The organism is Cryobacterium sp. M25 (assembly GCF_002929635.1).
Classification (GTDB): Bacteria; Actinomycetota; Actinomycetes; order Actinomycetales; family Microbacteriaceae; genus Cryobacterium; species Cryobacterium sandaracinum.
Genome location: NZ_PJJU01000039.1, coordinates 1 through 55096 on the forward strand (window position 1 = coordinate 1; position 55096 = coordinate 55096).

General features: G+C 66.8%; 60 protein-coding genes, 1 tRNA gene and 1 pseudogene (1 of these 62 cut by a window edge). 38 read left to right on the forward strand and 24 right to left on the reverse strand.

Annotation, left to right across the window (positions count from 1 at the left end; translation table 11 throughout):
• Nucleotides 1–100 precede the first annotated feature (100 nt).
• The 3 genes from CXY81_RS03815 to CXY81_RS03825 all read left to right on the forward strand — a co-directional run bounded on the left by CXY81_RS03815 (nt 101) and on the right by CXY81_RS03825 (nt 1602).
• On the forward strand, nt 101–427 hold the full coding sequence (locus CXY81_RS03815) for a non-heme iron oxygenase ferredoxin subunit (protein ID WP_104194032.1): 327 nt from the start codon (nt 101–103) through the stop codon (nt 425–427).
• A gap of 76 nt (nt 428–503) precedes the next feature.
• On the forward strand, nt 504–1268 hold the full coding sequence (sufC, locus tag CXY81_RS03820) for a Fe-S cluster assembly ATPase SufC (RefSeq protein ID WP_104194033.1): 765 nt from the start codon (nt 504–506) through the stop codon (nt 1266–1268).
• Between the two features lie 4 nt (nt 1269–1272).
• On the forward strand, nt 1273–1602 hold the full coding sequence (locus CXY81_RS03825) for a metal-sulfur cluster assembly factor (protein ID WP_104102197.1): 330 nt from the start codon (nt 1273–1275) through the stop codon (nt 1600–1602).
• Nucleotides 1603–1658: 56 nt separating this feature from the next.
• Here the strand turns inward: CXY81_RS03825 and CXY81_RS03830 are convergent, their stop codons facing one another.
• Together CXY81_RS03830 and CXY81_RS03835 are read right to left on the reverse strand one after the other, a co-directional pair.
• The gene (locus CXY81_RS03830) at nt 1659–3338 is read right to left on the reverse strand and encodes a molybdopterin-dependent oxidoreductase (RefSeq protein ID WP_233193970.1); all 1680 of its coding nucleotides are present in this window, start codon (nt 3336–3338) and stop codon (nt 1659–1661) included.
• A gap of 517 nt (nt 3339–3855) precedes the next feature.
• Nucleotides 3856–4722, reverse strand: a complete 867-nt coding sequence (locus CXY81_RS03835; protein WP_104194035.1) for an OsmC family protein — start codon at nt 4720–4722, stop codon at nt 3856–3858.
• A gap of 156 nt (nt 4723–4878) precedes the next feature.
• Between CXY81_RS03835 and CXY81_RS03840 the strand changes: the two genes are divergently transcribed.
• Entirely contained in the window at nt 4879–5529 is a 651-nt protein-coding gene (locus CXY81_RS03840) for a TetR/AcrR family transcriptional regulator (protein WP_104194036.1), read from the forward strand.
• 59 nt (nt 5530–5588) lie between these two features.
• Entirely contained in the window at nt 5589–7187 is a 1599-nt protein-coding gene (locus tag CXY81_RS03845; protein WP_104102190.1) for an ABC-F family ATP-binding cassette domain-containing protein, read from the forward strand.
• 79 nt (nt 7188–7266) lie between these two features.
• Here CXY81_RS03845 and CXY81_RS03850 read toward each other — a convergent pair whose 3' ends face one another.
• From CXY81_RS03850 to CXY81_RS03860, 3 genes are read right to left on the reverse strand one after another with little or no spacing between them, the layout of a single operon-like run.
• Nucleotides 7267–8106, reverse strand: coding sequence for an SURF1 family protein (locus tag CXY81_RS03850; protein WP_104169938.1), 840 nt, complete (start codon nt 8104–8106; stop codon nt 7267–7269).
• Complete coding sequence (locus tag CXY81_RS03855) at nt 8103–8351, reverse strand: hypothetical protein (protein ID WP_104194037.1); 249 nt, start codon at nt 8349–8351, stop codon at nt 8103–8105. Before CXY81_RS03855 ends, CXY81_RS03850 begins: the two co-directional genes overlap by 4 nt.
• Complete coding sequence (locus CXY81_RS03860) at nt 8348–8653, reverse strand: DUF3099 domain-containing protein (protein ID WP_233193971.1); 306 nt, start codon at nt 8651–8653, stop codon at nt 8348–8350. The genes CXY81_RS03855 and CXY81_RS03860 overlap by 4 nt, the downstream gene beginning before the upstream one ends.
• 129 nt (nt 8654–8782) lie before the next feature.
• Between CXY81_RS03860 and fabG the strand changes: the two genes are divergently transcribed.
• A complete protein-coding gene (gene fabG / locus CXY81_RS03865; RefSeq protein WP_104169936.1) occupies nt 8783–9493 on the forward strand; it encodes a 3-oxoacyl-ACP reductase FabG in 711 nt (236 codons plus the stop codon).
• On the opposite strand, the gene serB is transcribed toward fabG, so the two are convergent.
• Both serB and glgC read right to left on the reverse strand, forming a co-directional pair.
• Nucleotides 9490–10137 carry a phosphoserine phosphatase SerB gene (gene serB, locus CXY81_RS03870; RefSeq protein ID WP_104194038.1) on the reverse strand — a complete coding sequence of 216 codons (648 nt, stop codon included), beginning with the start codon at nt 10135–10137 and terminating at the stop codon, nt 9490–9492. The genes fabG and serB overlap by 4 nt on opposite strands.
• Entirely contained in the window at nt 10134–11378 is a 1245-nt protein-coding gene (gene glgC / locus CXY81_RS03875; protein WP_104102176.1) for a glucose-1-phosphate adenylyltransferase, read from the reverse strand. The genes serB and glgC overlap by 4 nt, the downstream gene beginning before the upstream one ends.
• Before the next feature lie 80 nt (nt 11379–11458).
• On the opposite strand from glgC, the gene glgA reads away from it, so the two are divergent.
• The 3 genes from glgA to CXY81_RS03890 all read left to right on the forward strand — a co-directional run bounded on the left by glgA (nt 11459) and on the right by CXY81_RS03890 (nt 13920).
• Nucleotides 11459–12640 (forward strand): glycogen synthase, encoded by a 1182-nt coding sequence (gene glgA / locus CXY81_RS03880; protein ID WP_104194039.1) that lies wholly within the window; start codon nt 11459–11461, stop codon nt 12638–12640.
• Between the two features lie 96 nt (nt 12641–12736).
• Nucleotides 12737–13519, forward strand: a complete 783-nt coding sequence (locus tag CXY81_RS03885) for an ABC transporter ATP-binding protein (protein WP_104102172.1) — start codon at nt 12737–12739, stop codon at nt 13517–13519.
• A 149-nt stretch (nt 13520–13668) separates the two neighbouring features.
• Entirely contained in the window at nt 13669–13920 is a 252-nt protein-coding gene (locus CXY81_RS03890; protein ID WP_104102169.1) for a type B 50S ribosomal protein L31, read from the forward strand.
• A gap of 114 nt (nt 13921–14034) precedes the next feature.
• Here CXY81_RS03890 and CXY81_RS03895 read toward each other — a convergent pair whose 3' ends face one another.
• Nucleotides 14035–14721: a 3'-5' exonuclease gene (locus CXY81_RS03895; protein ID WP_104169932.1), complete on the reverse strand. Its 687-nt coding sequence runs from the start codon at nt 14719–14721 to the stop codon at nt 14035–14037.
• A 405-nt stretch (nt 14722–15126) separates the two neighbouring features.
• Here CXY81_RS03895 and CXY81_RS03900 point away from each other — a divergent pair, with 405 nt between their 5' ends.
• Together CXY81_RS03900 and CXY81_RS03905 are read left to right on the forward strand one after the other, a co-directional pair.
• The gene (locus CXY81_RS03900) at nt 15127–16026 is read left to right on the forward strand and encodes an alpha/beta fold hydrolase (protein ID WP_104194040.1); all 900 of its coding nucleotides are present in this window, start codon (nt 15127–15129) and stop codon (nt 16024–16026) included.
• Nucleotides 16023–17159, forward strand: coding sequence for a glycosyltransferase family 1 protein (locus CXY81_RS03905; RefSeq protein ID WP_104194041.1), 1137 nt, complete (start codon nt 16023–16025; stop codon nt 17157–17159). Before CXY81_RS03900 ends, CXY81_RS03905 begins: the two co-directional genes overlap by 4 nt.
• Here CXY81_RS03905 and CXY81_RS03910 read toward each other — a convergent pair.
• A complete protein-coding gene (locus tag CXY81_RS03910; RefSeq protein ID WP_104169929.1) occupies nt 17147–17746 on the reverse strand; it encodes a histidine phosphatase family protein in 600 nt (199 codons plus the stop codon). The genes CXY81_RS03905 and CXY81_RS03910 overlap by 13 nt on opposite strands.
• 52 nt (nt 17747–17798) lie before the next feature.
• On the reverse strand, nt 17799–18659 hold the full coding sequence (locus CXY81_RS03915) for a Sir2 family NAD-dependent protein deacetylase (protein ID WP_104194042.1): 861 nt from the start codon (nt 18657–18659) through the stop codon (nt 17799–17801).
• A 101-nt stretch (nt 18660–18760) separates the two neighbouring features.
• On the opposite strand from CXY81_RS03915, the gene CXY81_RS03920 reads away from it, so the two are divergent.
• Together CXY81_RS03920 and CXY81_RS03925 are read left to right on the forward strand one after the other, a co-directional pair.
• Nucleotides 18761–19564 carry an RNA methyltransferase gene (locus CXY81_RS03920; RefSeq protein WP_104102152.1) on the forward strand — a complete coding sequence of 268 codons (804 nt, stop codon included), beginning with the start codon at nt 18761–18763 and terminating at the stop codon, nt 19562–19564.
• A gap of 26 nt (nt 19565–19590) precedes the next feature.
• On the forward strand, nt 19591–20823 hold the full coding sequence (locus CXY81_RS03925) for a D-alanyl-D-alanine carboxypeptidase family protein (RefSeq protein ID WP_104194044.1): 1233 nt from the start codon (nt 19591–19593) through the stop codon (nt 20821–20823).
• A gap of 394 nt (nt 20824–21217) precedes the next feature.
• On the opposite strand, the gene CXY81_RS03930 is transcribed toward CXY81_RS03925, so the two are convergent.
• Nucleotides 21218–22006 carry an SGNH/GDSL hydrolase family protein gene (locus CXY81_RS03930; RefSeq protein ID WP_104194045.1) on the reverse strand — a complete coding sequence of 263 codons (789 nt, stop codon included), beginning with the start codon at nt 22004–22006 and terminating at the stop codon, nt 21218–21220.
• Between the two features lie 56 nt (nt 22007–22062).
• Here CXY81_RS03930 and CXY81_RS03935 point away from each other — a divergent pair, with 56 nt between their 5' ends.
• A complete protein-coding gene (locus CXY81_RS03935) occupies nt 22063–23877 on the forward strand; it encodes a DEAD/DEAH box helicase (RefSeq protein ID WP_104194046.1) in 1815 nt (604 codons plus the stop codon).
• 89 nt (nt 23878–23966) lie between these two features.
• Here the strand turns inward: CXY81_RS03935 and CXY81_RS03940 are convergent, their stop codons facing one another.
• Nucleotides 23967–25265 carry a PLP-dependent aspartate aminotransferase family protein gene (locus CXY81_RS03940; protein ID WP_104194047.1) on the reverse strand — a complete coding sequence of 433 codons (1299 nt, stop codon included), beginning with the start codon at nt 25263–25265 and terminating at the stop codon, nt 23967–23969.
• A gap of 106 nt (nt 25266–25371) precedes the next feature.
• On the opposite strand from CXY81_RS03940, the gene CXY81_RS03945 reads away from it, so the two are divergent.
• The gene (locus CXY81_RS03945; protein ID WP_104102139.1) at nt 25372–25851 is read left to right on the forward strand and encodes an Lrp/AsnC family transcriptional regulator; all 480 of its coding nucleotides are present in this window, start codon (nt 25372–25374) and stop codon (nt 25849–25851) included.
• Between the two features lie 103 nt (nt 25852–25954).
• Here CXY81_RS03945 and CXY81_RS03950 read toward each other — a convergent pair whose 3' ends face one another.
• On the reverse strand, nt 25955–26158 hold the full coding sequence (locus tag CXY81_RS03950) for a cold-shock protein (RefSeq protein ID WP_035840308.1): 204 nt from the start codon (nt 26156–26158) through the stop codon (nt 25955–25957).
• 246 nt (nt 26159–26404) lie between these two features.
• Nucleotides 26405–27241, reverse strand: coding sequence for a DUF3097 domain-containing protein (locus CXY81_RS03955; protein ID WP_104102232.1), 837 nt, complete (start codon nt 27239–27241; stop codon nt 26405–26407).
• A gap of 129 nt (nt 27242–27370) precedes the next feature.
• On the opposite strand from CXY81_RS03955, the gene CXY81_RS03960 reads away from it, so the two are divergent.
• From CXY81_RS03960 to CXY81_RS16005, 3 genes are all read left to right on the forward strand, one after another.
• Nucleotides 27371–28084, forward strand: a complete 714-nt coding sequence (locus tag CXY81_RS03960; RefSeq protein ID WP_104194048.1) for an SOS response-associated peptidase — start codon at nt 27371–27373, stop codon at nt 28082–28084.
• A 69-nt stretch (nt 28085–28153) separates the two neighbouring features.
• Complete coding sequence (locus tag CXY81_RS16310) at nt 28154–28318, forward strand: hypothetical protein (RefSeq protein ID WP_158250294.1); 165 nt, start codon at nt 28154–28156, stop codon at nt 28316–28318.
• Between the two features lie 113 nt (nt 28319–28431).
• Nucleotides 28432–28632 carry an SMP-30/gluconolactonase/LRE family protein gene (locus tag CXY81_RS16005; RefSeq protein ID WP_199182949.1) on the forward strand — a complete coding sequence of 67 codons (201 nt, stop codon included), beginning with the start codon at nt 28432–28434 and terminating at the stop codon, nt 28630–28632.
• 9 nt (nt 28633–28641) lie between these two features.
• Here CXY81_RS16005 and CXY81_RS03965 read toward each other — a convergent pair whose 3' ends face one another.
• Entirely contained in the window at nt 28642–29289 is a 648-nt protein-coding gene (locus tag CXY81_RS03965) for a DUF1345 domain-containing protein (protein WP_233193972.1), read from the reverse strand.
• Between the two features lie 145 nt (nt 29290–29434).
• Between CXY81_RS03965 and CXY81_RS03970 the strand changes: the two genes are divergently transcribed.
• Nucleotides 29435–30370, forward strand: coding sequence for a DnaJ domain-containing protein (locus CXY81_RS03970; protein ID WP_104194049.1), 936 nt, complete (start codon nt 29435–29437; stop codon nt 30368–30370).
• Here the strand turns inward: CXY81_RS03970 and CXY81_RS03975 are convergent.
• On the reverse strand, nt 30357–31265 hold the full coding sequence (locus CXY81_RS03975) for a hypothetical protein (protein WP_199182951.1): 909 nt from the start codon (nt 31263–31265) through the stop codon (nt 30357–30359). The two genes, CXY81_RS03970 and CXY81_RS03975, sit on opposite strands and share 14 nt — an antisense overlap.
• A gap of 296 nt (nt 31266–31561) precedes the next feature.
• Between CXY81_RS03975 and CXY81_RS03980 the strand changes: the two genes are divergently transcribed.
• Together CXY81_RS03980 and CXY81_RS03985 are read left to right on the forward strand one after the other, a co-directional pair.
• Complete coding sequence (locus CXY81_RS03980) at nt 31562–31924, forward strand: hypothetical protein (protein WP_104194064.1); 363 nt, start codon at nt 31562–31564, stop codon at nt 31922–31924.
• A gap of 348 nt (nt 31925–32272) precedes the next feature.
• Nucleotides 32273–34501 (forward strand): MMPL family transporter, encoded by a 2229-nt coding sequence (locus CXY81_RS03985; protein WP_104194051.1) that lies wholly within the window; start codon nt 32273–32275, stop codon nt 34499–34501.
• An 8-nt stretch (nt 34502–34509) separates the two neighbouring features.
• On the opposite strand, the gene CXY81_RS03990 is transcribed toward CXY81_RS03985, so the two are convergent.
• The 5 genes and pseudogenes from CXY81_RS03990 to CXY81_RS04010 form a co-directional block, all read right to left on the reverse strand.
• Nucleotides 34510–35652 carry an XdhC family protein gene (locus tag CXY81_RS03990; RefSeq protein WP_104194052.1) on the reverse strand — a complete coding sequence of 381 codons (1143 nt, stop codon included), beginning with the start codon at nt 35650–35652 and terminating at the stop codon, nt 34510–34512.
• Nucleotides 35653–35686: 34 nt separating this feature from the next.
• Nucleotides 35687–36424: an SRPBCC family protein gene (locus CXY81_RS03995; RefSeq protein ID WP_104194065.1), complete on the reverse strand. Its 738-nt coding sequence runs from the start codon at nt 36422–36424 to the stop codon at nt 35687–35689.
• Nucleotides 36424–37341 (reverse strand): VWA domain-containing protein, encoded by a 918-nt coding sequence (locus tag CXY81_RS04000; protein ID WP_104194053.1) that lies wholly within the window; start codon nt 37339–37341, stop codon nt 36424–36426. The genes CXY81_RS03995 and CXY81_RS04000 overlap by 1 nt, the downstream gene beginning before the upstream one ends.
• A gap of 52 nt (nt 37342–37393) precedes the next feature.
• Nucleotides 37394–37573, reverse strand: a pseudogene (locus CXY81_RS17390) (FAD binding domain-containing protein); the annotation flags it as partial.
• 225 nt (nt 37574–37798) lie between these two features.
• The gene (locus tag CXY81_RS04010) at nt 37799–38485 is read right to left on the reverse strand and encodes a TetR/AcrR family transcriptional regulator (protein ID WP_104169916.1); all 687 of its coding nucleotides are present in this window, start codon (nt 38483–38485) and stop codon (nt 37799–37801) included.
• 74 nt (nt 38486–38559) lie between these two features.
• Here CXY81_RS04010 and CXY81_RS04015 point away from each other — a divergent pair, with 74 nt between their 5' ends.
• The 5 genes from CXY81_RS04015 (at nt 38560) to CXY81_RS04035 (ending at nt 41916) form a co-directional block, all read left to right on the forward strand.
• The gene (locus CXY81_RS04015) at nt 38560–39552 is read left to right on the forward strand and encodes a nitrilase-related carbon-nitrogen hydrolase (protein WP_104194054.1); all 993 of its coding nucleotides are present in this window, start codon (nt 38560–38562) and stop codon (nt 39550–39552) included.
• Nucleotides 39549–40574 (forward strand): agmatine/peptidylarginine deiminase, encoded by a 1026-nt coding sequence (locus CXY81_RS04020; protein ID WP_104194055.1) that lies wholly within the window; start codon nt 39549–39551, stop codon nt 40572–40574. The genes CXY81_RS04015 and CXY81_RS04020 overlap by 4 nt, the downstream gene beginning before the upstream one ends.
• A 133-nt stretch (nt 40575–40707) precedes the next feature.
• Nucleotides 40708–41208 (forward strand): CarD family transcriptional regulator, encoded by a 501-nt coding sequence (locus CXY81_RS04025; RefSeq protein WP_104102105.1) that lies wholly within the window; start codon nt 40708–40710, stop codon nt 41206–41208.
• Nucleotides 41209–41236: 28 nt separating this feature from the next.
• The gene (locus tag CXY81_RS16860) at nt 41237–41437 is read left to right on the forward strand and encodes a class I SAM-dependent methyltransferase (protein ID WP_255408678.1); all 201 of its coding nucleotides are present in this window, start codon (nt 41237–41239) and stop codon (nt 41435–41437) included.
• A 170-nt stretch (nt 41438–41607) separates the two neighbouring features.
• Nucleotides 41608–41916 (forward strand): hypothetical protein, encoded by a 309-nt coding sequence (locus CXY81_RS04035; protein WP_104102102.1) that lies wholly within the window; start codon nt 41608–41610, stop codon nt 41914–41916.
• A gap of 87 nt (nt 41917–42003) precedes the next feature.
• Here the strand turns inward: CXY81_RS04035 and CXY81_RS16595 are convergent, their stop codons facing one another.
• Both CXY81_RS16595 and CXY81_RS04045 read right to left on the reverse strand, forming a co-directional pair.
• On the reverse strand, nt 42004–42159 hold the full coding sequence (locus tag CXY81_RS16595; RefSeq protein ID WP_199180883.1) for a hypothetical protein: 156 nt from the start codon (nt 42157–42159) through the stop codon (nt 42004–42006).
• A gap of 261 nt (nt 42160–42420) precedes the next feature.
• Nucleotides 42421–42503 (reverse strand) — tRNA-Leu (locus CXY81_RS04045).
• Nucleotides 42504–42619: 116 nt separating this feature from the next.
• On the opposite strand from CXY81_RS04045, the gene CXY81_RS04050 reads away from it, so the two are divergent.
• Genes CXY81_RS04050 through mshC form a run of 3 tightly spaced genes read left to right on the forward strand, consistent with a single transcriptional unit; the run spans nt 42620 to nt 46112 of the window.
• The gene (locus CXY81_RS04050) at nt 42620–43945 is read left to right on the forward strand and encodes a M20/M25/M40 family metallo-hydrolase (RefSeq protein WP_104169913.1); all 1326 of its coding nucleotides are present in this window, start codon (nt 42620–42622) and stop codon (nt 43943–43945) included.
• An 18-nt stretch (nt 43946–43963) separates the two neighbouring features.
• On the forward strand, nt 43964–44818 hold the full coding sequence (locus CXY81_RS04055; RefSeq protein ID WP_104194056.1) for an undecaprenyl-diphosphate phosphatase: 855 nt from the start codon (nt 43964–43966) through the stop codon (nt 44816–44818).
• Between the two features lie 13 nt (nt 44819–44831).
• Nucleotides 44832–46112, forward strand: a complete 1281-nt coding sequence (gene mshC, locus CXY81_RS04060) for a cysteine--1-D-myo-inosityl 2-amino-2-deoxy-alpha-D-glucopyranoside ligase (protein ID WP_104194057.1) — start codon at nt 44832–44834, stop codon at nt 46110–46112.
• Here mshC and CXY81_RS04065 read toward each other — a convergent pair.
• Nucleotides 46109–47053: a proteasome assembly chaperone family protein gene (locus tag CXY81_RS04065; protein ID WP_233193973.1), complete on the reverse strand. Its 945-nt coding sequence runs from the start codon at nt 47051–47053 to the stop codon at nt 46109–46111. The genes mshC and CXY81_RS04065 overlap by 4 nt on opposite strands.
• 97 nt (nt 47054–47150) lie before the next feature.
• On the opposite strand from CXY81_RS04065, the gene CXY81_RS04070 reads away from it, so the two are divergent.
• The 9 genes from CXY81_RS04070 to CXY81_RS04110 form a co-directional block, all read left to right on the forward strand.
• A complete protein-coding gene (locus CXY81_RS04070) occupies nt 47151–47855 on the forward strand; it encodes an HAD family phosphatase (protein ID WP_255408679.1) in 705 nt (234 codons plus the stop codon).
• Between the two features lie 26 nt (nt 47856–47881).
• Entirely contained in the window at nt 47882–48913 is a 1032-nt protein-coding gene (locus CXY81_RS04075; RefSeq protein ID WP_104169909.1) for a tRNA (adenine-N1)-methyltransferase, read from the forward strand.
• 79 nt (nt 48914–48992) lie between these two features.
• The gene (locus CXY81_RS04080; protein WP_104169908.1) at nt 48993–49961 is read left to right on the forward strand and encodes an FKBP-type peptidyl-prolyl cis-trans isomerase; all 969 of its coding nucleotides are present in this window, start codon (nt 48993–48995) and stop codon (nt 49959–49961) included.
• 34 nt (nt 49962–49995) lie between these two features.
• Nucleotides 49996–51057, forward strand: a complete 1062-nt coding sequence (locus CXY81_RS04085; protein ID WP_233193974.1) for a YafY family protein — start codon at nt 49996–49998, stop codon at nt 51055–51057.
• Nucleotides 51054–52049, forward strand: coding sequence for a YafY family protein (locus tag CXY81_RS04090; RefSeq protein ID WP_104194059.1), 996 nt, complete (start codon nt 51054–51056; stop codon nt 52047–52049). The genes CXY81_RS04085 and CXY81_RS04090 overlap by 4 nt, the downstream gene beginning before the upstream one ends.
• Before the next feature lie 3 nt (nt 52050–52052).
• Entirely contained in the window at nt 52053–52397 is a 345-nt protein-coding gene (locus CXY81_RS04095) for a hypothetical protein (protein ID WP_104169906.1), read from the forward strand.
• The gene (tatA, locus tag CXY81_RS04100; RefSeq protein ID WP_104102079.1) at nt 52390–52611 is read left to right on the forward strand and encodes a twin-arginine translocase TatA/TatE family subunit; all 222 of its coding nucleotides are present in this window, start codon (nt 52390–52392) and stop codon (nt 52609–52611) included. Before CXY81_RS04095 ends, tatA begins: the two co-directional genes overlap by 8 nt.
• A 47-nt stretch (nt 52612–52658) precedes the next feature.
• Entirely contained in the window at nt 52659–53411 is a 753-nt protein-coding gene (gene tatC, locus CXY81_RS04105; RefSeq protein WP_104194060.1) for a twin-arginine translocase subunit TatC, read from the forward strand.
• A 9-nt stretch (nt 53412–53420) separates the two neighbouring features.
• Nucleotides 53421–55096 carry the 5' portion of an RNA helicase gene (locus CXY81_RS04110; protein ID WP_104194061.1) on the forward strand. 778 nt of this gene lie beyond the right edge of the window, so the window shows 1676 of its 2454 coding nt (coding positions 1–1676); the start codon lies at nt 53421–53423; its stop codon lies beyond the right edge, outside the window.

The following is a 55096-nucleotide window of genomic DNA, read 5'->3' on the forward strand; positions in this document are numbered from 1 at the left end:
TTCCTCAGCGAGATCGTGCAACAAATCGGCTCCCCCCTGCTCGAAGAACGCCTCCAGGCGGCCATCGAAGCAGAACTCACCGCAACAAAGGACAACTGACATGGCATCCACCAAGATTTGTCGCTTCGACGAACTCGGCGTCAACGAGGCAGTCAAAGTCGAAATCGATGGCGTCCCCATCGTTGTCGTCCGCGACGCCGCCGGAGACGTCTTCGCCATCGGCGACACCTGTACCCACGGGGACATCTCCCTGTCCGAAGGTTTCGTCGAGGGCGACACCGTCGAATGCTGGGCCCACGGCTCCAAGTTCTCCCTGAAGACCGGCAAGCCGCTCAACCTCCCGGCCTATGAGCCGGTCCCGGTCTACCAGGTCGACCTGGTCGACGGCGTTGTCTACATCGACCCAGCCGTCACCGTAGCCGTCTGACGCGGGCCCAGTCCCGCACCGGCCGATCGGCCACCCAACTTGTCGGCGTACGCGCCGGAGAACGAAAGAGAATTCCATGTCAGTTCTACAGATCATCGACCTGCACGTCAGCGTCTGGACCGACCAGGGCACCAAGCAGATCCTGCACGGGGTGAACCTGACCATCAACGAGGGCGAGATCCACGCCATCATGGGCCCGAACGGCTCCGGCAAGTCCACCCTCGCCTATACGATCGCCGGTCACCCGAAATACACTGTCGACAGTGGCTCGATCCTGCTCGACGGCGAAGAGGTCACCACGATGACCGTGGACCAGCGCGCCCGCGCGGGCCTGTTCCTGGCCATGCAGTACCCGGTGGAGATTCCCGGCGTCACCGTGACGAACTTCCTCCGCACCGCGAAGACCGCGATCGACGGCAGCGCGCCGCCCATCCGCAGCTGGATCAAGAATATGCGCGAGTCGATGAAGCAGCTCCGCATGGACAAGTCCTTCGCCGAACGCAACGTGAACGAGGGCTTCTCCGGCGGTGAGAAGAAGCGCAACGAGATCCTGCAGCTCGAACTGCTGAAGCCCCGCTTCGCGGTGCTCGACGAGACCGACTCCGGCCTCGACGTCGACGCGCTCAAGATCGTGTCGGAGGGTGTGAACCGGGCCAAGGAGCACACCGGCCTGGGTCTGCTGCTGATCACGCACTACACCCGCATCCTGCGCTACATCAAGCCGGACTTCGTGCACGTCTTCGTCGACGGCCGGATCGCCGAGCAGGGTGGCCCCGAGCTCGCCGACCGCCTCGAAGACGAGGGCTACGATCGCTTTCTCACCGAATCGAACGTGGGTTAGGCACATGGTTTCAACGCTGCCCCCGGCGCGCTTCGATGAAATCGAAGAGGCGCTCAAAGACGTCATGGACCCGGAACTCGGTATCAACGTGGTCGACCTCGGGCTCATCTACGATCTGGGCTGGGACGATGAGAACGATGCCCTGATCATCCACATGACCCTGACCTCGGCCGGCTGCCCGCTGACCGATGTCCTCGAGGAGCAGACCGCCGAGGCGTTGGACGGCGTCGTCGACCAGTTCCGCATCAATTGGGTCTGGATGCCGCCGTGGGGTCCCGAGAAGATTACGGACGACGGCCGCGACATGATGCGGGCCCTCGGCTTTTCTATCTGATCTTCCCCGAACGCACGCGAAAACCCCGATTTCCGGAGAGAATCGGGGTTTTCGGGTTAGATGGACTGCCGATAGCCGAAGAACTCATGGTCGTTGTGGTAACCACCAAACCCCGCACCGATCTCAGAGAAGTCCTCAACGAACTCGATTCCCTTGATCCACTTCACCATCTTGAAACCCAGCTGCGTTTCGTTGCGCAACCGAAGCGGTGCTCCGTGCCCGAAAGATATGGTCTGCCCGTTGAGGTCATAGGCGAGCATGGTCAGTTTGTAGCTCATCTGCTCGATGGGTTGGGCGTCGTAGTACGTGCCACCATCCGGACCCGCCGCGAAGGAATAGAAAATGACCCACTTCGCCTCGGGTTTCGGCTGCACCAGATCCAGGATCGTCTGCATTGAGATTCCGCCCCACTTCGCCACCCCTGACCACCCCTGAATACAGAAGTGCTGGGTGATCTGATCGTGATAGGGGAGACCCTGCAACTGTGCAAGGTTCAAATCAACGGGGTTCTCGACGAGCCCGTTGATCCTCAGTGTGTAGTCCGCGAAGTTGCCCGCTCGAAGCGCCTGGTATTCCTCGGAGTCCGGGTATTTGCCGTTGTACCAGAAGTACGGCGAAATGTCCTTCTCCGTGTACTGGCCGGGGTTCGCGTCGATGTGTTCAAATAGGCGCTGCGCGCGGCCGATCAGCGCGAAACCGACCTTCTGCACCACACGAGGATGCCGATAGGTGAAAGGCGTGGCTGCGAGCCATCCTCCAATGACGACGACCATCGAAGCCGCGAAGATCCCGATGCCGACCCACGATTCACTGTCCTGAGACGCATACATGTGGTTGAGGTTGCGCAGGGCGCCTGTGGTCATCACCAGGGTGACGTGCACAACGATGAACATGACGAACCAGCAGAGCACGAAGAAGTGCAGCGAACGGGCCACCTGGATGCTGAACACCGAGCTGATTTTACGGAAGCGGGTCGACAGCGCGGGGGACATGCCGAGGCCGGTGACCAGGGCGAGAGGCGCGGCAATGAAAACGGTGATGAAGTAGGCGATCAGCTGCAGACTGTTGTAGTTGGTCCACCCGCTCTCGGCCGGCCAGTCCAAGGACAGGTACTGAAGGGCGGCCGACGCGGCGTTGGGGACGACGTCCCAGCTCAGCGGGACCACGCGCATCCACTGCCCCGTCGCAAAGATGAGTACACAGAATATGATTCCGTTGAGCAACCAGACCGTATCGACGCCGAGGTGCCACCACCGTGCGAGACCGATGGAGTGACGGCGCCCCGGCAGGCCGACACCATCGGGCAAGGTGATTGAGTCCTCCTTCGCCGTGTAGAGCGGATTGCTCGGCACCGGCTTCTGCATGCGAAACCAGTCCTTACCCGGTGTCGAGTGCCGGGTCCAGTACAGCCGCGGATGGTCCGCCATGATGCTGACACCGGACCGGATGATGAAGATCATCATGAAGAGGTTCAGGAAGTGTTGCCAACCGACCCACGCTGGGAACCCGACCGGGGCGTTGTCGGGCAATGCAGTCGCTCCCGGATACTGGCTCATGAAGTCCTGCACCGCGGGCATCTCCCGCAGCCCCTTGGCAATGGCGATCCCCACGATCAGCAGGACCAGTCCAATGGGAATCAACCACAGCAGATTGAACCACTTGTCCGTGCCGATCCGCACCCGCGGGGCAACGCCGTACTGGGCAGGGACCCGGCCGGCCCAGTGGTCATCCACCACGTGGTACCGCTTCGTGTCCAGTTCCTCCCGAAAACTTCTCCGCGTCCCCCCTGCTCCAATGTCTGTTGCAGGAATATTTCGATCAATCGAGTTTGTATCCATACCGTCCCCATTTGAGAAGCAGGACGCCTCCCCAACCGTGTCGGGAGTGCGACATACAGCACCGTTATGCCCATCTCCTGCTTGCTGCCTGCAAGTATCCTCCTATTAAACGGAATATATTCCGCATTAATCCGGTTAACCCCCCGGGGGGGTCGATCCGTGCCCTCGGCTTCTTCATTTGATCCGCATTTGATCCGCGTCTGATCCACTCCTGATCCACTCACGTCGAAGGGGCACCGGCCATCTGGCCGGCGCCCCTTCGACGTATCCTGAGCGGTGATCCGATCCTGGTCACTCGTCCGATGTATTCTCCTCAGTGCCCATTTCCCGAGCGTCCGTTTCAGCGGACGACGCCAACTCAGACGGCTCCCAATTCTCCAAATTGATCAGGGACGGGTGCGGCCAGACGTCGGTCTCACCCTCCTCGAACATGTCGCCCACAGGGCTGATGGTTTCCTGTTCCCCATCTGAGCCGGACGGGGGAGGCCCGTCCGGGTTCGGCGGGGGTGGTGCGGCTGATTCGTGGCCCATCGTCGACGTCCTCGCATTCGTGCAGCAACCGCTGCGGCTGCAGCCGACGGTAGGCCTTCGTCCTGTTCGCCGCTAGACGAGTGGGTGACTGCTTCACGGCGCACGCCGTGGAAGCCGGCGGATGGCCTATCGTGCGCCAGCTTCCACACGGTGCGCCGCGGGACGCGACAGGCCTGACCACCGGTCGGCATCGGATGCGGTACGCCTTCGTGACGATGACGGACACGGGAGTGGGGTTCGCGAACAGGTCGAGAACCGGGCAGTGCGCGTCGACGGTTACCCGCAGCTCCTGGTAGCGCTCATCGGATTCGGGACCGGTGATGGTGATGTGCAGGCGGATCGCTGAGAAGCCGGCCCGCACGTCCTCGCTTATGCCGAACAGCCTCCGCACGTCGAGGTCGCCCTCCGCGGCAATCTCGATCTCGTCGACCTGGATGCCCAGCACCTGGGCGTAGAGGCGGTAGACGACCACCTGGCACGAGAGCAGGGCGCCGAGCGCAATCTCGACGGGGCTGGCTGCCACATCGTCTCCGGCCAGGGCTCCGGGCTCGTCGACGAGGAAGACATGCTTGCCGGCCGTGATGCGGGTGGCGACCGAGCCTTCGCCGGCGGCCGTGACCCGGTAGGTCAGTTTCGCTTTCGACGTCTCAGCGCTGATGCGCTCACTCCAAGCGGTTCCGGCGGCGATGAGGCGGCCAGCACGATCTTCGGCACGGGGGGAAAGCGCGGCGGGCGTCTGCACGAGTGTCATGCCTAACCATAGGAGGCCAGTTTGGCCCGGGCACCCCGCCCGGTCACACAACGTCATGGCCGAGCGCTGCCGCATGGTTCCCGGGCCGAAATGCACCCTGCTAGAACCTTATTCCAGTGTGTAGAATGACATTCTAAGAAGAAGGGTGAAGTCCCGATGAGCATCAAATCCCGCCGGGAGGCCCAGTCGAGCGAGACCCGCACCTTGATCGTGCGGGCCGCGCTCCAACTGATGCTTGAGCGAGGGTACATTTCCACCACTCTCGGCTCGATCGCCGCCGAGGCAGGCGTCGCGGTGCAGACCATCTACAACTCGGTCGGTGGCAAAGCCGCCGTTCTCTCCGCCGTGCTCGACCGCGCGGCCGCACGTGCACACGAACCGGAAGCCGGCCCCCCACCGCTGCGCAGTCAGATCGCCGGAGCGCGCACGGCCGCCGAGATCGTCCGAATCCTGACCGGCTGGATCGCCGACCTGAACGCCCAGACGTCCGGGGTGCACCGCGTGATCGCCCAGGCGGCCGGAGTCGATGCAGACATCGCGGAGCTGGAGATGCGGCGTTCCGCCCAGCGACTTCTCCAGTACGGCGAGGTCGCGACCGCGCTGCGCTCACGGCACAGCCTGCGCGGGGGAGTGAGCGACCACGAGGCGGCGGCAACGGTGTGGGCGCTCGGGCATCCACAGGCCTACCGGTCTCTGGTCCTCGACCTCGGCTGGTCGGATGCCGCTTACCGGGACTGGCTGGCGAAGGCGCTCCAGGGGGCACTTTCGCTTCCCGGCGCACACCGAGGCGCAACCAATCAAATATAGTGGAGAGTTGGCCCGCTTCGGCCAGAAAATTCTACGACTCCCCTGAACGGACTGTTGCTGTGCTGAGTGTGCAAAATCTCGAAATCCGAGTTGGGGCGCGCGTGCTCATGGAAGACGTCAGTTTCCGCGTTTCCGCCGGTGACAAGATCGGCCTGGTCGGCCGCAATGGGGCTGGTAAGACGACACTGACGAAGACTCTGGCGGGTGAGACAGTTCCGACCAACGGCTCGATCGACCGCACCGGTGAGATCGGCTATCTGCCCCAGGACCCCCGCTCGGGCGACCCGGACATGCTCGCTCGGACCCGAATCCTGGATGCCCGCGGCCTCGGCACGATCTCCCTGGGTCTTGCCCAGGCCGGTATCGACATGGGCAGCGACGACCCCAAGACCAGCGCTAAGGCCATGCGCACCTACGGCAACCTCACGGATGAGTTCAACGCGCTCGGCGGCTATGCGGCCGAGGCGGAAGCCGCGTCGATCGCCAGCAACCTGAACCTTCCCGACCGCATTCTCGACCAGCAGCTGCGAACCCTGTCCGGCGGACAGCGTCGCCGCATCGAACTCGCCCGTATCCTGTTCTCGGCCGCGGAAACGATGATCCTCGACGAGCCCACCAACCACCTCGACGCCGACTCCGTGGTCTGGCTGCGGGAGTTCGTCAAGAACTACCGCGGCGGATGCATCATCATCAGCCACGACATCGAGCTGGTCGGCGACACGGTGAACCGGGTGTTCTACCTCGACGCCAACCGCATGGTCATCGACATCTACAACATGAACTGGAGGAACTACCAGCGGCAGCGCGTGGCCGACGCGGACCGTCGTAAGAAGGAACGCGCCAACGCCGAGAAGAAGGCGTCGACCCTCCAGCTGCAGGCCGCGAAGTTCGGCGCCAAGGCGAGCAAGGCTGCCGCCGCCCACCAGATGGTGGCGCGCGCCGAGAAGCTCCTGTCCGGACTGGACGCCGTGCGGGCAGTCGACCGCGTCGCCAAACTGCGCTTCCCCGAGCCCGCCCCGTGTGGGCGCACCCCGCTGATGGCCACCGACCTCTCCAAGAGCTACGGCTCGCTGGAGATCTTCGCGGCCGTGGATCTGGCCATCGACCGCGGCTCGAAAGTGGTCATCCTCGGCCTCAATGGTGCGGGCAAGACCACACTGCTGCGCATGCTCGCGGGCGTGGATAAGCCGGACACCGGAGAGATCGTGCCCGGCCACGGCCTGCGGATCGGCTACTACGCGCAAGAGCACGAGACGATCGACGTCAAGCGCAGCGTGCTAGAGAATATGGTGTCCTCCTCGCCCAACATCACTGAGATGGAGGCGCGCCGGGTTCTGGGCTCGTTCCTTTTCACCGGCGACGACTCGCACAAGCCGGCCGGGGTTCTGTCCGGTGGCGAGAAGACCCGGCTGGCCCTGGCCATGATCGTGGTGTCGGGCGCGAATGTTCTGCTGCTCGATGAACCGACTAACAACCTCGACCCGGCCAGCCGCGAGGAAATCCTCGACGCCCTGGCGCACTATGCCGGGGCTGTCGTCCTCGTGAGCCACGACGAGGGCGCTGTCGAGGCGCTGAACCCCGAGCGCGTGTTGATCATGCCCGATGGCACTGAGGATCACTGGAACAAGGACTACCTTGATCTGATCATGCTCGCCTGATCACCCTTCCTGCGCTCAGCACACTTCCCGGGCCTACTGGCCCGGGCATTCGTGTCTCCGTGTCCCTCTGACCTGCCGATCATCTGCCGTCGATGAGCTCGTCCTCGATCTCCGAGTCGCTGCGCGGTTTGGCAGCCTGACGGCGGGCACGCTCGGCGGCGCGAACGCGCTCGTCCGGGTCGTCGAAGTTCACGGCTCGGTACTCCTGCCGGATGGCCCAGCCCAGACCGACGAAGCCCATCAGGGCGAACACGAACCATTGGAATGCGTAGGACAGGTGAGGCCCCTCGTCTTTGACCGGGCGGGTGATCGCCACGGGACGTTCGTCCGGCGTCGGTTCCTCGGAAGCCATCAGCCCGTACGCGCCGGTGTACGTCGGAAGGTCCATCCGGGTGGACACCTCGTCGAGGTTGATCGTCGCGATCTGGTCGCCCGTGGCCGACCGCCCGGCCAGCGAAGGCTCACCGGCCTTGAGCCGGGCGATGACGGTGACCACCCCCGAGGGGGCGGTTGGCACGGATGCCGGGGCGTCGGGGGTCTGCCCGGTCGGTAACCAGCCCCGGTTCACGATGAAGACCGAGCCGTCGGCGAGTAGCAGGGGAGTGAGAACCTCGAAACCTGGGTTGATATTGAGCGGGCGGTTGCGCACGATCAGCTCGTCGTCCGTCAAATACGTGCCGGTCATGACAACGGGCAGCCACTTCTGAGACGCGGAGAACGCGTCCAGACCAGGCAGAGCCTCGGCCAAGGGAACCGGGTCCGCCGCATAGTTGGTCTCCACTTTGTCCATTTCGGAGAGGGCGTCGGAGCGGCGCGCGAGCTGCCAGAGACCGAGCCCGGAGCAGACGGCCGCAAAGAGGATGGTCAGCGCGAGGTATCCGGCCCAGCGCCGGGTGAACGCAAACTTCCAGCCGATCACGCCGGCCCGGCTTCCGGCTCTACAGCCTCAAGGGAGACCGGCAGAGGCGAGACGGCTAATGGGAAGTCTCGACTGGCCAGGAAATCGCGGAGGTGATCGACGTGCAGGTCGCAGGCCAGCCAGGTCTTCACGCGGTCTCGAGCGTGTATACGGGGATTGCGCCAGTCCAACCGCCAGTCGGCGTTCTCACGACAGCCGGCGCGCGAGCAGTTCGTCGTTTCGAGATCGGCGCCGAGGCCGATCACGTTCCGCTCTCGTCATTGTCCGGTCCGCGAGGCGGCGCCCGGAACACCTGCACGGCTCCCGGTCGGACGACCGTGGACGCCACGGCGCTGCCCTGAACATTCGCAAAGACGACCGCGAAGTAGGGAAGGGCGATCGCGCCGATGGCGCAGACGAGCAGCCACCAGCCCTGGACGAAGAGCATCAGCACGATGCAGACCATCCGGATGCCCATGGCGATCGAGTATTTGATCATCCGGGCACGACGCAGTTCCTCGGGTGAGGGGGGGAGCGAGGTGATCGACTGCTGCTTCATGGATGCCATCGATTCGGTCAGTCGGGGGAGTTCTCCCTGTAAATTCTACGTCTCGTCGGGCTTAAACGTAGACGCCCTAAACTGGAAAATACATGCGTACGGCTGTTCGTTCGCTGAGAAAAAGAGATTGGACCCAGCATGACGACTGGCAGAACTGTCCTTGTCACCGGGGGAAACCGCGGCATCGGATTCTCTATCGCGGAGGAGTTCATCAGGCAGGGACACCGCGTCGCGGTCACCGCCCGCTCCGGGGACGGCCCCAGCGGCAGCCTGACGGTGCGCGCGGATGTGACGGACGCCGCATCCATCGACGCCGCGTTCACCGAGATCGAGGCGGCGCTCGGCCCCGTCGAGGTGGTTGTCGCCAACGCGGGCATCACCAGGGACATGCTGCTGATGCGGATGAGCGAAGACGACTTCACCTCGGTCATCGACACCAACCTGAGCGGCGCCTTCCGAGTCGTGAAGCGTGCGTCCAAGGGGATGCTCAAGGCCCGGTTCGGCCGCATCGTGCTGATTTCCAGCGTGGTCGGCCTGTACGGCTCCGCGGGACAGGTCAACTACTCCTCCTCGAAGAGCGGTCTGATCGGTCTCGCCCGTTCGGTGACCCGTGAACTGGGCGGGAGGGGCATCACGGCCAACGTCGTCGCACCGGGTTTCATCGAAACCGATATGACCGCAAAACTCTCCGAGTCGCAGCAGGCCGACTACAAGCGCAGCATCCCGGCGGGACGATTCGCGACTCCGGTCGAGGTGGCTCGGGTTGTCACCTGGCTTGCCGGGGACGACGCCGGGTACATCTCCGGCGCGGTCATCCCCGTCGACGGCGGACTGGGGATGGGGCACTAACCGCGCAGACCGAGTATCGGCAGGACCTGGCTCAGGTCGCGGGTATCCAGGGCCAGGTCCGCCTGCGCCCTCACGATCGGTTGCGCGTTGAAAGCGATGCCCAGACCGGCTGCCCGCATCATCGTGAGGTCGTTTGCTCCGTCGCCGACGGCGACGGTCTGGGGCAGGGCTACGCCCTCGAGGGCGGCCCACTCCCGCAGGGCCGCGGCCTTGGCGGCGGCGTCGATGACGGGTCCGACCAGGCCGCCGGTGAGGCGACCGTCGGCCACCTCCAGCCGGTTCGCCCGCCAGTGATCGAGGCCGATGGCGGCAGCGAGCGGGTCGAGCACCTCGTGGAAGCCGCCCGATACCACCCCGATTCTGCTGCCCTGGGCGTGCAGGCCGTCGATGAGTTCCTGCACCCCGGGAGTCGGGCGGACGAGCCGCCCGACCTCCGCGAAAACATCCGTGGACAGTCCGGCCAGAGTCTTGACCCGGAGCCGTAGACTCTGCGCGAAATCGATCTCGCCGCGCATGGCCTGCTCGGTCACCTCGGCGACGAGGGCCAGCGAGCCGGCCGCATCCGCGAGCAGCTCAATGACCTCGTCTTCGATCAGGGTGGAATCGGCGTCCAGGACGACGAGGAAACGAACGAACTCGGTCACGGGTGGACGTGGACTCCCTTGCCGACGACGGTGATGCCGGACTCGGTGACGCTGAAGCCCCGTGCGCGGTCCCGCTCACGATCAATGCCGACTTCCGCTCCGGCGGCGACCACCACGTCCTTGTCCAGAATCGCCCGACGCACGGTCGCACCCGGTTTGATCTGCACCCGGTCGAAAACGATCGAGTCCACCACCTGGGCGCCGGAATCGATGGCGGCCCAGGGGCCGAGAACGCTGCGTTCGATGTGCGCTCCCGAAATGACGCAGCCGAGGGAAACGATCGAGTCGATCATGGTGCCGAGGAAGCCGCGTCCGTCCCGGACGAACTTCGCCGGCGGAGAGTTGAGCTGCTGGCTGAAGATGGGCCACTTCTGGTTGTAGAGGTTGAAAACGGGCAGTGCGCTGATCAGGTCCTGGTGCGCCTCGAAGAAGGAGTCGATGGTACCCACGTCGCGCCAGTAGTCGCAGTCGCGGTCGGTGGATCCGGGGACGTCATTGAGCTTGAGGTCGTAGACGCCGGCCTCACCGCGGGACACGAAGTCGGGAATGATGTCGCCACCCATGTCGTGGCTCGAGTCGGCGCGTTCGCCGTCGCGCAGGACGGCCTCGATCAGCGCCTCCGTGTTGAAAACGTAGTTGCCCATGGACGCGAAGACCTCGTGCGGGGCATCGGCGAGGCCGACGGCATCCTTCGGCTTCTCGCGGAAATCACGGATGCGGTCCGGCGTCGCCGCGTCGACCTCGATGACGCCGAACTGGTCGGCCAGACCGATCGGCTGACGGATGGCCGCGACGGTTGCGGCGGCTCCGGAGGCGATGTGAGCCTCGATCATCTGGCTGAAGTCCATCCGGTAGACGTGGTCGGCTCCGACGACGACGACGATGTCGGGCTTCTCGTCATGGATCAGGTTGAGGCTCTGCAGGATCGCGTCCGCGGATCCGCTGAACCAGCGCTTGCCGAGGCGCTGCTGCGCCGGCACCGATGCGATATAAGAGTTGAACAGGCCACCAGAAACGTGCCAGGTCTGGGAGACGTGACGGTCAAGGCTGTGGGACTTGTACTGGGTGAGAACCACGATCTGGGTGAGGCCCGAATTGATCAAATTCGACAGCGCGAAGTCGATCAGCCGGTAGTGACCCCCGAAAGGAACGGCCGGTTTCGCACGGTCCTCCGTCAACGGCATGAGCCGTTTTCCTTCTCCGCCGGCGAGCACGATTCCAAAGATCTTCTTTGACTGCATGTCTTTACAGTAGGGCCATTCGTCACGTCGATCCAGCACGAGTGGGTGTGCCTCCGGCCAGCCTGCGCTAGCTTTGCCTCATGCGAGTGGATCTGTTGACCAAGGAATACCCCCCGGAGATTTACGGCGGAGCAGGCGTGCATGTGGCGGAGCTTGTGAAGGCCCTTCGCACCGACATCGACGTCTCCGTGCGATGTTTCGGCGCGCCCCGCGACGCCGTCGACACCCACGCGTATGAGGTGCCGGCGGAACTGGCCGGCGTGAATGCGACGCTGGCCACGCTCGGCGTCGACCTCCAGATGGCGCAGGACGTGCAGGGCGCCGACATCGTGCATTCCCACACCTGGTACGCCAACGGCGCCGGTCACCTCGCGAAGCTCCTGCACGGGATTCCGCACGTTGTGACCGCGCACAGCCTCGAGCCGCTCCGCCCGTGGAAGGCCGAGCAGCTCGGCGGAGGCTACCGGGTCTCCAGCTGGATCGAACGCACCGCCTTCGAAGCCGCGGATGCCGTCATCGCAGTCAGCGGTGGGATGCGCCGCGACATCCTGCGCAGCTACCCAGCACTTGACGCTGCTCGGGTGCACGTCGTCTACAACGGCATCGACCTCGAACGGTGGAAGCCCACGGACGACCGGGACACCGTGCGGGCACTGGGCATCGACCCGGACCGACCGGCCGTGGTCTTCGTGGGCCGCATCACCCGGCAGAAGGGGCTTCCCTACCTGCTCCGCGCGGCAGCCCTGCTGCCACCGGAGGTGCAGCTGGTGCTCTGCGCCGGCGCCCCCGACACCCCGGGCATCCTGGCCGAGGTCACGGCCGGGGTCGAGGCCCTCCAGCGCGAACGCTCCGGCGTGGTCTGGATCGATCGCCTCCTGTCGCAGCACGACCTGGCCGCCGTGCTCACTGCCGGCACCGTCTTCGTCTGTCCGTCGGTCTACGAACCGCTCGGCATCGTCAATCTGGAGGCCATGGCCTGCGGGCTGCCGGTCGTCGGAACGGCCACCGGGGGCATCCCCGAGGTGGTCGCCGACGGCGTGACCGGCCGGCTCGTGCCCATCGACCAGGCCACCGACGGAACCGGAACTCCCATCGATGCCGACCTTTTCGTCTCAGACCTGTCGCGCACCCTGATCGAGGTCCTCGCCGACCCGGCCAACGCCGCCGCGATGGGCCGAGCCGGCCGGGTCAGGGCCGAGCAGATGTTCAGCTGGACCCAAATCGCCACCCGCACCCGGGAGATCTACGCCTCACTACTCTGAGTCGGGCTCCGACTAACCGCTAAAACGGGTGCTGCAGGAGTGCCCGGCACCCGTTTCGCGTGTCTGGGCATCGGCGGCGGCAGATAACATGGCCTTATGGTCAACGTTCTCCACTTCACCGACGTCTCCGTCGTCCGGGATGGCACACCCATCCTCGACTCAGTGAACTGGAGTGTTGATGACGACCAGCGCTGGGTGATCTTGGGCCCGAACGGCGCCGGCAAGACCACGCTGCTGCAGATCGCCGCAGCCCTCATCCACCCGTCGAGCGGAAGTGCCGTGGTTCTTGACGAACCGATCGGACGCACCGACCTCTTCGAGCTGCGGCCGCGGATCGGGTTCGCCTCGACGGCGATGGCCCGCCGGGTCCCCGCGAACGAGAAAGTCCTCGATGTGGTGATGACGGCCGCGTACTCCGTCACCGGGCGCTGGACCGAAGAGTACGAAGCCATCGATGAGCGCCGCGCCCAGCGGGTGCTGGGCGAGTGGAAGCTCGATACTCTGTCCGACCGTAAGTTCGGCACGCTGAGCGACGGCGAGCAGAAGCGGGTGCAGATCGCGCGGTCCATCATGACCGACCCCGAGGTTCTGCTTCTGGATGAGCCGGCCGCCAGCCTCGACCTCGGCGCGCGCGAGGAACTGCTGCAGCTCCTCGGCGGCTACGCGAGCGAGTCGGGGTCGCCGGCGATCATCATGGTCACCCACCACGTCGAGGAAATCCCCCTCGGCTTCACGCACGTCCTGCTCCTGTCCAACGGCCGCATCGTCAGCGCCGGGCCCATCGCCGACGCGCTGACCGCGGAGTCACTGACCGAGGCGTTCGGTCTGTCCATCGAGTTGCACGAGACGGACGGACGTTTCAGCGCCCGCGCGATCTGACCGCCACCGGATGGCGGTCACAGCCAGTGGATTCTGCTAAACTCGACAGTCGGTCCTTGGGCCGCACGGTTTTTTCTGCCGCACCTGGCGAGTCTGTACTCGCTAATCGAAGCGCAACTCACCAATCGAACAGCAATAAGGAAGTCTTCATGAAGTCTGACATTCACCCCACGTACGCTCCCGTGGTTTTCCGCGACCTCGCGTCGGGTGCGACGTTCCTTACCCGTTCGACGGTCTCCAGCTCCAAGACCATCGAGTGGACCGACGGAACCACGTACCCGGTCATCGACGTTGAGATCTCGTCGGAGTCGCACCCGTTCTACACCGGCAAGCAGCGGATCATGGACTCCGCCGGCCGCGTCGAGAAGTTCAACTCGCGTTACAAGGGCTTCGGCAAGTAAAACCGCGCCATACCGCAGCATCCGGCACATCGAAAGGGCGACCAGCTTCGGCTGGCCGCCCTTTCGATGTTGCTGCTCTGGGTCTGGTGTCGCTGTCGCTCGGGTGCTGCCGGGTCAGCGTTCGGGCCAGCCGCCCGCCGCGACGAACGCGGGGTCGCGTTCGCGGCGCATGTAGGCCTGGAAGCTTTCCGCCTGCTGCACGGACCACTGTGCCTGGAGCAGGTGCAGCTCGCCGACTGTGACCGGCAGGGTCTTCACATGCGCCCGGGCGATGGCCTGGGCTACCCGGCCGGCCGCGATCGCATCCGCCCCGGAGTCGTGCGCGTCATCGAGGGGCACACCGTAGAACGCACTGGTCACTGCAAGGGTGCGCTTGCCCTTGCGGTACCGGTCGAGGGCCTTGTCGATGACGAGCGGGTCGACCACCGGCGACGGTGAGACCAGCGGGGCAACCCCGTAGCGAATCGACTCGCGGTTGAGCAGGGTGAGGTCGTAGGGCGCGTTGTACGCCACCAGAGGAAGACCCCGGGCGAGGTGCTCCCGGATCGTCGCGACGATCTCGGCCACCCCGTCGGCGGCGACCCGGCCGTTCGCGACGGCATGCTCGGTCGTGATGCCGTGCACGGTGGTGGCCTGGGCCGGGATCTCGATTCCGGGATCCAGGAGCCAGTCCACGCGTTCGAGCACCTCCCCGGTCACATCGATGATCGCGACGGTGGCCGACACAATGCGGCTCGTCTCCACGTCGATGCCGGTCGTCTCAAGGTCGAAAACGGCGAGGGTGTCACTCCAGTTGCTCATGGGGAAAGCCTAGGGCCGACCACCGTCATCCCCGGGCGCCTCGGGCGTCGGCCCGCTGGCAGGCCGGCCAGCACCGAGTCTTCGATCCGAAAGGCGATCGGGTTGTGGGAAAAGCAGTTGAGGTCCGGCTGGTTCAAGAAGAAGCGGTGGTCGTAGAACCGGCGCTGCACGGAGTCGAGGGCCCAGTTCGAGTTCTCCGTGTCTCTGTGGAGATGCGTCCGGCGTAGTCACCGGTCCCGTCGCCGTCGCGGTCTCCGAAGGAGCGCACCATCACCTCGGAGGACACGGCGCGGCGGTACCAGCGCGGGTCCCGGGTGACGCTTGACCGGGGCGGTGAAGCTCATTGCATTCCCTCCCGCCCGAGGGCGTCCGGCGACAGCCGTCGGCCGCCCTAAACTTGGGACGATGAATGTTCCTTCGCCCTACGATTCACAGCTCGTCCGGATCCCTGTCAGGGTCCGGGACGTCCCGGTGCTGGGCAGCGAAACGCGGTATTGGGAGTACGGCGATCCAACCGCGCACACCACCATCGTGATGGTGCACGGCTTCCGCGGCGACCACCACGGCTTGGAGCCCGTGGTCGCCCAGCTTCCTGGATTCCGCATGATCTCACCGGACCTTCCCGGTTTCGGCGAGTCCGGCGTGCTCCAGGGGTGCCGGCACGACATCGCGGGCTACGGCCGGTGGTTGGCCGAGTTCGTGGCAGCTCTGGGTCTGACCGGGCGCAGGGTGGTGCTCGGGCACTCGTTCGGGTCGATCATCGTCGCGGCATCCGTCGCAGGGGGACTGCACGCCGACGACGTGGTTCTGGTGAACCCCATCGCCGCACCTGCCCTGGCCGGGCCGCGCGGCATCCTCACCCGCTTGGCGGTGTTCTACTACTGGGTGGCCGCGCGTCTGCCCGAACGGCTCGGCTTTGCCCTGCTGCGCAACCGCGTCATCGTCCGCGTGATGAGCGTGACCATGGCGAAGACGGGGGATCCCGGGCTGCGCCGTTGGATCCACAACCAGCACGACCGCTACTTCTCCGCCTTCGCGGATCGCCGGGTTGTGCTGGAAGCCTTCACCGCATCGGTCGGCTCCGACGTCAGCGAGTTCGCCGGTCGCATCCCGCAGCGCACGCTGCTGATCGCGGCGGAGAAAGACGACATCACGCCGGTCGCAGCCCAGTACCGGCTGCAGAAGCTGTTTCCCGATGCCACCCTGCAGGTGATCCCCGACGTCGGCCACCTGATCCACTACGAGGTGCCGGCGCAGGCGGCGGACGCCCTGCGCCGCTTCCTCGGCGAAACGGAGACGAAGTGAGAATCGTCTTCGATTGCCGTTACACCCGATTCGACCGGCACGACGGTGTCAGCCGGTACACGGCCGGGCTGGTCACGGAACTGGGCAAGCTCCACCCGGTCACCATGCTGATCAATGACCACCGACAGCTCGACCTGCTTCCGGATCTGCCCTGGCAGCTCGTGAGTGCCCCGACCAGCATCCGGGAGCCGTTCATCGCCATCCAGATCAACCAGCTCAAGCCCGACGTCGTGTTCTCCCCGATGCAGACGATGGGCTCCTGGGGCCGGAAGTACCGGCTGCTCCTCACCGTGCACGACCTGATCTACTACCGCAATCGCACCCCGCCGCGGGACCTGCCCGGTTTGCTGCGCCTGATCTGGCGGCTGTATCACCTATCGTGGTGGCCGCAGCGGATGCTCCTGAACCGGGCCGACGGCGTCGTCACCGTCTCCGAGACTACCCGGGACCTGATCCGGGACAACCGTCTGACGCGGCGGCCGGTCACGGTCATCCACAACGCCGCCGACACGCGGTCGACGCCGCCCGCCGGACGTGCCGCTGCGGAAACGGGTCGCCTGGTCTACATGGGCTCGTTCATGCCGTACAAGAACGTGGACACCCTGGTGCGCGCAGCCGCGGAACTACCGGGCCATGAGCTCCACCTGATGAGCCAGGTGAGCGACCAGGAACGGGAACGCCTGACTGCCCTGGCGCCGCAGGCGACGCTGGTGTTCCACAACGGCGTCACCGACGAGGAGTACCTGCGGGTGCTGGGCTCCGCGACCGCGCTGGTCACGGCGTCTCTGGACGAGGGCTTCGGCATCCCGCTCGTCGAGGCGATGAGCCTCGGCATCCCCGTCGTGGTGAGCGACATCCCGATCTTTCGCGAGATCGGCGGCGACGCTGCGCTCTACTTCGACCCGACCAGCACCGACGCGCTCGCTCTGGCCGTGCGGCGGCTGGGCGCGGGGGAGTGGGCGGCCCGCTCTACAGCCTCCGTCATCGAGGCGGAACGCTTCACCTGGCGCGATTCGGCCCGGCGGCTCCTGGAACTGCTCACCGGCACCGACACCGCGGATGACTCCGGTACGCGGACCGAGACGGCTACGGGCCCCGGCATCGACGCGGAGCAGCCGGTTCAGCCTGTGTAGTGCGTGTTCTCGGCTCGGCCGCGCAGGGTGGCGTCGAAATGCGTCAGCCCCAGCCGACCGTCCCGCCAGACGAAGTCGTGCACCGAGCCGTTGGCGATGATCTCGTTCTGGCGCGGCCGTTCCCCGGCCGTGCTATGGCGCAGCAGGGTTCCGATCACCCCGCCGTGACAGACGACCAGCACAGACTGTCCGGGGCGCGCGGCGGCCAGCAGCCCGAAGGCCGGCAGCACCCGGTCGAGCACCTCCTGGCGCGTCTCGAGGCCGGGAACGGGCACGCCGTCGGGAAAGCGACGCTGTCGTTCGGCGAATGTGAGTCCCTCGATCTGGCCGTGATGGCGCTCGGTGAGCTCCGGGATGACCTCCGGGCTCGGCAAGCCGAGCTCGCCGGCGATGATCCGGGCCGTCTCGTGGGCACGGTCCAGCGGGCTCGTCACGATGGTGTCCCAGCGCCGGGATCGCAACCTCAGGCCTGCCTCGGCGGCCTGCGCCCGGCCGGTCGAGTTGAGGGGGATGTCTGTGCTGCCCTGGATCCGCGTGTGCAGGTTCCACTCGGTCTGTCCGTGCCGCACGATCGCAAGTCTGGTCATCCTGCCGTTTCCGTTGTCGCGGGGGTGGGGGTGGTGGTGGACCGGGCCTGTTTCACGCCGGTGCGCCGGCGAGGCGGTCGGCCAGCCCCGCAAGCGACTCCGACGTGCCCGCCTCCAGCTTGAGCAGTGCCCGGCCGTCGCCCTTGGTCTCGCCGCGGTTGATCACGACGATCGGCAGCTTGCGGCGCCGGGCCTGTTCCAGCAGACGGATGCCCGAGTTCACAAACAGGGACGAGCCGGCGATGACCAGGGCCTCCGCACCGGTGACGAGCGCCGTGGCCTCGGTGAACTTCACCGTCGGCACCAGCTCGCCGAAGAAGACGACGTTGGGCTTGAGCATACCGCCGCAGACCGTGCAGTCGGGAATGGTGAAACCGTCGATGTCGGACACCTCCGCATCGCCGTCGGGGGCTGTGCGCACGTCGCCCGGTGTCATCAGTGTCGGGTTGGCCGCTTCGAGGCGCGCGGCCACACTGTCGCGGCCGAATGCCTGACCGCAGTCCAGGCAGACGACGAGGTCCAACGACCCGTGCAGGTCCACGACGTGCCGCGACCCGGCGCGGGTGTGCAGGCCGTCCACGTTCTGCGTGATGACCCCGCTGATCAGTCCGCTCTGCTCCAGCCGGGCGAGGGACCGGTGCCCGAGGTTGGGCTCCGCAGAGCGGAACCGGTGCCAGCCGAGGTGGCTGCCGGCCCAATAACGCTTGCGCGCCCGCTCGTCGCCGACGAAGGTCTGAAAGTTCATCGGGGTGCGCACGGGGGCACCCTTCCCACGGTAATCGGGAATGCCGGAATCGGTGCTCAGACCGGCTCCGGTCAGCACCGCGATGTGGCGACCGCGGAGCACCTCGGCCACGGCGTCCAGAGCGGCGGCAGCGGCGCCGACGGCGACCGGAAGCGTTTCGGTGGTCATGGAGCTCCATCCTGTGTACACCGAGTCTAAACGCGCCGGTTTTCGACTGGGGGAGGGAACTGGCAGGCTGGATGGATCATCCCCGTGAAAGGCGTCCCGCTGTGCAGATCGTCCCCATCGAAAACCTTGACCTGCCCGGTCTCGCCGACTACTCGCGCTTGACAGATGTCGCGCTCCGCCGTGTCTCCGAACCGGCCGGCGGGCTGTACATCGCCGAGTCCAGCAAAGTCATCACCCGCGCCCTCGCGGCCGGCCACCGCCCGCGGTCCGTGCTACTGCAGCAGCAGTGGCTGCCCGACGTGCTGCCGCTGCTCGCGGACTGGCCGGACGTGCCCGTGTACGTCGGCGCGGCATCCGTTCTCGAACGGCTCACCGGCTACAACCTGCACCGCGGTGCGCTGGCGGCGATGCACCGTCCGGATCTAGCGCCGGTGCACGAGGTGATCCGGGACGCGCGGCGCATTGTGATCCTCGAGGACATCGTGGACCACACCAACGTGGGCGCCATTTTCCGCTCGGTCGCCGGTCTCGGCGCGGACGCCGTCCTGATCACGCCGCGCTGCGCAGACCCGCTCTACCGGCGCAGTGTGCGGGTGAGCATGGGCACGGTGCTTCAGGTGCCGTGGACCCGACTGCCGGAATGGAGCGAGGCCGCCCCGATGCTGCACGGGGCCGGTTTTCACCTCGCGGCCCTGGCACTGTCCGACGACGCCGTCAGCCTCCCGCAGTTCGCCGGGAACGCGCCGGAACGGCTGGCCCTGATTCTCGGCGCCGAGGGCGATGGGCTCAGCACCCAGGCTCTCTCGGCCGCCGACACCGTCGTGACGATCCCCATGCTCCACGGCGTCGACTCGCTCAATGTGGCCTCGGCCAGCGCCGTCGCGCTGTACGCTCTGCGCGTCTGAACGCGGGCGCTTGGTAGAGTCGACGGATGCCACTGACCCGACGACAAACGTTCCTTCGCCGTCGGGTTGCCTTTGCGGCGGCCCTGGTTCTCACCCTGGGCGGGGTCGGCTACCTGGCCGGCACGGGGCTGGCCCCGGTGCCGGCCGCGGCCGTCGAACTGATCGAACCGGCCGTGCTGACCCAGCCGGCCGCCGAGCTGATCTGGCCGGATGCCGGTGCGGGCGCCATCGGTGCGGTCGGCTACCCGGGGCTGCTCGGTTCCACCGGCGACCAGGAGTCGATGCCGATCGCGAGCATCACGAAGATGGTCACCGCACTCGTGCTGCTCGAGGAGAAACCCCTGAGCCTGAACGAGCCCGGCCCGGACATCCGGTTCACCGACGACGACGTCGACATCTACTACGACGTGCTGGCCGAGGACGGCTCGGTCGCGCCCGTGTCCGCCGGCATGGTGCTCAGCCAGCGTGAGGCCTTCGAGGCCATGCTCCTGCCCTCCGCGAACAACTACAGCATTTCACTGGCGATCTGGGCATTCGGTTCCGTGGATGCCTACCTGGCGGAGGCCGAAACCTGGCTGGCCGCGAACGGTCTGACCGACACCGCGGTGGCCGACACCAGTGGGCTGTCGCCGGCCAGCGTGAGCAGCCCGGGCGACCTGGTCAAGATCGGCAAGCTTGTTTTGGCCGACTCCGTCCTGGCCGAGATCGTGTCCATGGAGACGTCCGACCTGCCGATCATCGGCACGGTCACCAACACCAACAAGCTCCTCGGCTCCAACGGTGTCACCGGGATGAAGACCGGAACCACGGACGAGGCAGGCGCCTGCCTCCTGTACTCGGCCGACTTCAGGGTCGGCGGCGAGACCATCACCCTGGTCGGCGTCATGCTCGGCGGCGACACTCATCCCGAGCTGAATGCGTCGATCGTGGACCTGCTCGACAGCGTCGAACCCGGTTTCCGCGCGGTAAGCCTGGCCGACAAGGGTGCCGCCTACGCGACTTACGCCACCCAGTGGGGGCAGAAGAGTCGGGCGGTCGCCGCCGAGTCGGCATTCGCCGTTGTCTGGTCGGACACGCCCATCACGGCCGTTCCGGCGGCGCGCCCGGTCACCCTCGGGGAGGTCGGTGACTCGGCCGGTGCGATCGACTTCCAGGTGGGGGAGACCACGGTGAGCGTGCCGCTGGTGCTCGAGCGCGAGCTGACCGACCCGGGTGCCTCCTGGCGCTTCACCCACCCGGCCGAGCTGGCCGCGGGCTAGTCGCACGTGAGGCCGGGCCGAGCCCGCGCGTGTGGCCAACTCAGGACATCCGTCGCCCGCACTCACCGGCCACTGCGGACCAGTGCCGAACCGGTAAGGATGCCCGCCCCAGCCGGTCGGATCTCCTGAGTTAGCCACAACTCCGGCCGGATCCGAAGCAGCGCCTGTCGGGTTCGGGCCCACCTCTCGCGCTCCGCCGTAGCCCCGCCGCCCGAACGAATTCGACGGAGTTTTTTCCCAAACCCGGCCGTAATCAACCGGAAACCCGTATTTTCCCCAGAATCTCCGTCGAAATGGTTCGACACCGGACGCTGGTGACCGGACACCGTCGGCCGGACGCCGGACGCCGGACGCCGGACGCCGGGCGGCGCGGGCTCGCCGCCGCCGAGCCGGTCTAGTGCCGGGGCTGGCTGAACGGCCGGGCATCTGGGCGCTTGGGCAGCACGTGGTCGCCGGAGGACTGGTGCCGGATACGGCGCAGAACCCACGGCAACAGGTACTCCCGCGCCCACTGCATGTCCTCCGTGCGGGCCTCCCGGAAGGTGCGCCCTGGCATTGGCTCGGGCTTCAGGGGTTCGAGGGCATTGGGCACGTTGAGATCGGAAAGCACCATCCGGGCGACGGTATGGTGGCCGAGGGCGTTCAGGTGCAGCCGGTCCGCAGACCACATGCCGGCATCTTGAATCTCGGTCAGCGACCAGAGGTCGGCGACGACACAGTCATACTTCGTCGCGATCGCGCGCAGGTTCTCGTTATAGATCGCGATCTTGCCCCGAATACCACGGAAAACGGGGGAGAAGCCCACATCGGCGCCCGTGAACAGCACGATGGTGGCGTTATCGCGACTAAGCCGGCACACCTGCTCCTCGACCCGGGCGGCGATGAGGTCGGGGTCGGATCCCGGCCGGAGTACGTCGTTGCCGCCCCCGGAGAAGGTGATCAGATCCGGATGCAGCGCAAGCGCCGTCTCCACCTGTTCCACGCTGATCTGGCGGATCAGCTTGCCCCGCACGGCGAGGTTCGCGTAGGCGAAGTCCGGTGTGCCCTGGCTGAGCACCTCGGCGACCCGGTCCGACCAGCCCCGGTTCCCACCCGGACTCGTCGGCTCGGGATCACCCACCCCCTCGGTGAAGGAGTCGCCGAGGGCGACATAGCGGGACCACGGATGCATCGGCGTCGTCATTGCTCCATTCTCCCCCCGCATCACGGCGGTCCGTTCACCGGGTAAGTTCGTATGACGTGAATACTCCACCCCCTTTCGGTCCTGCCCAGGGGACGAGTGCAGCCGAGCATCTCTCGCCTTCGTTCCCGGAGCGTGCCGCGTGGGGCACGGCCGGCAAATTGCGGGCCTGGCAGGCGGAAGCGCTGGAAGCGTATTTCGTGCACCAGCCACGTGATTTCCTCGCCGCGGCGACGCCGGGCGCCGGCAAGACCACCTTCGCCCTGCGGCTCGCCGCCGAGCTGAAGGCCCGCCGACTGATCGACAGCATCACGGTGGTCGCGCCCACCGAGCACCTCAAGCGCCAGTGGGCGGATGCCGCGGCGCGGGCGGGCATCCGGCTCGACCCCAACTTCAAGAACGCCAACGGTCGCTACGGCAACCACTACCACGGCATTGCCGTCACCTACGCCCAGGTGGCCAGCCGGGCGGCCCTGCACCGGCAGCTGACCCAGTCCAACCGCACCCTTGTAATCCTGGACGAGGTGCACCACGGCGGGGACGCGCTGAGCTGGGGTGACGCAATCCGGGAGGCGTTCGAGCCGGCCACCCGCCGCCTCTCGCTCACCGGCACCCCGTTCCGATCGGACACCTCGCCGATCCCGTTCGTGAGTTACCTGCCCGACGAGCACGGCATCCGTCTGTCCCAGAGCGACTACAACTACGGGTATGGCCGGGCCCTCGAAGATGGCGTCGTGCGCCCGGTCATGTTCATGGTCTACGCCGGGCATATGAAGTGGCGCACCCGCGCCGGCGACGAGATGGAAGCCAAACTCGGCGAGGGTAACACCAAGGACATCACCTCCCAGGCCTGGCGCACCGCCCTGGAACCCACCGGGCAGTGGATCCCCGCAGTGCTGCGCGCCGCCGATTTGCGCCTCACCCAGGTGCGCCACGGCATCCCGGATGCCGGTGGCCTCGTCATCGCCACCGACCAGACCATGGCGCGCGCGTACGCGGCCATCCTGCAGGAGATCTCGGGGGAGTCGGTGACCGTCGTACTCTCCGATGAGAAGGAGTCGAGCGATCGGATCGACGAGTTCGCGCACAACACCTCGCGCTGGATGGTGGCCGTGCGGATGGTGTCGGAGGGGGTCGACGTGCCGCGCCTGGCCGTGGGCGTCTACGCGACCAGCGCCTCCACACCGCTTTTCTTCGCGCAGGCCATCGGCCGGTTCGTGCGGGCCCGGCGCCGCGGTGAGACGGCGTCCATCTTCCTGCCCAATGTGCCCAGCCTGCTCAGCCTGGCCAACGCGCTCGAGCTGGAGCGCGACCACGCCCTCGACCGCAGCAACCGCGGCGACGGCGACGACGGCATGTACAACCCCGAAGACGCCATGGTCGCCGACGCCAACAAGTCGGAGAAGGCCTCCGACGACCTCGGCGAGGAATTCACCTGGCAGGCCATCGATTCCCAGGCCACCTTCGACATGGTGATGTTCAACGGCGACGAGTTCGGCGAGCTGGCGGAACCGGGCACCGACGAGGAGTTCGACTTCATCGGCATCCCCGGTCTGCTCGAGCCTGAGCAGGTCTCCGAGCTGCTGCGCCAGCGCCAGCACCGGCAAGCCAAGCGCTCCACCGACCGACGCAAGGATCCCGTCACCGGCGAGGTCGCCCCGGTGGACCCGCCACCGCTCTATCGCACGCTCAAGGAGCAGCGCACGCTGCTGGCGAGCCTGGTGGGCATGTGGTCGAAGCTCGCCGGTGAACCCCACGGCATGGTGCACGCCGAAATCCGGCGCGAGTGCGGCGGGCCCGCCGTCGCACAGGCCAGCGTCACCCAGTTGCAAAAACGGATCGACCTGCTCCGCCGCCGCCTTGGCCGCAGCTGACCCGCGGCGGAACCGCATCTGAGCGTCGCGGGTGCCCGTTCCGGGCGGGAGCGACCCGCTGAACGGCTACTCTCGACCGAAACGGCCTCTCAGGCGACGGCGTCCTGGGGTTCGGCGGCCGCGGAGTTCGGCACCACGACCTTCGCCACGTCGGGAGTGACGTCCATCACCACGTCCAAGGCGGCGAGGATGTCGGCGAGCAGGTCGTCGACGTGCTCGAGGCCGATCGAAAGGCGCACGATCCCGGCACCGGGCCGGGCGCCGGCCTCGACCGGGCGGTGGGTCAGGGAGGCCGGATGCTGCACGAGCGAGTCCACGCCGCCGAGGGAGACCGCGTGCGTGATCAGCGTGCAAGCCTCGGTGAAGCGCACGGCCGCATCGAAGCCGCCCGCGAGGTCGAGGGCGATGATAGACCCGGCCCCGTTCGCCTGATGGCCCAAAAGCCCCAGCGGGTCCTGCCCGGGCAGCCCTGGGTACAGTACCCGGGCCAGTGCGGGGTGACCCGCGAGGCGCTCCGCGACGGCGCCGGCGGTTGCTTGCTGGGCGCGCACACGCACCGGCAGCGTGCGCAGCCCCCGGTGCAGCAGATACGCGGCGAACGGATGCAGCACACCGCCGGTCAGGGCCCGCACCTGGCGCAGGCGCACCATCCAGTGCTCGGGGCCGGAGACCGTGCCGCCCATCACGTCTCCGTGGCCGCCCAGGAATTTGGTCGCACTGTGCAGCACCAGCGTGGCGCCCGAATCGACCGGGCGCTGGAGCACCGGGGTGGCGAACGTGTTGTCGACCAGCACCGGCACGCTGCCGGCCGCCGCGACCACGGCACGGATGTCGGTCAGCGCCAGCGTCGGGTTCGCTGGGGACTCCAGGATGACCAGCCCGGTGTCCGGCCGGATTGCCTGGGCAACCCCGTCGGGATCGACCCACGACACAGTCGTACCGAGCAGCCCGGTGGCGAGTACATGGTCGGTACCGCCGTAGATCGGCCGGAGGGCCACCACGTGGGGCGTGCCGCCGGCCACGGATGCGATCAGCACGGCCGCCAGCGCGGCCATTCCGCTCGCGAAGGCGACGGTGCCCTCGGTGCCCTCCAGGGCCGACAGCGCCGTTTCGAACCGGGCGACTCCGGGCTGCCAGAGTCGCTGGTACACCGCGGAATCGCCCTCGCGGATCGTACCTCCGGTGGCGAGGTTCTCGTAGGAGTCCCCGCCGCACTCGACTCCCGCCAGCGGATTGGTCGTGGAGAGGTCGATCACGGGCACATGCGAACCGGCCGCTGTCAGCCCGGCCATCCCGCCGTGCACGGCAACCGTGTCCGGGTGCGGGGCCGATGGCCGCAGGGCAGGTCCGCGGGGAGGCAGGGGCGGCAGCGGAAGCGTTGGCGTCATGCACAGACACAAACAGATTCTGCCGCACGGCGCAATCATCCTTGCAGACTCTTGCGAATCAGCGGAAGCTTTCGCATAAACTGCTCACGGAAGAAAGAGTAGGCCGATGGAACCGAAGAAAGCCGAAATCGACCGGGTCGACCGGGCGCTCCTGCGTGCGCTGTCCGTCAACGCCCGTGCCTCCGGTGCGGCGCTGGCCGCGGAGATCGGCGTCGCCGAGTCGACCGTGTCGCTGCGCCTGCGCCGGCTGCAGCAGCTGGGCCACATCCGAGGCTACCGCGCGAATATCGATCTGGCCGCGCTGGGCGCGTCCCTACAGGCGTTGATCTCGGTTCGTCTGGTCAAGCACGCCCGCGTGCAGATCGACGCGTTCCGGGCGGCGGCGCCGCACTGGCCCGGGGTGATCGGCCTGTTCCACACCGCCGGCGCCGACGACTATCTGCTGCACGTGGCCGCGGCGGACGCGTCGGACCTGCGTGACTTCGTCCTGCAGCATCTGGCGGAGCATCCGGCGGTTGCGCACACCGAGACCAACCTTATCTTCGAGTACGTCGACGGTGACGGCTGGCAGGACCTCGTCAAATAGTTCGCTCAACGCAGACAACGCCCCTGCCGAAGCAGGGGCGTTGTCGAAGCTCGTGAGCTATGCGACTCGGAAAGCCGCCTCGCTAGTTGAGCAGTTGCGCACTTTAGAGGGCGCGGATGTTCTCGGCCTGAGGACCCTTCGGGCCCTGGGTTACCTCGAACTCGACCTTCTGGTTCTCGTCGAGCGACTTGTAGCCGTTCGATGCGATCGCGGAGTAGTGCGCGAACACGTCGGCGCTTCCGTCGTCGGGAGCGATGAAGCCGAAGCCCTTTTCAGCGTTGAACCATTTCACGGTACCTGTTGCCATTATGACTCCTCCAGGAGTGTTAGAAAGGCCCCGACTTTCGAGGCCGTTCGTCGCGGTATTCGTCGTCCGCTTCCGAAAGGAATACGCCGCGGCGACCGGGGTCACCGCGTTTTAAGACGTGCAAGCACTACAACTACTGAGATAACCCTAGCCCACATCGCCGCGGTGCATCCAGATTCCGTGCCAATTCGGTTCCAAAGCGTTACGTTGATTGCAGGTTATGACCCGATCAGGGCGCACCCTGCACTACTCGGTGGTGACGAAGTCGATCAGCTGCTCCACCCGGCCCAGCAGTTGCGGCTCCAGATCGGCGAATGTGCGCACCCGACCCAGGATCCGCTGCCAGGCCCGGGCGATATCGGCCTGGTCCTCGTGGGGCCAGCCGAGGGCCTCGCAGATCCCGTGCTTCCATTCGATGCTGCGCGGAATCGCGGGCCACGTCGTGATTCCCAGGCGGTTCGGCTTCACGGACTGCCATACGTCGATATATGGATGCCCGACCACGAGCACATTCCGGCCGTGCGGTCCGCGCGCCACGGCGTCGGCGATCCGGCTTTCCTTCGATCCGGGCACCAGGTGGTCGACCAGCACCCCGACCCGCCGGGTGGGTCCCGGGCGGAACTCCTGCAGGAGCTCCTCGAGGTTGTCGACGCCCTCGATGTACTCGACGACGACCCCCTCGATCCGTAGATCGGCTCCCCAGACCTTCTCCACAAGCTCGGCGTCGTGCCGGCCCTCGACGAAGATGCGGCTGGCTCGGGCCACCCGTGCCGGGGCATCTCGCACGGCCATCGATCCCGAGGCGGTGCGGGCGCGGCCCTGCGGCGCCGCCCTAACCGGGACGACGAGCACCACCGGCTCGCCGTCAATCAAGAATCCGCCGCCGAGCGGAAACAGGCGCAGTTGACCGTGGCGGTCCTCCAGGGTGACGATCTTCTTCTCGATCCGCACCACGGCACCGCAAAAACCGGTCGCGACCTCTTCGACGACCAGGTCGGGCATGGCTTCCTGCGTCGGAATGACCTTCCGGCCAGCGTCCCGCCAGCCGGGGGAAAGTACATCCGCACTGTACCGATCCTGCATGTTCCGCTCGTCCATTGACGGTCTTCCTCGCTCCTGCGCCTTGCCGACGCCGGAATCGACGCTAGCGGATGGCCCGCACGGTCTGCGCTCTCAGGCCGGGGTGTCGGCGTCCGGTAGTAACCTGTCCCCATGTGCGGTCGATTCATCATCACGGACACGGCGTCCGATCTCGCCGCGATGTTCGACGTCGAGCACGAGGGCGAGAACCTGCCGGAACCGTCGTGGAACATCAAACCCACCGAAAAGATCCCGATCGTGCTCGAGTCAGCCAAGGCCGGGCCGGTCGTGCGCCGGCTCGAGGGCGCGCGTTGGTCCCTGGTCCCCTCATTCGCGACCGAGCTGCAGTCGTCCTTCGCCACCTTCAACGCCCGTGCCGAAACGGCGGCGGAGAAGCCCACCTTCAAGAGTTCGGTCGCCTCCCGGCGCGCGCTGGTCCCGGCCACGGGCTACTACGAGTGGCACACGGACGGCACCGTGAAGACTCCGTACTTCATCCACTCAGACGACGGTCTTCCACTGGCCTTCGCCGGCCTCTACTCCTGGTGGCGCAATCCGGCCCTGGCCGACGACGACCCGGCCCGGTGGGTATTGTCCGCGACGATTCTCACCCAGGATGCCGAGGGTCCCCTGGCCGCCCTCCACGACCGGATGCCCGTGATCCTGGCGGAAGAATGGTGGGACCAGTGGCTCGACCCCCATACTCTGGGTGACCAGGCGCTGGTCGACGCCGCGGTGGCCGCCTCCCGGGAGACCGTCGAGAGCCTGAGCTATCACGAGGTCGCCCCGGTGCGCGGTGACGGTCCGGAACTCATCGAGCCCGTCGGGGCGCCGTCACCGGTCTGACGCTCGACCGGGTACGCTCGACTCATCGGCCCGGCGTTCAGTGCGGGCATCGCTCGAAAGGATCGCACCATGAACGCCGTCGCCTTCACCGTCGCAATGGCCATCTTCGTCTTCGGTCTCTGGCTGTTCGGGTTCGCGTTCGAGGTGACGGCCTGGCAGTTGCCGATCTTCCTCAGCGGCATCCTCTGCGTTTCCCTGGCCGTGGCCATCCCGGTGCAGATCCTCCGCGACTAGGTAGCAGCCCCCGGCACCATGTCGGCTCGATCGCGGCGGCCCTCCGGCCCCGAAGTGTCGGCGGAGCCGTCCTCGCGCTCGAGGATGCCGCGGGAACGGTCACCAAGCTGGACGTGCTCTGGAATGTTCCCGGCCTGGGGATGAACGAGGGCGGTTGCGACTCGGATGGCCGGTTCCCTGGCCTATTTCTCTTTGCCGGCTTTCCGGCCGCGGCCGGCTACCCCGACGGGCTGACCGTGGATAGCGACGGTGGCGTGTGGGTGGCCGTCTACGGCGGGAGCGCCGTGCGCCCGGTCCGGGAGTTCGCCGGCTGACGGGCCTCGTCAGCGCAACAGGCCGGCCACCAGGTTGATCAGGGTAGCCAAGATGAACGAGCCGAACAGGTACGAGAGCAGACTGTGACGCAGCGCCGTCATCCGAATTGCGTGCGTTTGCAGACTGGTGTCTGACACTTGGAAAGTCATCCCGATCGTGAAGGCCAGGTAGGCGAAATCCCCGTAACTCGGTGGCACCGCCTGGTTGAAATCCACCCCGCCGTCGGGCCCGGAGTAGTAGAGCGAGGCATAGCGGAGCGTGAACAGGGTGTGCACCAGAATCCAGGAGAGTCCGACGCTGAGCACCGCCGCCGCCGCCAGGATTCCCCGTGCGGTGACCGAGCTGGTGTCGGTCCCCACCAGCAGGAACACCAGAGCGCCGAGGCTGCCGAGGCTGCTGAAAAGAATCAGGATGTCGGCGGCACCTCGGGACGAATCCTCCCGGGTGGCATGGCTGGCCGTGTTCTGGATGTCCATGGGGCCGATGGTGATCCACACCCAGGTGACATACGTCACGCAGGCGGCCGCCCAGCCCGCGATCGGAGCCAGGGTCCAGCTCCCGCACACCCCGGCCAGAACAGCGACGACGACACCCACCGCGAACATGCCGATAAGTCGGGTACTCGAGCGGTGGAGGCGTTGGCCGTGCGTCGTCATATGCTGATCGTGCCATGAAATCGGGTCTCTGCGGGCCGAGGCCCGGGGCGCATCCGGTGTTATGCCAGCCAGGGTCGGTAGTGTGAGGGAACGATTGGCTGGCTGTTCCATTGCCGGCCGCACTAACGCTGAAAGAGAACGCTGGATGTCAGATAGCCCGGCCGCGGCGTCGCCCTACGAGGTACTTGGCGTCAGCCCGTCGGCAAGTGACGACGAACTTCGTCGTGCCTACCGTCGCCTGCTGCGCCACACGCATCCGGACGTCGGCGGAGACGCCGCCGCCTTCCACCTCGTTCAGATCGCGTGGGAGCGGGTGGGAACCCCGGAGGGGCGCGCCGACTATGACCGCCGCCGATACCCGGACGCGTTCCCCGAGCCGGAGCGCCCCGCCTACGCCTCCGGAGCCGGCCGTGGGCAGGCCACGCAGGCTGGGCCGCGCGCGCGCATGTACGGCCATCCGGGTGGCGAGGCGCGCCAGCGTTACCTCGAACTGCTCCGGGAATGGGCCGGGCGCGGAACCTCTATCGATGACCCGTATGCCCCGACGCTGATCCGTTCGGCGCCGCGGGAGATCCGGCATTGGCTGGCGAAGGCTCTGGCCGAGGAATCAACGGCACAACTCGTCTCCGCCCTCGGGATCGGCTTCACGGCCTGGCATGATGTGGCTGCCGGCACGCGGGGCGGCAAGGTCGATCACGTCGTGCTCGGCCCGGCGGGACTGTTCGCGGTCCTGTCCGAGGACTGGGGCGGGCCGGTGCAGCTTCGGCGCGGGGAGCTCGTCGGTGACGCCCTCGGCCCCGATGTTCGTCCGATCGAAGACGTCGAGGGTGTCGTGCGGGCTCTGGCGAAGTCGCTGCGGGTGAGGTTCACCGCTGTGCTGGTCGTGCTGCCCGACGAGGCCCTGACTGACCCTCTGACGGTCCCCGGACGTGGCCGGCGCCCGACCGTGATCACGCTGCCGAGGTCACGGCTGATGGGGGTGCTGCGCAGCGGGCTGCCCGGAATGGACCGCGGCAGCTTCGAGAAGGTGTTCGAGTTGCGGAGCCGCCTGCAGGACGGCATCCGCTTCAGTTCGGAGTAGCCGCTTCGCGCAGGCCCAGCTTGTCGGCCCAGTACCGGAGGAATTCTGCGCCGGCCGCGTCGTGGATCAGGGACCCCTCTACGATCACGGGGTAGGGGCGCTCGAGGATGCCGTCGGACGGCCGCACATCCACATGCGAGACGTCATAGCCGGCGGCATGCAGGTGGTCGGCCATCAGGTAGTCGCTGCGCGAGTCGCCGACCGAGCGCCAGACCCGGGGGAGTGTTCCCGATTCGGAGAAAAAGGCCAGCGCCCGCTCCGCGCCGCGGTCCTTGTCCAGGGTGACCGACTCGATGTCGGTCGAGATGATCGTCGGGTCGATCCGGAATCCCACGGTGCCGGCCTGGTCCGGAACGACTCGATCACCGAAACGGATGCCCAGCCCGAGTTCAACCATCACCCCGAATGCGGCCTCGTTGAACCTCACCGCGGCGGCCTGGTACCGGCCGTGGTCGGCATCCGTGCGCTGCTCGACCGAGACCATGGCCTGCTTGGTCTCGTCGAAGAACATCGTGTCGCTGAACCCGTCGGCGACGAGGTTGCGCAGCATATCTACGGCGGCGGCCGGCAGGGCCACGCTGTCATCGACGACGATCTCGCCCATCCCCGCGGCAGTGATCGGGAACCAGACGGCTCCCTTCTCGCAGACCCCGTACATGCGCATCGACTCGGGCAGTGCGGCTGCGCGGAGGGGCGCGACAACCTTCTCGCGGATGAATGTCGACGACCGCCCGGTGATGAATGCGATCGGAACGTTGGCTCCGGCCAGGCTGATCAGATCCGTGATGATGCTCGGTATGGCGATGGTCCGGGACACCGGACTGGCGATCGGCCCGTCCACGTCGAGCAGCAGGCCGAGGGGGGAGAGGGTATCGCGCATACCCCAGTGTTTCATGGGCGTGCCCCTTGAACGGTCAGCGGGCTTCCACCGTCACCTTCCCGTTGGTGGTCGCCGCGGTGATGAAACGGTGGGGGAGGGGTCGCTCGGGACCGACCCGCTGTCACTCTCGCGGTTGGTCGTGCGGGCGTCCACCCGGTAGGTCACCCCGTCCGGTGGCAGCCGCACCGTGATCGCACCGTTGGTGCTCCGGGCCTCGGCCGACGTCGGCGGGTCGAGAAAGTCGAGTTTGACGCAGGGAGTGCCGTAGCCGACGAGGCTACCCCGCCCGGGAACGCCTATCCTTGATCAAGATGATTACCCGACGAATCGCCGCCCTGCGCCTGGATATCCCGATCGAAATGGCGCAGCGCCACGAACTGCCCTCCCGGATGTCGGAGGCTGAACTGGCCGAGATCGAGCGCAATCCGCCGGCGTGGCTCGTGCAGTCTCGGGCCAACCGCACCGGCAAGAAGCCGGTCTGGGTGGAACTACGTTGTGATGTCTGCGGGTTCTCCGAAGCCGCGCGTCCCAAGAAGTGGTGGCCCGCCTTCACCTATCTGACCTGTGACTACCACGGATTCGAGGAACTCCCAGATGCCGCCACCGGCCTCAGTCGCACCGAGGTCGACGGCATCGGCAACGCATTCATCGGCATCGTCGATGAGGCACCCTAGGTGAGTGTGAGTCCTAGTCGTCTCCGGTCTCGAACCAATTCGACGGAGATTTTGGGTCAAACTCCCATTTTTTAGCCCACAGGCGCTGTTTAGAGCAGAATCTCCGTCGAATTCGTTCGGGATGAAGTTGTCGCAGAGCCCCGGACTCGACCGACAAGGATCTTGCGGCGCACGTTCGTCCCAAGTGGCAGCGAACAGGCCAACCCGGAGGATACCCCCATGGGTATACGGGGCATGACTCCGAGCGTACACCTCGCGCGGTGTGCCCCGGCACCCGACAGGTGTCGGTCCGTCGGCGCCGGGTGGAGTAATTTGGCGGTAGCCGCCTGAGACCGGAGGACTTCTGCCATGCTGCGCACACTGGGCGTTTTCATCGCCCGTCACCGGTTCACCTCACTGCTGGTCTGGGCGCTCACGATCGCCGCGTGCGTGGCGACGGCACTGATCGGGGTGACGGGGGAGAACCTCTTCCAGCGGCTCTCCAGCGCCGGACCCACCGTTGAAGGCGAGGCCAGCCAGGCCGCCAATCTGCTGCAGGGCACCGAGGGCGCAGACATGGAATCTCTCTCTCTGCTGATCCACGACGTCGACCTGTCCTCCCCGGACCTGGGCCTGATCCTCACCGCGGCCACGACCGCCCTGTTGGAAGTCGACGGGGTAACTGAGGTCATCAACCCGCTCGTCATCCCACCGCTCCCTGACGGCTCGCCGAACCCGGCTGCGATGCCTCTCCTGGTGCCCGACGGCACCGGACTGTTGCTGAACGCCCAGATGGTGGCACCAGACGGTGACCTCAGTGATGACCTGCTGGGCGAGGTGGAAGAACGGCTCGGCGTGGCGGCCGACGAGGTCCGGCAGCTTGAGCCGGACGCCACCGTGGAAGTCGGCGGAACCCCGCTCCTGGTGGAATCCCTGGTGGCGGTCGCCGAGGCCGACCTGCAGAAGGGCGAGCTGATCGCGTTGCCGATCGCCCTCCTTGTGATGCTGATCATCTTCGGCGGATTCCTGGCGGCCGGCATCCCGCTGATCGGGGCGCTGGCGTCGATCGCCGGCGCTCTCGGGGCACTCTTCGGCTTCAGCTACCTGATGGAGATCGACACCACGGTGCTCAACGTCATCACCGTGATCGGGCTGGGGCTCTCCATCGACTACGGGCTCCTGATCGTCAGCCGGTTCCGCGAGGAGTTCCGGGCACTCGTGGAGCGGGCCGGCGACAGCGAGACGCGTACGGAACGTCACGAGCTGATGCTGCAGGCGGTGGGCATCACGGCGGACACGGCCGGCCGCACGGTGCTCTACTCCGGTCTGACCTTCGCCATCGCCACGGTGGGCCTGCTGGTCTTCGAACCGACGATCATCCGTGCCATCGCCATCGGCGCGGTCTCCGTGGTGCTGATCGCCATCCTGACGGCGCTCGTTCTTGTGCCGGCTCTGCTCGGGTACTTCGGCGAACGGCTGCTGAAGCCGGGCCTGCTGACCCGCATCCCCGGCCTCGGTCCCCTCCTGACCCGTTTCGGCGACGTCGCCCCCCGGGAGGGCGTCTTCTCCCGGCTGACTCGCCGCGTGCAACGGGCGCCCGTGCTCGTGGCGCTCGGGGGCATCGCCGTGCTCCTCCTGCTCGGCAGCCCCGCGCTAAACATCAATGTGTCCAGCGGCGGCGCCGACGCCATCCCGAAGGCCTCGACCCAGTACGGGTTTGTCACGGCGCTGAACGACCTCTTCCCCCTCGCCACGGCCCCGCTGGTGCAGCTCGTCTCGGACACCGATGAGGCGTCCGCCGCGGCCTGGGCCGAGGAGGTGGCGACGCTGCCGAACGTCACCGGCACGACACCACCGGCCCTGGTGAACGGGCATTGGGTGTCGCGCGTCGGCGTCGACCAGAACGCGGGCCCGGCCGTTGTGCGGGAGATCCGGGACGACCGGCCCGACTTCGACCACTGGGTCGGCGGCACGGATGCCGCGTCGGTCGACTATGTCGACTCATTGGTCGCCGGCGCGCCCTGGGCTGCCCTGATCATCGCCGGGGCCACGTTCTTGCTGCTCTTCCTGATGACCGGTTCCGTGGTCATCCCGCTCACCGCCCTCGTGATCAGCGTCATCTCGCTCGGCGCCTCCGTGGGCATCCTGGTCTGGGGTTTCCAGGAGGGAAATCTCGCAGGCCTGCTCGATTTCGATGCCGATAAGATCGCCGGGGTGGACCCTCTGGTCCTGACCCTCGTGCTCACCTTCGGCTTCGGCCTGGCCATGGACTACGAGATGTTCCTGCTCGCCCGGATCAAGGAGCACTACGAGGCGGGTGAGGCCACGCGGCTCGCTATCGAGACGGGTCTGCAGAGCTCGGGCCGGATCATCTCCTCCGCGGCCCTGATCATCGTGATCGTGTTCGCCGGGTTCGCGACCGGCAATCTGCTGCAGATGAAACAGATCGGCGTCGCTCTCGCCGTGGCCGTGCTGCTGGACGCGACCCTCGTGCGCACCATCGTGGTTCCCGCTGTGATGACCTCGCTCGAGAAGGGCCTCTGGTGGGCGCCGAGGTGGTTGCATCCGATCTACGCCCGCTTCGGGATGCGGGAGTAGGGCGGCGGCTACACCGAGGTCGGCTCGTCCAGGTCGTCGTGGTGGATCCGGTCGGCCAGGCTGCCCAGCGGCTCTCCGGTGCCGCCCCACTGCTCGGCGATGATCTCCGCGGCGATGGACACGGCTGTCTCTTCCGGGGTTCGGGAGCCGAGATCCAGCCCGATGGGGCTGTGCAACCTTGCCAGCTCCGCCTCGCCCACACCTGCCTCGCGGAGCCGGGTCAGTCGGTCCTCGTGAGTGCGCCGAGACCCCATCGCACCGATGTAGGCGAACGGGCCGCGGGTCAGGGCCACCTTGAGGAGCGGCACGTCGAATTTCGGGTCGTGGGTGAGCACGCAGACGACGGTGCGCTCATCCACGAGCCCGGCCGCGACCTGCTCGGCCAGGTAGCGGTGCGGCCAGCCGACGATGACCTCGTCGGCCTCCGGGAACCGGGCCGGCGTGGCGAAGACCTCGCGGGCATCGCAGACGGTGACACGGTAGCCGAGGAAGGAAGCCAGCCGGGCCAGGGCGGCCGCGAAATCGATGGCGCCGAACACCAGCATCCGTGGGCGCGGGGCGTAGCTGTTGACGAAGACCCGCATGCCCTCACCGCGTCGTTCACCGTCGGGACCGTAGGTGAGGGTGCTGTTGCGTCCGGCGGCCAGCAGCCCGCGAGCATCGTCGCCGATGGCCCGGTTCGCCCGTTCGGAGCCCAGATCGCCGTCGAAGCCGTGCGGCCGGATGATCAGGTGTCGGCCCAGACGGCTGGGATCGGGGTGCGCGATCACGGTCGCGACCCCTACCGGAGCCGATCCGGTGATGTCCTGCTCCACAGCGGCCAGCTCCGGGAAGCTCACCCGGCTGACTGGCTCGACGAAGACGTCGAGGATGCCGCCGCAAGTCAGACCAACGGAGAAGGCGTCGTCGTCGCTGATGCCGTAGCGCACCAGCACCGGCCGCCCATCCTCGATCACCTGGGTCGCGAGGTCGTAGACGGCACTTTCGACACAGCCGCCGGAGACCGAGCCGACCACCTCCCCGTCGGCGGTGACCAGCATCGACGCGCCGGCCGGCCGGGGGGCGGACTGGAAGGTGCGCACGACGGTGGCCAGGCCGGCAATGCCGCCGGCCTGCCATCCCGTCAGCAGCGGGTTCAGAACCTCACGCACAGGTGGTGACCCTTCCGGTTTCGCTCATCCGGGTCTACCGACCGCCGGCGCGGCGGCCGATCCAATAGGCGACAAACGCCACCGCTGCGATCACGCCGAGTAGCCTGGGCAGGCTGCTGAGCTGATCCATCACGATGCCCTTGGCCAGATCGAGGGCGTTCAGGTTGGTCTCGGCGGGCGGCTGCGGCGCCCGGGAGGTAGGCGCCGTCGTGAGGGGCCGGGCCGTCGGCGCGGCGGGCGGAGCCGTCGCGGTTCCCGTCCCACTGACCGTCTCGGCGGTCTGCCCGGTCGTTGCCCCGGCAGCAGGCACCGCCGGTTCCGGAGCCGGACCCGTGACCATGGCCTGCAGGTTCTCGGCGAAGAGGGCCATCATCTGGTCCGTGACGCTGCCGATGATGCTGCACCCCATCGCGGCCACCTTGCCGGAAAGCGCCACCTCGGCACTGACCGTGCCCTGGGTCTCGCCCTCCGCCTCGACGAGGGTGAGGGTGGCCGTACCCTGCGCCGTGCCCTGACCGCGGGCCTCCTGAGCGCGCCCCTCGAACACGGCGCGGTGCGCGGTCGCATCGCGTTCGAGAACGGTCATCTGACCTCTGTACTGAATGGTCACCGGACCCAGTTTCACTTTCATTCCGACCTGATAGGCGTCATCCGAAGACCTGTTTAGCACCTGTGCCCCCGGAACGCAGCCGGCGACACGTTCGAAGTCCATCAGAGTCTTCCACACCTCGTCGATCGGTGCGACGACGGAGAACGTGCTGTTGATGTCCATCAACGGGTCCTCGTATTCTCGTGTTGGTCCGAACGGTCGGCGCGAATCGCCGCCGCCACTTCTGCCAGGGCCCCATAGCTGTGCCCGCTGACGAACGCGTCGACAAAGGGCAACGCGGCCGCCATGCCGCCCACCACCGGCTGGTAGTCCAAAGCGATCTTCCTGGGGTTGACCCAGATGATGCGGTAGGCCAGGCGCCGCAGGCGGGCCATCTGGGTGTGCACCGATTCCGGGTCGTCCAGCGCCCACCCATCCGAGATGATCACGACGACGGCCCCGCGGGCGAGGCCACGTCGACCCCAGGCATCCGTGAAATGGCGGACGCTTTCTGCCAGCCTGGTGCCGTCTGCCCGGTCCTGGGTGCTGGCGGCAGCCCGTGCCAGAGCCTGGTCCGGGTCGCGCACCGCGAGCTGACGGGTCAGCCGGGTTGATCCGGTCGAAAAGATGAAGGCTTCGGCCTCGGCCCCCGCGACCGCGACCTGCAGGAGCGACAGGGAAACCCGCGTGTACGGCTCCATCGACCCGGACACATCGCACAGCAGGATCAAACGGCGCAGTCGCGTGCGCCGGCGCCGGTAGACCAGGCGCACCGGTTCCCCGCCGCTGTGCTGCGCCGCCCTGACCGTGCGGCGCAGGTCTAGCCTCGGGGCGCTCCGGGAGCTCTTCCGGCTGCGGCTGCTGACGCGTTCCGGCGTGGCGAGGGCGATCCGGCGCACCAGGCGACGCATCTGGGCGACCTCGTCCGGAGCCAGGTCGGTGAAAGACATCTGGTGCAGGCGCTCCTCGTCCGCCGCCGTCACCAGGATCGTTTCCCGCTCCGGCGCATCCGTGTCTGTGTCCGCGGAATCGTCCCCGCCCGGAGCCAGGACCGGCGGCTGGGGCAGCGGCGCCTGGTCCGCCGCGATCGCGCAGCACAAAGTCCAGTTCGAAGAGCTCGTTGATGTCGATCAGCCACTCGGGTCTGGCCAGCCGGAGCTTCATCATCGGCAGAAGACTGTGCCCGCCCGCGATGACCCGGGACTCCGGACCGTGGCGCTCGAGTAGGGTGATCGCATCGTCGACCGTGCTGGCGCGCACATAGTCGAGGGAAGCTGGAATCTGCACAGGGGCCTCCACCTCGAAAAGGTGCCCGGCGGCAGCGACAGGCACGGAATCGTGTCACATAGTGCTCCGGGGCCGCCGGATTGGCAACGCGAATCGGGACGGCTCCGGGGAGTCGGCCGCTGGGAGCGACCGTCCCGCAGCGGAGTACGTCGAGGGCTCAGTGACGGCTCCGCAACGGGAAAGGCCCCGGCGACTAATCGCCGGGGCCTCATGCACTGTCTCAACCAGCGCTCGTCCGTTCACAGCAGAACCATGACCGGAAGTATGCACTTAGCATACAGGCACGGTAATCGGTGCCGGGGGATGGTCAGGTTCGGGTCGGCGGCCGGAGTCGTCCCCGGGCCCGAGGGCCCCGGAGCGCAGCCCCAGCTCGTGTTCGGCGACGGTGCGCACGAGACCGCGCAGCCGCTGTGCATGGCCGTAGCGCACGATGGCGTGCGCGTTCAGCCCGTCGATGATCGCCAAAAGCTGCCAGGCGACGGCGTCCGGGTCGATCGCCCGGAATTCGCCGCGCGCGCAGCCGGTGTTGAGCAGGACGGCCAGGAACGCCTGCCAGGCGTCCATCTGAACGCCCACCTCCACGGCGAGCGCAGGGTGGCGTCGGCCGAGGCTCCAGGCGTCGAGCCAGACCGCGGTCACGGTGCTGCGTTCGGGTCCGAGCAGAGTGTCGATCAGCGTTTGCAGGGCCGCCACGGCTGTTTCGCAGGGCGCCAGCTCCTCCGCCACCTCGCCGATCTCGGCGGCCACGATCGCCCCGAAAGTGTAAGCCACCAGGGAGTCCATGCTCGGCTGGTAGTGACTGACCAGGGCCGGGGTCACCCCGATCCGGGAGGCGACCGCACGCAGTGTGAGGGCCGACAAGCCCTCGTCAAGGGCGATCTCCCGGGCGGCGCGGGCGATTTCCGCCGCCCGCTCGATCGGTGCTTTGCGCCGCGATGCGCTCGGATCGGTTGACATGAAACCTGAGTCTATATATCTTTAGCCAACGGTTATTGATCAAGTGATCAATTATTCCGCAGGGAGGTCTCGTCATGCTCGTGATCAACGCGCCCGGCATCGCCGAACCGCTGACCCGAACGTCGAGCGAGGCCCGGCCGCCGCTCCGGGTCGGGCTTGTGCAGCACCGCTGGCACGTCGACGAAAACGCGCTGCGCGCGGAGCTGGCCGAGGGCATCCGTCTGGCCTCCGACCAGGGTGCCCGCGTAGCCTTCCTGCCCGAGCTGACGCTGCGCAAATACCCCGGCAACGCACGGGCACAGGGTGTGCCGAAGCTGACGGCCGAGGACCTGCTGACTGGACCGACCTTCGCCTTCGCGGCTGAGCAGGCCAAATTGCACGGCATCGTCGTGCACGCCTCCCTCTACGAGAAACCGGACGCAGAGGATGCACCGGAGGACCCGCGCGGTTACAACACGGCCATCCTGGTCTCGCCGACCGGTCGGCTACTCGGTCGCACGCGCAAACTGCACATCCCGGTCACCGAGGGCTACTACGAGGACACCTGGTTCCGACCGGGCCCAGCCGAGGACGCGTATCCCGTCTATGCGCCGGAGGAACTGGGCGGTGCGCGGATCGGGCTGCCCACCTGCTGGGACGAATGGTTCCCCGAGGTGTCGCGGCTGTACGGCCTCGGCGGCGCCCAGCTGCTGGTCTACCCCACGGCGATCGGCTCGGAGCCCGGCTTCCCGACGTTCGACACCCAACCGCTCTGGCGGCAGGTGATCGTGGCCAACGGGATCACCAGCGGCCTCTTCATGGTGGTGCCCAATCGTCACGGCGACGAGGGCGACCTGACCTTTTACGGCTCCTCTTTCATCTCTGACCCCTACGGTCGTGTGCTCGTGCAGGCTCCCCGTGATGAGTCCGCGGTGCTGGTTACCGACCTCGACCTAGCACAACGGGAGGAGTGGCTCACACTGTTTCCCTTCCTGGCCACCCGACGGCCGGACAGCTATGCGGGGCTGACCACGCCGGTCGACCCGGCTCTTCCGTTCGGTGCGATGGTGACGTCGGGGGAGTCGTGACCTGGCTGATGCCGGCGGAGACCGCGCCGCAGGACCGGGTCTGGATGGCATTCCCGGTGGACGGCTACACGCTCGGCACGGATGCGTATTCCGCCGACGAGGCGCGCGGCACCTGGACCGCGGTTGCCCACGCGGTCCTCGAATTCGAACCCGTCACCATGGTCGTCGACCCGGCCGAGGTGGCGACCGCTCGGCGGTACCTCTCCGCGGAGATCGAAATCATCGAGGCACCACTTGACGACGCCTGGATGCGCGACATCGGCCCGTCCTTCGTGCTGGGTGATGACGGGCAGCTGGGGGCGGTGGACTGGGCATTCAACGGTTGGGGTGCCCAGGATTGGGCGCGCTGGGGCAAAGACATGGAGGTAGGCAGGCTCGTCACCGCCGCCTCTGGCGCGAGTGCGATCTCCTCGGTGCTCGTGAACGAGGGCGGCGGCATTCACGTCGACGGCGCGGGAACGGTGCTGGCCACGCAGACCGTTCAACTGGATCCGGGCCGGAACCCCTACGTCGACCGGGCGAGGATCGAGGCCGAGTTCGCCCGTACCCTCGGCGCCACCCGCCTGGTCTGGCTGCCGCGCGGCCTGAGCCGGGACCAGCAGCGCTACGGAACCCGCGGCCACGTCGATATGGTGGCCGCCCTCCCGTCGCCCGGAACGGTGTTGATGCACGCGCAGAACGACCCGGCCCACCCGGACTATGCCGTGACCAGGCAGCTCCGCGCCGTTCTCGCCGAGGAGACGGATGCGGCGGGCCGGCCGTTCACCATCGTCGACCTGCCGGCACCGGCCGCACTCACGGACGAGGACGGCTTCGTGGACTACAACTACGTCAACCACCTCGTCGTCAACGGCGGCGTGATCGCCTGCGGCTTCGGCGAGGAACGGGCCGACCAGGTCGCCCGGGAGATCCTGGCCGCGGCGTATCCGGGCCGAACGGTCGTGTCGGTCGAGGCGCGGCCGTTGTTCGCGCGCGGCGGCGGCATCCACTGCATCACCCAGCAGCAGCCATCGGCCGGGTAGTCGCCGCGCCACGCTTGCTGCCGCAAGGTGAACGTTCAGGGGACTGTGGCACGATTGACAGGTTGGCCACCGGGAATTCGGCTAGTCGGCGCCACCGGGACGCCGCATGCAGCACGATCTGAATCGAGTCAGTTTGAAGTTCATCGTTGGGGAAACCCTCGTCTATCCGCACCACGGTGCGGTCACCCTTACCGAGCTCTCCACCATAACCCTGAAGGGCGTCGCCCAGCCGGCGATGACGCTGCGCGTGCATTCGTCGCAGCTCACAATCCAACTTCCCATCGCGAATGCCGGGCTTGTTGGAGTGCGTGACGTCATCGATGCCGCTGGGCTGGAAGAGGTCTACAAGGTTCTGCGCGAGCCGTTCACGGAGGAAGCAACGAACTGGAGCCGCCGGTTCAAAGCGAATCAAGAGAAGATGGCGAGTGACAGCGTGACGCGCGTCGCCGAAGTCGTCCGGGATCTGTGGCGCCGCGAACAGGACGGCGGCGTGTCCGCCGGTGAGAAGCGGATGCTCGCCAAGTCCCGTCAACTCCTGGAGTCTGAGCTGGCGCTGGCGCTCGGCACATCGCCGGAAGACACCGTCCTGGCTTTGGACGAGGTTCTCTCCGGGGCCCTCACCGAAGCGGTCTAGCCCCGCGCGGCGGTTCAACGCCCAAGCGATCCACCGCCACGACGACGTGTCGGATGCCTTCCACGAGTGGGTGCTCGGGCCGTCGATGACCTACCCCCGCCCGTGCTATCCGCGCCCCGATACATCCCTGGACGAGGCGCAGGAGAACAAATACCGGCTCGTGGTCGAGAAATTGCGGCCGAAGCCCGGCGACCGACTCCTCGACATCGAATGCAGATGCGGCTGCTGATCATGGCCTGCCTGGGAGGAATGAGCGGTTCGCGCGGTCATGGATGGCTCTCCGAATGTGTCTTCCGACCGTTGTCCAGATAGCCACCGAGGAGTATCGTCCGCAAAGGTGGGGCGGGACGCTGGCTCACCCGATGCCAGGCGGGTCGTCCCTCGTTGAGAGGAATACTCATGAAACGCATGGTACTGGGGTGCGTTGTCGCACTCGGACTTGTTTTCGTCGGCGCCACTTCGGCTCAGGCTGGCGAGACCAGTGGCAATGGCAGTCCGGTCCCGGGCGCAACGAACGCGAGTTCGGCGTGCGCCTATTCGGGCCGGGACCTCCCCGATGCTGAGGAAAACCAGCCGCCCCAATTCAACGACGACTTCGTCACGGACGGGCGCGTGCAGAGCTACGGGCGGTTCGTCAGCCACGGCTTCAAGGATCTGGTGCCCAGCCCGGGCGAAGCGTGCCGCGGCAACGTGACGTTTGAGGAATAGGCTGCCAAGCCCGCGACCTCGGGCAACCTCGAGCACAGCACCTGCGATCCTCCCTCGGTCGCTGACCTCTGGCCGCGACGCGGCCGGTCAGAGGGCGATCATGATCGTGAGGGCTTCGCGGTTGCCCCTGTCACGCTTGGCGACGGGGACTGCGTCGAGGTTCACCGAGCGGTCGAAGATTCTACCGGGATTGACGGTCCCGTCGAGGATCGCCGGCATGAGGTGTGCGATGTAGGCGCGCACGGGAGAGGGGCCGATGAATGGTTGACAGATGGTGGCATGAATCAGTTCTTCATTGGCGACCGCCTGCGGGAAAAGCGGGCGGCGCCGAGCATGTCGGCGGTGAAGCTGCCGCCGGCGGACCTCCGATACGGGGTGATGGCGAGGAGACTGCGTTCCAGCCGGAGGCACGTTCGACCATGGAAAAAAATAGGCCGCGCAACCGGTATCGATTGTCGCGACCTATTTCCACATGGACTCGGAATGATCCGAATCTAATTTCTGTGCCCGAGGGGGGACTTGAACCCCCACGCCCATAAGGGCACTAGCACCTCAAGCTAGCGCGTCTGCCATTCCGCCACCCGGGCCGAGTGTTTCAGCGGCCGTTCCCGGCCGCCGAATAATTAATCTAGCACGGATTTCGAGGCCCTCCAGCCGCGCCCACCGTCGCCGGCCGGCGGCGAGGCCCGGTAGCGTGACACGCATGCTTTCCTCTGCTGACAACACACCGGCCGACGCTGCACTGGACCTCACGGCCACGATCGCTCGCGACCTCATCCGTTTCGACACGACCAACTATGGCGAGGGCCGTTCGAACGGCGAAACGGATGCCGCCGAGTACGTCGAGGCGAACCTGCGGTCTCTCGGCCTCGCCCCGCAGCTGTTCGATTCAGAACCGGGCCGCACGAGTGTCGTCGTGCGCGTTCCGGGTCGCGACAGCAGCCGCGGGGCGCTGGTGGTCCACGGCCACCTCGACGTCGTTCCCGCTGACCCGGAGGCCTGGTCGGTGGACCCGTTCGCCGGCGTGATCAAGGACCGCCTCCTGTGGGGCCGCGGAGCCGTTGACATGAAGAACATGGACGCCATGATGCTCGCGTCGCTCCAAAACATCCTCGGCTCCGGCCAGGAACCGGCCCGTGAACTGATCGTGGCGTTCTTCGCCGACGAGGAGGCCGGGGGAGTGCTCGGCTCGCACTACCTCGTCGACACCCGTCCGGAGCTCTTCCAGGGCGCCACCGAGGCCATCAGCGAGGTCGGGGGCTACTCGATCACGCTCGGCGGTCAGCGTGCCTACCTGCTCCAGACGGGCGAGAAGGCGCTGATCTGGATCAAGCTTGTGGCGCGGGGCGAGGCGGCCCACGGGTCCCGGCTGATCCGTAGCAACGCCGTGACCCGGCTCGCCGAGGCTGTCGCCAAGGTCGGCCGGCGTGAGTGGCCGATCCGTCTGACCGAGACCACCACCCAGCTGTTGGCGGAGCTGGCACGGGTGCTCGACGTCGACCCCCAACGTGTCGGTCCCGACGAGCTGGCCCTCGCCACTGGCACGGCTTCGGGCTTCATCCAAGCGAGTCTGCGCACCACGACCAATCCCACCGTTCTGCACGCCGGGTACAAGCACAACGTCATCCCGGACCGGGCCGAGGCGCTCATCGACATCCGCACCCTGCCCGGCGACGAGGATTCCGTACTCGCCGAAGTGGCCGCGCTGGTCGGCCCCGACATCGAGATCGTGATCATGCACCGCGACATCGGTCTCGAAACAGAATTCGGCGGGCCCCTCGTCGATGCGGTCATCGAGACCCTCGGCCGACACGATCCGGGCGCTCCGGTGCTGCCCTACCTGCTCTCCGCCGGCACGGACAACAAGGCCCTCAGCACCCTCGGGATCAAGGGTTACGGTTTTGCCCCGCTCAAGCTCCCCGCCGACCTCGATTTCCCGGCGATGTTCCACGGGGTCGACGAACGGGTGCCTCTCGACGCGTTAGTGTTTGGCAAGCAGGTCCTGACCGACCTGCTCTCGAACTACTGAACAGCAAAAGGGCATTTCGTGAACTTCATCGACGCACTCATCCTGGGACTCGTGCAGGGACTGACCGAATTCCTCCCGGTCTCCTCCAGCGCCCACATCCGTATCGTCGGGGAATTCCTGGGAACCGGAGGTGACCCGGGAGCCCGCTTCACCGCGATCATCCAGATCGGTACCGAGGCTGCCGTGGCGATCTACTTCTGGCGCGATATCGTGCGCATCATCGGGCAGTGGTCCAAGTCCCTCGTCGGCAAGGTTCCGCGCGCCGACCCGGACGCGCGGATGGGCTGGCTGATCATCCTCGGATCGCTGCCCATCGTGGCGCTCGGCCTGCTCTTCCAGGACCAGATCGAGTCCTCGCTTCGCAACCTGTGGATTACCGCCAGCGTGCTGATCGGCTTCGGCGTCCTGCTCGGAATCGCCGATTACGTCGGGGCCAAGCGCCGCCGGCTGGGCGACCTCACCGTGCCCCATGGCATCGTCTACGGCTTCGCCCAAGCCCTCGCGTTGATCCCCGGCGTATCCCGGTCGGGAGGCACGATCACCGCCGGCCTGTTCATGGGGTACGAGCGCGCCGCCGCCGCCCGCTACGCTTTCCTGCTCGCCATCCCGGCCGTTCTCGGCAGCGGGCTGTTCCAGGTGTACAAATCGATCGTCAAGCCTTGCCTGGAGGGTGCGACAAACTGCACCCCGGAGATTTTCGGCCCGTGGGACACCCTGGCGGCCACGGTCATCGGCTTCGTCGTCGCCCTGTTCGTGATCAAGTTCTTCATGAGCTACATCTCCAGACGTAGCTTCCTGCCGTTCGTGATCTACCGCATCGTGCTCGGCCTCGTGCTGATCGGTCTGCTGGTGACGAACACCATCTCCGCCTAGTTAGGCTGGGAAAATGCATGCCTGGCGACGACCCGAAATTCCGCAACTCCCCGGTCAGTCCGGCGCACCCTGGCTGCACGATACCGCCACCGCGTCCCTGATCGAGGCCAAACCCAATGACGTCGCCCGGCTGTACGTGTGTGGGATCACCCCCTACGACGCCACGCACCTCGGCCATGCGGCCACCTACCTGGCTTTCGACACTCTGCAGCGGGTCTGGCTGGACGGCGGCTACCGGGTGCACTACGCCCAGAACGTGACGGATGTCGACGACCCGCTCCTCGAGCGAGCGGCCGCCACCGGCGTCGACTGGGAGGTTCTCGCCGAGTCGCAGGTGAACCTCTTCCGCACCGACATGGAGGCACTGGGGATCATCCCGCCGAACGACTATGTCGCCGTCACCGAGGTCATCGACGAGATCGCGGATGCCGTGGCCCAGCTCTGGGATGCCGGCCTCGCGTACCCGGTCCCCGTGGACGCGGCCGCCGCAGGCGCGCCCGAGCCGACGGAGGCCGCCGGTTCCGACATTTACTTCGACATTGAGGCCGCGCAGCGCGCGACCTCGTGGACGCTCGGCGACGAGAGCAATCTCGACTCCGAGGCCATGCTCACCCTGTTCTCCGAACGCGGGGGAGACCCGGCCCGTCCCGGCAAACGGGACGTCCTCGACCCGCTGCTCTGGCGCTCGGCCCGCCCCGGGGAACCGTCCTGGGCGTCGCGCGTCGGCGCCGGCCGTCCGGGCTGGCACATTGAGTGTTCGGTCATCGCACTGAAGGAACTCGGCACGGACTTCACGGTGCAGGGCGGCGGCAGCGATCTGATCTTCCCGCACCACGATATGAGTGCGGGGCACGCGGCAGCCCTATCCGGGCATCCGCTGGCCGGCGTCTACAGCCACACCGGCATGGTGGCCTATCAGGGCGAGAAAATGAGCAAGTCGCTCGGAAATCTGGTGCTCGTGTCCAAACTGCGCACCGCGGGAACCGACCCGCGAGCAATCCGCCTGGCCCTGCTCGACCAGCACTACCGCGCCGATTGGGAGTGGACGAACGCGCACCTTCGGGCAGCGGAGGCCCGCCTCACGGCCTGGACCGCGGCCTTCGGGACAGCGGGCACGGCCGGAACCCTCGACACGCACGCGGTCATTGAACGGCTGCGGGCCGCCCTCGCCGCCGACCTCGACACCCCTGGCGCGCTGGCGGTCGTGGACGCCGCCGCAGCCGACTCCGACAGAGTTGACGAGCCGGCACTGCTGGCCCGCGCGGTCGACGCGCTGCTCGGCGTGGCTCTTTAGGGCTGGCGGGGCGAGTCGAGCGGCGGGCGCCCCTCGCCGGGGCCGTCCCGGCCATCGCCGCGCTTGCGCAGATATTTCTCGAATTCCTGGGCGATCGCTTCGCCGCTGGCCTCCGGGGAATCGACCGTGTCGCGAGCCTGTTCGAGCTGCCCGATATAGGCCGCCATCTCGTCGTCCTCGGCCGCCAGCGTGTCGATGCCGCTCTGCCATTCATCGGCCTCGCGCACCAGGTCGCCGCGCGGGATGACGACATCGATGATCTCCTCAAGCTTGTCGATCAGTGCCAGCATCGCCTTCGGCGACGGCGCATTGTGCACGTAGTGGGGGACGGACGCCCAGATCGACAGGGTCGGAATGCCGACCTCCTCCGCGGCGATCGCGAGCACGCTCAGGATGCCGACGGGGCCTTCGTAGGTGCTGCGCTCAACCTGAAGTTCGGCCCGTACCTGCGGGTTGTCGCTGGAGACGAAGATGGAGATAGGCCGGGTGTGGGGAACATCGGCCAGCATCGCCCCGAGGAAGACGATGCCGCCGACATCCGCGGCGAGGGCGGCGTCGAGGATCTCTGCGGCGAATCCCTTCCAGCTGCGAGACGGTTCCGTTCCAAGGAGCAGATAGATGTTTCCGGCGTTCGTGCCGCTGACGCGCAGCTGCGCGTCGTCGGCCAGGGGAGCCCCGGCCTCGGCGGGGGTCGTCGGTCCGTAGAGTACCGCACCCGGCCACTCCAGTTTGCGCCGGCCGTCTTCGCCGCCGGCCGAAATGGTGGGCCGGTTGAACTGATAGTCGAAGTAGATCTCTGGGTCGATCTCCGCGACCGGGGAGACATCCAGCAGATCCTTCAGGGTGCCTACGGCGCCGGTCGCCGCCTCGCCGGCGTCGTTCCAACCCTCGAACGCCACCACCAGGAGGCGACCGTTGAGGAACCCATTAGCCTCTGTCACTGTCCGAAACCTCTTTCGACGGGGTGCCCCGCACGGCGCACCATCCATCAAGGATAGGCGGTGCCCCCTACACTTGAACTCCGTGAACGCGATCCGAATCAATTCCTCCCTGCCTGCGGCCGTGCTCTGGGACATGGACGGCACCATCGTGGACTCCGAGCCGTACTGGATGCGGGCCGAGACGGAACTGGTCGAGTCCTTCGGCGGCGTCTGGTCCCACAGCGACGCCATGCTGCTGGTCGGCTCCGGCCTCGAGGGTTCCGCGGTCATCCTGCAGGATCGGGGCGTCGACCTGGACGGCGACGCCATCGTGCACCGGCTCACCAGCCGTGTCCAGGAACTCCTGAGAACCTACGGTGCCCCGTGGCGGCCCGGCGCGCTCGAACTGCTCGCCGATCTCAAGACCGCCGGCGTCCCCATGGCGCTGGTCACCATGTCACAGCAGCGGATGGCACGACAGATCGTTGAACTTGTCGGATTCACCGCCTTCGACACCATTATCGCCGGCGACATGGTCACGAACAGCAAGCCGCATCCAGAGGCGTACCTGACGGCCGCCGGGCTGCTCGGCGTCGACCCCGAGCACTGCATCGCGGTCGAGGATTCCATTCCGGGCATCGCGGCCGCCGTGGCATCCGGTGCCGTCGTCGTCGGCGTCCCGCACATGGTCTCCCTGCCTGAGAGCGCGCACTACGAGCTCTGGCCGACCCTCGCCGGTCGCACTCTGCACGGTTTCACCTCGCTGTACACCGCCCGTCGCGGATCCCTCGGCCGCAAGCCGGCCCCGACCGACCCACACTGACCCGAGAGCAAGGACGTAACCCACGCATGAGCGACAACCAGGTCATCCAAAACAGCGGACCCTTCCGGATCGGCGACCGGGTACAGCTAACCGGACCCAAGAACAAACTGAACACGATCACCCTGGAACCAGGCAAGGTCTTCCACACCCACCGGGGAATCCTGGCGCACGATGACGTCATCGGTGTCCCGGACGGCTCGGTCGTCACGAACAACGTCGGCGTGGAGCACCTCGCTTTGCGGCCGTTGCTGAACGACTTCGTGATGTCGATGCCGCGCGGTGCTGCCATCATCTATCCCAAGGACGCCGCCCAGATCATCGCGCAGGCCGATATCTTCCCGGGGGCGACTGTGGTGGAGGCCGGCGTCGGTTCCGGCGCCCTGTCGCTCTGGCTACTGCGCGCCATCGGCCCCGCCGGGAGGCTGGCCTCATTCGAACGCCGCAGCGAGTTCGCGGATGTAGCCCGTGACAATATCGCGACCTTTCTCGGGTCTGATCCCGCCAACTGGAGCATCACGCTCGGCGACCTCGCCGATACCCTGCCCGACACGATGCCGGCCCAGAGCGTGGACCGGGTCGTGCTCGACATGCTCGCGCCCTGGGAGTGCCTGGGCTCTGTTTCGGACGCGCTCAAGCCAGGCGGAGTGCTGCTCTGCTACGTGGCCACGGTGACCCAGCTCTCGCGAGTGGCCGAGGCCATCCGTGCGACCGGTTTCTACACGAACCCGGACTCGAACGAGACCATGGTTCGCGGGTGGCACGTCGAGGGTCTCGCCGTGCGGCCCGATCACCGGATGATCGGGCACACGGGTTTCCTGATCACGGCCCGCCGTCTCGCCCCGGACACGATTCTTCCCGAATTGAAGCGCCGTCCGTCGAAGACCGACTTCTCCGATGCCGATGTGGAGGCCTGGACGCCGGGCGCCCTCGGCGAACGCAGTGTCAGCTCGAAGGTCATGCGCAAGCGCGTGCGGATGGCCGAGACAGGCGCGGCCATCTCTAAGGCTCGCGGGCTCGACGCGGGCGAACCCGACGACCTCGCACCCAACGCCCGTTAGAATTGGTTCGGCCTGCCATCCGGCCCCGAATTTGCCCCTGTCCCGCACAATCACCTGCCCCACACTGAAATGAGATCCCGTGCGTAGAGCTCCTGCACTCATCGCTTCCGCTGGCCTGCTGGTCGCGGTCCTCACCGGCTGCAGCACCCCCGTCGACGCCGCAGACTGCCAGGCGCCGGCCACGAAGGGGGCAGCGTCGAAGCTCGTGTCGGTGTCGGGCGAATTCGGCTCCGCGCCGACGGTGGACTTCCCGACCCCGCTGAAGACGGACACCACCCAGGCCAGTGAGATCATCGCCGGCACGGGTGACGGTCTCGTCCCGGATCAGCTGGTCAAGCTCGACCTCAGCCTCTACAACGGTACGACGGGTGCGTTGATCAGCGCGGGCGAGTACGACGGGGTCAACCAGGCCAGCATCGTCCTGGACGACGAGCAATCGCTCCCGGGCCTGGCGACGGGCCTTGAGTGCGCCCAGGTCGGATCCCGGCTGGCTCTCATCGTCTCCCCGGACGACGGGCTCGGCCCGGCCGGCGGAGACCCCAACAGTGGCATCGGCGCCGACGACTCGCTGGTCTTCGTGATCGACGTCGTGCGCGCCAACCTGCTCCGGGCCAACGGCGCCAACCAGCCGGTCGCGAGCGGGCTTCCGTCCGTTGTCCTTGCGACTGATGGAACCCCCGGCCTGACCATTCCGTCGAGTGAGCCGCCGACCGAGCTGCAGATCGGCGTCCTCAAGAAAGGCGATGGCGAGCAGGTCGCGGAAGGCGACACCGCGACCCTGCACTACACGGGCGTGCTCTGGAACGAGAACACGGTCTTCGATTCCAGCTGGCAGACCGGGAAACCGGCCGAGTTCCTGATCGTGGACGGTTCCAAGACCGAGGGCGGGCTGATCCCCGGGTTCGCCCAGGCCATCATCGGGCAGACCGTTGGTTCGCAGGTCATCGCCGTCATCCCGGCGGATCAGGCTTACGGTGATGAGGCCTCGCAGAAGATCCCCGCAGGCTCAACGCTCGTGTTCGTCGTCGATGTCCTCGGCGTGAACTAAGTCTCGGCCTGCAAGCGGCGGATAGACTCGCAGGGTGCCGTCCACCATTGAAAAGAACAGCCGTGTTTCGGTAGAAGAACGCCTGTTCAGCCTGGTACTTGCGCTCATCGCAACGGAAGTCGGGTTGACCAAGGCCGATATTCTGTCCACCGTGCAGGGGTACCGCCAGCGCTACCTCCCCGGCGGCGACAACGCGAGCCTGGAGCGGCAGTTCGAGCGAGACAAAGACGACATCCGCGAACTGGGCATTCCGCTCGAGGTGGTTGAGCCGCCGGACGATCCCGGGAGCAACCACCATTTGCGCTACCGCATCCCCAAGGGACTCTACGAGCTTCCGGTGGACGTGACTTTCAGCCCGGACGAGCTCATGCTGCTCAAGCTTGCCGCGACGGTCTGGCGGGAGGGCTCCCTGTCTTCGGAGTCCAGGCGTGCGATGACGAAACTGCATGCGCTGGGCATCGACTCGAGCGATCCCGTGCTCGGTTACTCGCCGTCCCTGCGCGTGCGGGAGGCGTCCTTCGAACCGCTCAGCAAGGCAATGGATCGCGGTCAGGTTGTCGCATTCCTCTATCTGAAGCCCGGCGAGGCGGCGGCGCGCCGCCGTCAGGTCGAGCCCCGCGCCGTGGTATTGCACGACGGACGATGGCACCTGTTCGGTACCGACCAGGATGCTGTGGCAACCCGCACGTACCTGCTCTCCCGGATCGTGGGCCCGGTGGTGACGGTCCCCGGAGCCTCGTTCGTGGCGCACGGTGACGGTCAGGGGCAGGAAGCGCTCAGCGAGCTCGAGGCGCTGTGGACCGCCAACATCGCCGTGATCGCCGCCCGGCCGGGCAGCGATGCCGCGGTGAGACTGTCGAAGCGAGACGCCCCGGGAGAGATTCGAACGAACGCGGACGCATCCGCTCTCCACCTGAACTTCACCGATCTCAACGTGTTCGCCGACGAGCTCGCCGGCTACGGCCCGGAGGTTCTGGTGCACTCGCCCGCGGCCCTGCGCACGGCGGTCCGGTCCCGCCTGATCACCGTGCGGGATGCCCACACCGATTCCGATCTGAATGCGCACCCGGACACCACGACGGCGGCAGACGAATGAACAGCGGTCCGGCACTCGGAGCATCCGACAAGCTGACCTTCCTCCTGGCGCTGGTTCCCTTCCTGATGGACCATGACCGCATCAGCGTGACCGACGTCGCCGAGCACTTCGGGGTGTCGCCTGACCGGGTGCGCGACGCGGTCAACCTCATCGCGGTTTCCGGCATCCCCGGGGAAACCCGCCAGTACCTGCACGGCGACCTGTTCGATATCCATTGGGAAGAGTTCGAAACGAACGACCTCATCGTGCTCACCCACCTCGTGGCCATCGACGACTCGCCGCGCTTCTCCGCCCGAGAAGCCGCCGCGCTGATCGCCGGCCTGCAATACCTGTCGTCGCTACCGGAGAATGCCGACGTCGACGCGATCGCGTCGCTGATGGCGAAACTCACCCGCAGCGCCTCAGCGGCTCCCAGCCAAGTTGCCGTCTCCGGCACGGATGCCCGCAGCAGCATCGCGGTCGTGCAAGCCGCGGTCCGCGGCGGAGTACAGATCGAGTTCGACTACCTGAATGCCCGCGGCGAGAATGAACTGCGCCGGGTCGACCCGTGGCGCATCCAGTCTGTGGACCGGGACTGGTACCTGCGCGGCTGGTGCCACCTCCGCGAAGCGGCCCGCACCTTTCGCCTCGACCGAATGAGCGATCTGCACGTGACCGACGTGCCGACCAACCCCCGGTCCGCCGATGCTGTGCCGACCGAGACCCTCTTCGAGGGCTCCGCGTCCGACCAGGATGTGACGGTTGAACTCCCGACGTCTGCCGTTCCGCTGCTCGCAGACTACGCACCATACGGCGCCCCCGGCGCACACGGGGACCGCGTGCGGAGGACACTCAAAGTGGCTCACTATCACGGCCTCAAACGCCTCGTCACCGGCCTCGCCGGAGTCGTGGAAGTGGTTGACCCGGCCGAGGCGCGCGCGGTCGTGCGCGAGTGGGCGGCCGCCGGCGTGGCCCGCTACGACGAGTCCGAACCGACAGACGTGGGGGAGTAGACGATGCCGTGGTGGTCGTGGGCACTGATCTGGATCGGCCTGGTGCTCGGCCTGCTCGCGATGCTGGCCTGGTTCGGGTTCGCCCTGTTCAAGAAGGTCATGGCCACACTGGAGGCCCTTCAAGAACTCGGCGATCTTGTCGCTGACGTCACCCGGAGGCAGGAGATGCCGCCGCAGGTCCGGTTCCAACCGGCCGTCTTCACAAAGCCCGCCGACCTCTACCGCGCTCTCGAACTGGTTCAGCGTGACCGGGCGCAACGTCGACAGCGGCGGCGGGATTCCTTGATCGCCAGAGGTAAACTGTTTATAACTCGACCATTGACCCAAAGGACAGATACTGATGCTTAACAACCTGACCGGATGGCACTTCCTGATCATCCTCGTCATCGTTCTGCTTCTGTTCGGTGCGCCCAAGCTTCCCGGCCTCGCCCGCAGCCTCGGGCAGTCCATGAAGATTTTCAAGAACGAGATCAAGAGCGATAAAGAAGACGCCGAAACCACCGGCAGCGCTGACGACTCTTCGAAGGCCGCCGGCACAGCCGACCCGACGACGAAATCGTAAGTCCCGTGGCGGGGCGAATCCCTCGGCGCACGGCCACTGATGGAAAAATGTCGCTGGGGCAACATCTGCTCGAGCTGCGCAAGCGTCTCTTCCTCGCTGCGGCAGGAATCCTGGTTGGTGCGATCGTCGGCTGGTTCCTGTCCGATTTCGTGTGGGACGCCCTGCGCGAGCCGATCTACGCCATCATCGAGGCGCAGGACCGCACGGCTCAGCTGAACTACCCAGACATCACTAGTGCCTTTGACCTGAAGTTGAAGATCGCCTTCTACGTGGGGCTCGTCGTGTCCAGCCCGGTCTGGCTCTTCCAGATCTTCGCGTTCCTGGTTCCCGGCCTCACCCGCATCGAAAAGCAGTACACCTTCGGCTTCCTCTTCACCGCCATTCCGCTGTTCCTGGCGGGCTGCGCCGCGGGATGGTTCGTTCTGCCGAACATCGTCGGACTGATGACGAGTTTCGCACCCAAGGAAGACGCCGCTCTCATCGTCGCGCAAAGTTACCTCGACTTCGTGTTGAAGCTCATGATCGCGATCGGTGTGGCTTTCGTGCTCCCCGTCTTCATCGTTCTGCTCAACCTGGCCGGAGTGATCAGTGCTCAGTCGATCATCAAATCCTGGCGGATCGCCGTGCTGCTGATCACGCTGTTTACCGCGATCGCCACCCCCGCTGCCGACGTGATCTCGATGTTCCTTCTTGCCATCCCTATGGTCGTGCTTTACTTCGCCGCCTATGGAATCGCGTTCCTCCACGATCGACGTCACGCCCGCCGCGCCCGTTCCCTCGAACAGGAGTTAGCGCTCTGAGCGCATCCGATGACCAACCTTGAATCGCCCGCGGAACGTTATGCCGCCTCCCGAGCCCGCGCCGGCCGGCCCCGCCTGGAGTCATTCCGCGCCGGGCTCCGCTTCGGACTGGATCCCTTCCAGCTGGCCGCTTGCGCGTCTCTCGAGGACGGTAACAGCGTGCTCGTCGCCGCGCCCACGGGTGCCGGCAAAACCCTGATCGCCGAGTTCGCGATCTACCTAGCAATGCAGAGCTCTCGGAAGAAGGTCTTCTACACCGCCCCGATGAAGGCGCTGAGCAATCAAAAGTTTCAGGAACTCGTCGCGGAATACGGGGCGGATGCCGTGGGCCTGCTCACCGGCGACACGAACGTGAACCCCCAGGCCCGCATCGTGGTCATGACGACCGAAGTGCTGCGCAACATGCTCTATGCCGATTCGGACCTCCTCACAAACCTTGCCTTCGTCGTGTTGGACGAGGTCCACTTCCTGGCCGACCGGTTCCGCGGTGCCGTCTGGGAAGAGGTCATCATCCATCTGCCCCAGGACGTACGTCTGGTCTCGCTCAGCGCCACGGTCTCAAACGCCGAAGAATTCGGCGACTGGCTGCAGGCCGTCCGCGGCGAAACGGATGTCATCGTCTCCGAAGAGCGACCGGTTCCGCTCGAACAACATGTGCTGGTCAAGAGCAAAATGCTCGACCTCTTTGACGCGGCCGGCCTGGCCGGGACCCACCGGGTGAACCCGGAGCTGGTGCGGCTGGCCCAGGCGGGCGGGCGCGCACCCGGCGTCCGCTCGGCGAACGGACGCCGGGGCGGCGACCGCGACCGCGGCCGGGGGACCCAGCCGCGTGGCGGTTTCGAACCGGGGCGGATGGACCGCTCCGAGATCGTGCGGCTGCTCGAGGGCAAACACCTGCTCCCGGCGATCTTCTTCATCTTCAGCCGAGTCGGCTGCGACCAGGCGGTCCGCCAGGTACTGCGGGCCGGCGTGCGCTTGACCGACGCTCAGGAGCGCGAGGAGATCCGGCAGATCGTCGACGAGCGCTGCCGTACGCTGCTCGACGAAGACCTCGGCGTGCTCGGCTACTTCGAGTGGCTCGACGGCCTCGAGCGGGGTGTCGCCGCCCACCACGCCGGGCTGCTTCCGGCGTTCAAGGAGGTCGTTGAGGAGCTGTTCCAGAAGAAGCTCCTGAAGGCCGTCTTCGCCACGGAAACCCTGGCGCTCGGCATCAACATGCCGGCCCGTACGGTGGTGCTCGACAAGCTCGAGAAGTTCAACGGCGAGGCGAGAGTGCCGGTCACCCCGGGGGAGTACACCCAGCTGACCGGTCGGGCCGGGCGGCGCGGCATCGACATCGAGGGCCACTCGGTGATCCAGTGGGCTTCCGGACTCGACCCTCAGACGGTGGCGTCACTCGCGTCTCGACGCACCTACCCGCTCAATTCCAGCTTTAAACCGACCTACAACATGGCCGTCAACCTGATCGACCAGTTCGGTCGGGAACGCACGCGTGAGGTCCTCGAGTCCTCGTTTGCCCAGTTCCAGGCCGATCGGGCGGTCGTCGACCTGGCACGCAAAGTGCGCCAACAGGAGGAGTCACTGACCGGGTTCGCACAGTCCATGGTCTGCCACCTGGGCGACTTCACCGAATACTCCGCCATCCGTCGCAATCTCACCGACGTCGAGCGCCAAAATGCGGCCGG

What these genes read in the sequence shown, in the direction of transcription:
- CXY81_RS03815 (WP_104194032.1), top strand. Translation starts at nt 101, where the DNA reads ATGGCATCCACCAAGATTTGTCGCTTCGACGAACTCGGCGTCAACGAG.
- sufC (WP_104194033.1), top strand. Translation starts at nt 504, where the DNA reads ATGTCAGTTCTACAGATCATCGACCTGCACGTCAGCGTCTGGACCGAC.
- CXY81_RS03825 (WP_104102197.1), top strand. Translation starts at nt 1,273, where the DNA reads ATGGTTTCAACGCTGCCCCCGGCGCGCTTCGATGAAATCGAAGAGGCG.
- CXY81_RS03835 (WP_104194035.1), bottom strand. Translation starts at nt 4,722, where the DNA reads ATGACACTCGTGCAGACGCCCGCCGCGCTTTCCCCCCGTGCCGAAGAT.
- CXY81_RS03840 (WP_104194036.1), top strand. Translation starts at nt 4,879, where the DNA reads ATGAGCATCAAATCCCGCCGGGAGGCCCAGTCGAGCGAGACCCGCACC.
- CXY81_RS03860 (WP_233193971.1), bottom strand. Translation starts at nt 8,653, where the DNA reads ATGGCATCCATGAAGCAGCAGTCGATCACCTCGCTCCCCCCCTCACCC.
- fabG (WP_104169936.1), top strand. Translation starts at nt 8,783, where the DNA reads ATGACGACTGGCAGAACTGTCCTTGTCACCGGGGGAAACCGCGGCATC.
- glgC (WP_104102176.1), bottom strand. Translation starts at nt 11,378, where the DNA reads ATGCAGTCAAAGAAGATCTTTGGAATCGTGCTCGCCGGCGGAGAAGGA.
- glgA (WP_104194039.1), top strand. Translation starts at nt 11,459, where the DNA reads ATGCGAGTGGATCTGTTGACCAAGGAATACCCCCCGGAGATTTACGGC.
- CXY81_RS03885 (WP_104102172.1), top strand. Translation starts at nt 12,737, where the DNA reads ATGGTCAACGTTCTCCACTTCACCGACGTCTCCGTCGTCCGGGATGGC.
- CXY81_RS03890 (WP_104102169.1), top strand. Translation starts at nt 13,669, where the DNA reads ATGAAGTCTGACATTCACCCCACGTACGCTCCCGTGGTTTTCCGCGAC.
- CXY81_RS03895 (WP_104169932.1), bottom strand. Translation starts at nt 14,721, where the DNA reads ATGAGCAACTGGAGTGACACCCTCGCCGTTTTCGACCTTGAGACGACC.
- CXY81_RS03900 (WP_104194040.1), top strand. Translation starts at nt 15,127, where the DNA reads ATGAATGTTCCTTCGCCCTACGATTCACAGCTCGTCCGGATCCCTGTC.
- CXY81_RS03910 (WP_104169929.1), bottom strand. Translation starts at nt 17,746, where the DNA reads ATGACCAGACTTGCGATCGTGCGGCACGGACAGACCGAGTGGAACCTG.
- CXY81_RS03915 (WP_104194042.1), bottom strand. Translation starts at nt 18,659, where the DNA reads ATGACCACCGAAACGCTTCCGGTCGCCGTCGGCGCCGCTGCCGCCGCT.
- CXY81_RS03925 (WP_104194044.1), top strand. Translation starts at nt 19,591, where the DNA reads ATGCCACTGACCCGACGACAAACGTTCCTTCGCCGTCGGGTTGCCTTT.
- CXY81_RS03930 (WP_104194045.1), bottom strand. Translation starts at nt 22,006, where the DNA reads ATGACGACGCCGATGCATCCGTGGTCCCGCTATGTCGCCCTCGGCGAC.
- CXY81_RS03940 (WP_104194047.1), bottom strand. Translation starts at nt 25,265, where the DNA reads ATGACGCCAACGCTTCCGCTGCCGCCCCTGCCTCCCCGCGGACCTGCC.
- CXY81_RS03945 (WP_104102139.1), top strand. Translation starts at nt 25,372, where the DNA reads ATGGAACCGAAGAAAGCCGAAATCGACCGGGTCGACCGGGCGCTCCTG.
- CXY81_RS03950 (WP_035840308.1), bottom strand. Translation starts at nt 26,158, where the DNA reads ATGGCAACAGGTACCGTGAAATGGTTCAACGCTGAAAAGGGCTTCGGC.
- CXY81_RS03955 (WP_104102232.1), bottom strand. Translation starts at nt 27,241, where the DNA reads ATGCAGGATCGGTACAGTGCGGATGTACTTTCCCCCGGCTGGCGGGAC.
- CXY81_RS03960 (WP_104194048.1), top strand. Translation starts at nt 27,371, where the DNA reads ATGTGCGGTCGATTCATCATCACGGACACGGCGTCCGATCTCGCCGCG.
- CXY81_RS16310 (WP_158250294.1), top strand. Translation starts at nt 28,154, where the DNA reads ATGAACGCCGTCGCCTTCACCGTCGCAATGGCCATCTTCGTCTTCGGT.
- CXY81_RS03965 (WP_233193972.1), bottom strand. Translation starts at nt 29,289, where the DNA reads ATGACGACGCACGGCCAACGCCTCCACCGCTCGAGTACCCGACTTATC.
- CXY81_RS03970 (WP_104194049.1), top strand. Translation starts at nt 29,435, where the DNA reads ATGTCAGATAGCCCGGCCGCGGCGTCGCCCTACGAGGTACTTGGCGTC.
- CXY81_RS03975 (WP_199182951.1), bottom strand. Translation starts at nt 31,265, where the DNA reads ATGAAACACTGGGGTATGCGCGATACCCTCTCCCCCCTCGGCCTGCTG.
- CXY81_RS03980 (WP_104194064.1), top strand. Translation starts at nt 31,562, where the DNA reads ATGATTACCCGACGAATCGCCGCCCTGCGCCTGGATATCCCGATCGAA.
- CXY81_RS03985 (WP_104194051.1), top strand. Translation starts at nt 32,273, where the DNA reads ATGCTGCGCACACTGGGCGTTTTCATCGCCCGTCACCGGTTCACCTCA.
- CXY81_RS03995 (WP_104194065.1), bottom strand. Translation starts at nt 36,424, where the DNA reads ATGGACATCAACAGCACGTTCTCCGTCGTCGCACCGATCGACGAGGTG.
- CXY81_RS04010 (WP_104169916.1), bottom strand. Translation starts at nt 38,485, where the DNA reads ATGTCAACCGATCCGAGCGCATCGCGGCGCAAAGCACCGATCGAGCGG.
- CXY81_RS04015 (WP_104194054.1), top strand. Translation starts at nt 38,560, where the DNA reads ATGCTCGTGATCAACGCGCCCGGCATCGCCGAACCGCTGACCCGAACG.
- CXY81_RS04035 (WP_104102102.1), top strand. Translation starts at nt 41,608, where the DNA reads ATGAAACGCATGGTACTGGGGTGCGTTGTCGCACTCGGACTTGTTTTC.
- CXY81_RS04050 (WP_104169913.1), top strand. Translation starts at nt 42,620, where the DNA reads ATGCTTTCCTCTGCTGACAACACACCGGCCGACGCTGCACTGGACCTC.
- mshC (WP_104194057.1), top strand. Translation starts at nt 44,832, where the DNA reads ATGCATGCCTGGCGACGACCCGAAATTCCGCAACTCCCCGGTCAGTCC.
- CXY81_RS04075 (WP_104169909.1), top strand. Translation starts at nt 47,882, where the DNA reads ATGAGCGACAACCAGGTCATCCAAAACAGCGGACCCTTCCGGATCGGC.
- CXY81_RS04090 (WP_104194059.1), top strand. Translation starts at nt 51,054, where the DNA reads ATGAACAGCGGTCCGGCACTCGGAGCATCCGACAAGCTGACCTTCCTC.
- CXY81_RS04095 (WP_104169906.1), top strand. Translation starts at nt 52,053, where the DNA reads ATGCCGTGGTGGTCGTGGGCACTGATCTGGATCGGCCTGGTGCTCGGC.
- tatA (WP_104102079.1), top strand. Translation starts at nt 52,390, where the DNA reads ATGCTTAACAACCTGACCGGATGGCACTTCCTGATCATCCTCGTCATC.
- tatC (WP_104194060.1), top strand. Translation starts at nt 52,659, where the DNA reads ATGTCGCTGGGGCAACATCTGCTCGAGCTGCGCAAGCGTCTCTTCCTC.